Below are 57,671 nucleotides of genomic sequence, written 5' to 3' on the forward strand. Positions count from 1 at the left end.
TTCTCAATGGCTCCTTGTGCCTTGTGTAATTTGGCAGAAGCCACCATCTTCATTGCTGAAGTGATTTTTCGGGTACTCTTGACCGAATTTATTCTGGTTTTTACTTCTTTCAGTGAAGCCATAGTGATAATTAAAAATTAATAATTAAAAATTAAAGGGCGATCTGATTTATAAAAAAGCCAATTAGATAAATCAAAAAACCATTTAGATTTATTTTAAAGGCCAATCAGATAAACCAATGACCAATTAGATAAATTGTTTAGTGACCATAGCGGCAGTCTCTTCGATAGCCTTAATCACATTATCATCAATCACACCCGTTTTCAATACATCCAATACATCCTCCTGATGATTCAGTTGCAGCGATTCAATGAAGCTACGTTCAAAGTCCTGCACCTTATCCAGAGGAACATCATGGAGCAGTCCGTGTGTACCACAGTAGAGAATAGCAATCTGCTGTTCTACGGGCATCGGGCTGTATTGAGGCTGAATCAACAGCTGGCCATTCTTACGTCCCTTGTCAATCGTCAATGCGGTAATCGGGTCCATGTCGCTGCTGAACTTGGAGAACGCTTCCAGTTCACGATACTGTGCCTGGTCGATCTTCAATGTTCCTGCCACTTTCTTCATAGCCTTAATCTGCGCGTTACCACCTACACGGGATACAGAGATACCCACGTTGATAGCCGGACGCGTACCCTGGTTGAACAAGTCAGTTTCGAGGAATATCTGTCCGTCGGTGATAGAAATCACGTTCGTCGGGATATAAGCCGATACGTCACCAGCCTGCGTTTCGATGATAGGCAATGCCGTGAGCGAACCACCGCCTTTGACAATTCCCTTCAGACTTTCCGGAAGATCGTTCATTTCGCGAGCCACTTCCTCCTGACTGATAATCTTGGCAGCACGTTCCAACAAACGAGAGTGCAGATAGAAAATATCACCCGGATAAGCCTCACGACCTGACGGACGGCGAAGAATCAGAGAAACCTCACGATAAGCTACCGCCTGCTTGGAAAGGTCATCATAAACCACCAATGCATGACGACCGGTATCACGGAAATACTCGCCAATGGCAGCACCCGCAAAAGGAGCGTAATACTGCAATGCAGCCGGATCACCAGCCGTAGCAGCCACCACAATCGTGTAGTCCAGTGCTCCGTACTCACGAAGCGTATTAACGATAGAAGCAACGGTAGAACCCTTCTGACCGATAGCCACATAAATACAATATACAGGATCACCTGCCAGGAAGTTACTGCGCTGGTTGATAATCGTATCAATAGCGATGGCAGTCTTTCCCGTCTGGCGGTCGCCGATAATCAACTCACGCTGTCCACGACCGATAGGAATCATGGCGTCTACCGCCTTCAATCCCGTCTGTAACGGTTGGTTCACAGGCTGACGGTAGATTACCCCCGGAGCTTTCCGTTCCAATGGCATATCATACAGTTCGCCGCCAATCAGCCCCTTGCCGTCGAGCGGTTCGCCCAGCGGGTCGATCACACGTCCCAGCATGCCCTCTCCTACACGGATGGAGGCGATACGTTTGGTACGCTTCACGACGAATCCCTCTTTGATCTTGTCCGTCGGACCCAACAGCACAGCACCCACGTTGTCCTCTTCGAGGTTCATCACGATTGCTTTGATACCATTGTCAAACTCCAGCAATTCATTGGCTTCGGCATTTCGCAATCCATAGATACGCACTACGCCGTCGCTCACCTGAAGCACCGTACCGATTTCATCAAGTTGCACATTGGCGTTGATTCCTTCGAGCTGCTTGCGCAATATATCAGATACTTCGCTTACTTTTATATTTTCAGACATTATACAATTCTCCTATTCTTATCAATAAATTGTTGTTTCACTCGCTTCAACTGCGTGGCAACGCTTGCATCCAGTCGGTAGTCGTTGACATCGAAGATAAATCCGCCTTCAATCGAAGGATCTATCACCGTTTCGAGTTCCATCTGGGCGTGCAAGATATGCTCTGCTGCGGAACGAATCCGGTTTTCCGTTTCCTTATTGACGGGAACGGCTGTAATGAGCTTACCCACTCCGATATGCTTCAGCTTCCGGTAAAGATCCAGATACATCAGGCTGATAAATTGCAGATAGCCTTCACGCCTGTTTCGCAGTACCAAAGTGATAAAACGGACAAACTCTCTGGTCGATTTTCCGTCACCATCGGCAGCCGTGCAGACTAACGCCAACTTTTCCTTCGTTGTGATGACCGGATTATCAAGTGCTTCGCGCAAACCGGGCTGTTCACAAAAACTGTGCGACAGCGTCAGGAACTCCTGATATAACCTGTCCTCCAGACCTTTTTCCTGTGCATATTCAATGATGGCTTTTGCATAACGCATTGAGAGTATTCCGACTTCCATCTTCCTTAGTTCTTATTCGGGGTTAGTACTTCATCCAGCATACGGTCGATCATGCCCATCTGTGCTTCCTTGTCCTCAAGACTCTTGCGGAGCACTTTCTCGGCGATGTCCACAGAAAGCACGGCTACCTGGCGACGGATGTCGCGGATGGCTTCGTCTTTCTCTATCTGGATTTGTTGTTTCACCGCATCCAATTCTTTTTGTGCGGCAATTTCGGCTTGCTTACGGGCCTCGTGAACAATCTTGTCACGTTCTTCCATTGCTTCCCTCAAGATGCGTCCTTGTTCTTTGTTGGCGGCAGCCACCAATGCGTCGCCTTCCTCTTTCAGTTTAGACAACTGGGCATTAGCTTCTCTCGCCACCTCCAAAGACTGGTCGATATAGGTCTTACGACCCTCCACCATCTTGATGATGACGGGGAAGCCATATTTCGCCAATATCACGAACACAATCCCGAATGAGAGAAACATCCAGAACAGCAGGCCACTATCAGGTAATAGTAATGACATAATCTTTATTTACGATTTTACGATTTACAATTTACGATTTCGCGGCTTATCATGATTTGAAACATGGTTCACGCCTGCGAAATTCGCTTGTTATATACCTGATTAGAGGAAGAACACCAACAGACAAACTACTACCGCCAACAGAGCCACACCTTCAATCAAGGCGGCGGCGATAATCATGTTCATACGGATGTCCCCTGATGCTTCCGGCTGGCGTGCGATTGCCTCCATTGCCGAACCACCAATCTTACCAATACCCAAACCAGCTCCGATTACTGCAAGACCTGCACCGATAGCTGCACCTAATTTACTAACTCCTACTGCTGCTGCAGTGGCTTGTAACAATACTGATAGTAACATAATTTTCAGTTTTAAAATGGTTTATATTTTCTCTTGTTTATTATTTAATCATTCATTCCGCACGTTTATTCCGTATTCTTTTTATTGACGTTTTCACCGCGTTTCATTTCAATCTTCTTCTGTTTTCACTTTGGCGCCTTCCTGTGCCAGACCGATAAACACTGCCGACAACATCGTAAATACGTAAGCCTGGATGAAGGCAACCAACAACTCAAGCGCATTCATAAAAATGTTGAACAATACGGAAGCCACCGTCAGCGTGCCGTTCAGTGCAGGCCCCATGCTTGCCGAGATAAAGATCAAGCAGGTAAGCACCAACATCGCCATGTGTCCCGCCAGCATATTGGCAAAAAGACGAATCATCAAAGCAAACGGTTTCGTAAAGATTCCGAAGAACTCGATGAATGGCATCATCGGTATAGGCACTTTCAGCCACCAAGGTACATCAGGCCAGAAAATATCCTTCCAGTAATGTTTCGAACCGAAGATATTCACTGCCAGGAACGTGCAGACTGCAAGCACCATAGTGATAGCGATATTTCCCGTCACGTTCGCACCTCCAGGGAAGAACGGAATCAACCCCATCATGTTATTGATAAAGATGAAAAAGAACGCTGTCAGCAGATACGGTGCAAACTTCCGGTAGTTGGGTCCTACACAACTCTTGATAATATCGTCGTTCACCATCATGATGAACATCTCCATGAATCCGATAAATCCTCCCGGCGCTTTCGCTCCTTGCGGACGTTTTCTATACCAGTGTGACACGCTCAATACAATGATGAGCAACAACACGCTGTTGAACAGCAAAGCAAACGTCACTTTCGTGATGGAAATATCCCACGGGCGAACCTGTTCGCCTGCCGCATTATACTCTACCAGTTTGCCCTCGTACTTACTTCCTTCGGGAGCGATGGAAAGTCCTTCATAAGTCCCTCCATTCTCTTCGAGACGGGAAGAAAGGAACGTGTGCCAACCTGTAGTGCTACTATAAACAATAATAGGTAATGGTATAGTAATGTGCGTGTTACCCCACGTCGTAATATGCCATTCGTAGGAGTCTCCGATATGACCGAACACAATTTCTTTCACATCCACCGTGTTCTCCTGTTCCTCTTTCGGAGTAATCTCGTCCTGCGTCTGTTGTGACACCGCTTCCCTCTCCTGTTCCTGTGCAAGAACCGGCAAGCCGACTGTCGCCATGAGGCAGAACAGAATCAACGGAGCTACTATGTTATGCAACTGTTTCATTTTTCTTCTTATTTTTCTTTTTCCGTTTCTGATTCAACTCAAAAGAGAAGAAGAACCAGGTTTCGAATACCAGATATATCAAATAGAACAAGATAAACGTCAGCAGAAAGGCTCTGGCTTCTTCGCGAACGGCAAGACAATAAATCAATACCAGAATCAGCGAAAGAATCATTTTTATCATCTTCGTTGCCAGATACAACAGTAACATTCTCTGTGGAGCATGCCGGCGGCAAGCGTCGAAAGCATAAATGCTAAACAGCCCGAAAAAGTAAAAATAGATCGGAATAAACGGATACCCTCCGAAATAATGCCCCGGCAAAGCGAAGTGTAGAATGACAGCTCCGAGTGCCCCGCTAATTACCGCAAATAAGGTATGCCACCAAATAAAATTCCGTTTAGTTTTACTAATATTCACCATGTTACTGTGTTTTTCTGTAAGGTTATAATCTCGTTTTTTTCAATCTTTTGATGCTTAGTCTTTGTGCCGGTGGGGAGCTTCCGTCAGGAAACACAGGCGGAAACCGTACCGTCACTCATTTCGACAAAACCGCCCTGAATATCCATCGTGTGCTCTTCTCCGTCCATCGTCGTGTAACTCAACGTTCCCGCTTTCAACGACGAAACAATGGGCGCATGCCCGGGGAGAATAGAAAACGAACCGATCATTCCCGGCAATGTGACAATCTTCACATTTCCGTCGAATATGCTCTTTTCGGGCGATACTATACTCAAATGCAGTTCTTTCATCATGCTATCTTTTTATTTTTTTGCTGCCTGTTCCAGCAATTTCTTACCTTTCTCTATTGCCTCCTCAATGGTTCCGACATTCAAGAAAGCCTGTTCGGGAAGATAATCCACTTCTCCTTCCAGAATCATCTTGAATCCCTTGATAGTGTCTTCAATACCCACCATCACACCCGGAACGCCTGTAAACTGTTCGGCTACGGCAAACGGTTGTGAAAGGAAACGCTGCACACGACGGGCGCGGTTCACCACCATCTTGTCTTCTTCCGAAAGTTCCTCCATACCGAGGATGGAAATAATGTCCTGCAATTCCTTGTTACGTTGCAGAATTTGTTTCACCTGCTGCGCTATGTCGTAGTGTTCCTGGCCAACAATGTGCGGGTCGAGGATACGTGACGTAGAAGCCAACGGGTCTACCGCCGGATAAATACCCAGCTCCGTAATCTTACGGTCGAGCACGGTAGTGGCATCCAAGTGGCTGAAAGTTGTTGCAGGAGCCGGGTCGGTCAAGTCATCGGCAGGCACATACACCGCCTGTACGGAGGTGATAGAACCTTTGCGGGTAGACGTGATACGTTCCTGCATCGCACCCATTTCCGTAGCCAGCGTAGGCTGGTAACCAACGGCGGACGGCATACGTCCCAAAAGGGCGGACACTTCCGAACCTGCTTGCGTGAAACGGAAGATATTATCAATAAAGAACAGAATATCGCGTTTCTCACCTTCTTTTCCTGCGTCGCGGAAAGATTCCGCCACCGTCAGTCCGGACAATGCCACAGAGGCACGTGCGCCCGGAGGCTCGTTCATCTGACCGAAAATCAGAGACACTTGCGATTTCTCCAGTTCGTTATAATCCACTTTCGAAAGATCCCAGTGACCTTTCTCCATTCCTTCTTTGAATGCTTCGCCGTAACGGATTACACCGGATTCAATCATTTCGCGCAGCAAGTCGTTACCTTCACGGGTACGTTCACCTACTCCGGCAAAAACAGAGAATCCATTATGTTTCTTGGCGATATTATTGATAAGTTCCTGAATCAATACAGTCTTTCCTACACCGGCACCGCCGAACAAACCGATTTTACCACCTTTGGCATACGGTTCGAGCAGGTCGATCACTTTGATACCTGTGAAGAGCACCTCTTGCACAGTGGTCAAATCCTCAAACTTAGGGGGTTCGCGATGAATGGAATATGCACCTTTGCGGTCGAGTCCTTTCATACCGTCGATCGAATCACCGACTACGTTCATCAGTCGTCCTTTAATCTGTTCGCCAATCGGCATCGTGATCGGGCCTCCGGTGGGATACACTTTCATGCCTCTCTGAAGTCCGTCGGTACTGTCCATCGCTACGGTACGCACCGTATTTTCGCCGATATGTTGCTGAACTTCTACAACCAGTATTTTGCCGTTTGGCCTCTTTATCTCCAGTGCGTCGTGGATGCTTGGCAGCACCAATTCTGCATCCGTACCCTCAAAGTACACATCGACCACAGGGCCGATCACCTGCGAGATATGTCCGATAATCTGTGACATAAGCAATCTCTAATTTATTTATATTATTCTTTTCTCTCCTTTTGACTTTATAATATGAAAGGAATGCACATTTTTCGCGTTTTACCTATTTCAATATTATAATAAACAGTAGAGTTCAGTTTTTGTTCAACTATTTTCTATATCCCATAAACTTCTGTCCTTAGAAATAGTTAAAGAAACAACTGCGCAAATGTAGAAACAATTCCGTGTCGTTGTGCTTCCTTTTTCATAATTTGTCGTTCGATAACACTTATTAGACCTACAATGACTACAGATTGACCAATTCAGACAAATTTCTGCTACAAATCAATAGCAAAACAAGTTTAGGGGCAATAATCTATCAATAAACTGAATTTGCCCGTCGAGTTTCCTATCTCTTTGTTAAAAATCAATGGATTAGCAAAAACAGGAGATAGTGGCAAAAACAACTAGTTTTGTGTTCGAACACAGAAAAGTCCTTATTTTCATGCTTTCCTTAAGAAAGTTTAAAGGCGGAATTCCCTATTTTTCGACTATCCATTTCTCTATATTCCGCATTTCCGCACTAAAGTTCACTCCAATCTTAAAGAGCTTACGATCATCGTTTTCAAACGGTTGCGCATAATGCTTCTCGTTGATTTGCAGCAGAGCTTCTTCGGCCGTACCATCCAACTTAAATTCCATCACATAGATAAATTTATCCGTCTGCAAAAGAAGATCAATGCGTCCTGCACTTGTGTGATACTCTGCTTTGACGTAAAAACCAACAAGTTTGAAGACAATAAAAAGAACATTCTGATAATGTAATTCCAGGTCGCGGACTAATTCATAAGGTGTATCTGCAAAGAAACTTTGCAAACGACGAAAGAAAGAGTCATAATCTCCGGATTCCACTTCACGAACAAACTTCTGTATTTCAAACTGCGATTCCACAGCGTTGGTATTAGCATAGAAAGGAAGCAGAAAGTTAATGAACCCCTCTTCCACTTCGCGGTTCGGAAATCCCAAGCGATAAATGCCAAACCGTTGATCGTACCCCTTTATGGTAAGATAACCGCTTTGGTAGATTACCGGAATAGGATTGTCTGATGTAGAATCAATACTGTTCAATACAGTGGCAGTTGTTTCTTCGTGCGCCATACGGCGAAGATCATAATGATGTTTTTTAAGCAGTTCTACCAGATAGGTAGGAGTACCGGTCTCAAACCAATAACTACCAAATTCATTATATTTAAAAGTATTGAGCAGACTGAACGGATTATACATACCGATAGAGTTATGCGTAAAATGATAACCATCATAATACTCCTGCAATTTTGCGCAAATTTCATCATACGTCATTCCTTGAGCACTGGCCAGACTATGAAGCTCATCCTCCAGATTGTCATGCAATTCCTGCTCATTAATACCACAGATATCTATATACTGATTCCGCATCGAGATATCATCCAGATTATTCAGATCGCTGAATACACTGACCTTACCGAATTTGGTTACTCCCGTCAACATACCAAACTTGATGCATCCATCCTTACTCTTCAATGCTCCGTAAAAAGCCTTCAATGTCTCACGATAGCTTTTCTGAAGCTCGTCATTACCTATGGCCTGCAACATCGGTTTATCATATTCGTCTACAAGCACCACCACCCGCTGTCCGGTCTTATCACAAGCACGCTGAATGATACCTTGAAAACGGGAAGCAAATGTTCTTTCATAATCCTGCGCGCCATAGAGAGCTTCCCATCCACGCAAAGCACTTTCCAGCACCTGATCGAGTGCTTCGGGAGCAGTATATTTCTCCGCATTCAAATCCAGATGCAATATGGGGTATTTTATCCAATCCTTTTCCAGTTTTTCCATAGCCAATCCGTCAAAGAGTTCTTTCTTTCCTTGAAAATAGGCTTCGAGCGTAGAAAGCAGAAGACTTTTGCCAAAACGGCGAGGGCGACTAAGGAAGTAATAACGTCCAGTCTTCACCAATTGGTAGACTAAAGCCGTTTTATCAATATAAAAGTAGCCGTCATTACGTAAGCTCTCAAAATTTTGTATTCCGATAGGATATATTTTATTTTCCATACACTCCACTCTTTTAAAATTGCAATACACAAAGATACGCTTTTCGATTAAAGAAAACATAAAATCCGGCATGAAAGTTTTTCGTACAAGATTCACTTTCTCCTTTTATTTATAAAACAAAAATTTAAATACGCCGATAATCTATATATTATCCATTTTTTGCTGTAATTTTGCGCCACTAATATAAAACACTCAAAATGATGAAGAAAATACTGTTACTCGGTTCCGGCGAACTAGGAAAAGAATTTGTAATTTCAGCTCAACGTAAAGGCCAGCACATCATTGCTTGCGACTCCTATGCAGGAGCACCGGCTATGCAAGTGGCCGATGAATTTGAAATATTCGACATGCTGAATGGTGAAGAACTGGAACGCGTGGTGAAGAAACACCGCCCGGACATTATCGTTCCGGAGATTGAAGCAATCCGTACAGAACGTTTATACGACTTCGAAAAAGAAGGCATTCAGGTAGTTCCCAGTGCTCGTGCCGTGAACTTCACCATGAACCGTAAAGCCATTCGCGACCTTGCCGCCCAAGAACTCGGACTGAAAACAGCCAAATACTTCTATGCCAAAACCCTGGAAGAACTGAAAGAAGCTGCCGACAAAATCGGTTTCCCTTGTGTCGTTAAACCGTTGATGTCCTCTTCCGGCAAAGGACAATCGCTCGTGAAGAGTGCCGACGAACTCGAACACGCCTGGGAATACGGATGCAGTGGCAGCCGTGGCGATATTCGCGAACTTATCATTGAAGAATTCATCAAGTTTGACAGCGAAATCACCCTGCTCACCGTTACCCAAAAGAACGGCCCTACCCTCTTCTGCCCTCCCATCGGACACGTGCAGAAAGGTGGCGACTATCGTGAAAGTTTCCAGCCTGCACACATTGATCCCGCCCATTTGAAAGAAGCGGAAGAGATGGCCGAAAAAGTAACCCGTGCATTGACAGGCGCAGGACTTTGGGGAGTTGAATTCTTCCTAAGCCACGAGAACGGAGTCTATTTCTCCGAACTTTCCCCTCGTCCGCATGACACAGGTATGGTAACACTGGCGGGCACACAAAACCTGAATGAGTTCGAACTCCACTTACGTGCCGTGCTCGGCCTGCCCATTCCCGGCATCAAACAAGAACGGATAGGCGCAAGCGCTGTGATCCTTTCCCCGATTGCCAGCCAGGAACGTCCGCAATATCGCGGCATGGAAGAAGTGACGAAAGAAGAAGATACCTACCTCCGCATATTCGGCAAACCGTTTACCCGCGTCAACCGCCGTATGGGAGTAGTGCTTTGCTATGCTCCGCTGGATGCCGATTTGGATGCACTGCGTGATAAGGCAAAAAGAATTGCCGAGAAAGTAGAGGTATTCTAAAGCCAGACAACAATTCTAAATCTAATGACAAAACACTTGAAAACCGTCAATTTGTACGGAGTCGCCATGCTGTTGCTGATGACTGCCTGTTCGCCCAAAGTGGTGACCCACATTTCGAAAGTCTATCCGGATATTATTCCGACAGATTCGGTCTATGTCATCGAACTGGGAGATAAAGTTCCTAACACAGCCGAAACCATAGGCCGCATTTCAGTGGTAGACCGGGGCACTTCGTCCAAATGCCGTTACGATCAGGTGTTACATCTGGCGCAAGAAGCTACGGGAAAGAATGGCGGCAACGGACTTGTCATCACCGACCATCTGAAACCCTCCTTTTGGGGAAGCTCCTGCCATCAGATATCCGGCTTGATGCTTCGCCTTTCGGACCGTCAGGTGGACACAATGAAAGTCAATCCGGTGCAAGACATGATCGAACTCGACCATGTAGTGACTAAAGAACGGGCAGAGAACAGACGGGCTCCGTCCAGCACTTTCGAAGGGAGTATAGGATACGGATGGGTGACCAGCAAACTCTATGACGTCGATGGCCGCTCTTTGGGAAGCAAAGGCGGTGTAGATTGGAAACTCTCTTACGAATACACCTGGAGCAGTGGCTGGGGTATCGGAATGCAATATTCCGGTTTCAGAGCCTCTTTCCCCGGCGGAAACATGATGTTGTCCTACATTGCCCCCGAATGGGTGGTACGTTCCAGATGGGATAAATGGATATTAAAAGCCGGGCTAGGCTTGGGATTATTCCTCTACAATGAACCGGGTTACCATTCCAGCGGACTGGGAGCACACGCTACGGTAGGCTTAGAATACATGATTACCAACCAATGGGGAGTAGGTATATCTGCAAACACCATCAATGGCAGCCTGCCGGATCGCAGCGAAGTAAAGCTAAAAGACAACGAACGTACCGGAATTACCCGCTTCAACGTTCTCGGAGGAATACGTTGGTATTTCTGATGCATACTTGCTTAAAAAGAAAACTCCAACCAATACGACTGATACAGTCTCATTGATTGGAGTTTTTCTTATTTATCCCTATTCTTTAAAAGAACACCATCCGTTTACTTATAATTTCAGACAGTTTCATTTTCAGCACACTAGCATTGATCGGTTTGGAAGCATACCCGTCGAAACCTTCGCTAAGAATACGCTGCTCGTCCGAGGCGTAAGCATAAGCCGTGATAGCGATGATAGGAATTTCGGCGGACAGTTTGCGTATCTCTTTCGTTGCTTCATATCCGTTCATTATAGGCATATTAATGTCCATCAATACAATATGCGGATGCTTCTCCTTGAACAAATCGACAGCCTCCTGACCATTCCAAGCATGGATAATATTGAAATCCTTGTGCAGGATATTCTCAAACAGTTTATAATTACTGTCGTTATCTTCGGCAATCAGAATACTTATATCATCACGATGCACGTGCATCACATCAAACTTCGGTTCCTGCGGCTGCACCTTTTTTACAGGATGATAAGGCAGTGTGAACCAGAAAGTAGCCCCCTTTCCGTATTCCGATTCCACACCTATTTTTCCTCCCATGTGCTCCACAATCATTTGGCAGATCGAAAGTCCGAGTCCTGTGCCTTGCGCAAAACTATTCAGTTTCACAAAGCGGTTGAACACCGTTCCAACTTTATCCTCCTGTATACCGCATCCCGTATCAGTCACATAGAAACGCAGCATATTTTCTTCTTTCTCCAATGTATATCCGAACGTGATACCACCTTTATCCGTAAATTTAATTGCATTGGTAAGGAGGTTCGTAATCACCTGGCTTAACCGGTTGCCATCCGTTTCGATGCAACAATCCGGCATGGGGTTCACGAGACTAAAAGCTAGCCCTTTCTCTTCCGTACGGGCTTGCATCGAGCATTTTATACCATGCAGAATTTCACCCAAGTGCTTGGGCAGGTAAGCAAACTCAAGCGTGCCCGATTCAATTTTAGACAGGTCGAGAATGTCGCCCACCAGTTGTAACAGCAATTTGTTATTGTTCTCGATGATCGTGATATACTCCTCTTTCTCTTCCGGTTCCTCCACGGTGGGAAGCAGTCCGGAGAACCCGACAATCGCATTCAGCGGAGTACGTATCTCGTGGCTCATATTGGCTAGGAATGCGCTTTTCAGTCGATTCGATTCCTCGGCACGATCCTTGGCACTCACCAATTCCTGTTCCAAAGCCTTGCGGGCAGTAATCACCAGTGAAGAGCCTACCAACGTTAGCGGGCGACCGTTTTCGTCACGAGTGGCAACAGTTGCCTGTGCTTCCACCCAATCCGTTTGCAGTCCGGTATTGGTACGGGTAACTACCCGGTATTCTTCCTTCACTTTCTTAATAGTTCCTGCAATCAAATCCTGATAAGCTTTCTCAATGCGTGGGCGGTCTTCTCTGAATATTTTTGCGAAGTACTGTGCATCGGGCACAGAAAGTTGCTCTTCAGTGACATCCAGTTCTTCAGTGCTCAATTCGATAGGGCGGTTTATGTCACATAGAATCATCCTCCGTTCCAAATCCCACTTCCAGGGAATGATGTCGGCCACTTCGAGCGCCATAATCAATTTTTGGTTTGTGGCGTTCAGCTTTTGCTGGGTGTGATACAAATCTGTGCTGTCCACACCAAACACATCGACGCAATCTTTCTTCGAACTAAGAGCCATCACGATTTCCTGATGTTTATTGCTCTGCTGGGTATAAAATGAATACGCGATCGGACGTTTCTCCTTATCCAGAATCTTCGCATAGTTTAGGGAGGCGAGGAAGTTTGTTCCGAACAGCTCACTTGCCCGCTTGCCGATTACATCCACCTTAGGTGCATACTGTTTCAGGAAATGCTTGTTTATGGCGCAAATTTCCATATCGACAATTTCTCCCTCATCATCACGTATCAGGCGTTCACGAGCATAGATAATAGGCATATTATCAAACAAATCCGACAATTCCTGTGCCGTTTCCAATTGCGTCCGTTGGGCTTCACGCACTTTCCCCAATGCTTTGATTCTCGTATACTGATAAAGCACCACAAAGAGAATAATAAAGAAAGCGATGATGATTATGAATAAATAGCCATACTGCTGCCACACAGTCAGCGGACGGTTGAGGAAGACAGAATCGGACGGACAATTGTCCGGTAAAAAATTCCGTTGCAACAAAGCGGGATAATTGAATATATTTTCTCCTTCCGGGATATAAAACGGTATAGTACGCGGATCGACTCCCGACAGTACGGCAGAGAGCGTCTTGTGCAACTGCTCGTTGAATGCCGTTTGTGAATACATGAAACCTCCTATCATTCCGCTATTCACGACAAGAGAGTTTTTAAGTGCAAATATAGGAGTCACGCTATTCGAGATCACTTGGAATGAGTTGGCTTGCAACTGCACATTTCCCGCTACCACTTGGCGGGTGAACCATGACGAAAGAAGTACTCCCGTGGTGGCACTGTTCACTTTGTTTAGCTTTAACAGCAAACTATCCGTAGTCATATTCGCAGCTGAATAGAAGTCATATTCCAGATTCGAATATTTCTTCTGCAAGAGCTGTTTCAAATCAACATTGAGTTGCTGGTTCACATAACGTCCGTCTCCGATCAGAATAATTTTCTTCATGTCGGGAATCATGTGTTGGAGGAGCTTCACGTTTTCCTCAATAAAAACACGGGTCTGAAGTAATGTGAGGTTATATTCTTCGGTGAAGTTGGTAAGCGGAACCTGTTCGGACGGCACTACCGGATATTTTTTGATATAACAGTCATCGGGTCCCATGTAATTCTCCTCCCCGCACAAGATAAGAGGAATATCCCCCCATGCTTCACGCATTTCATTACGGAAAAGCAACATCGAGTTGCCTAGCAGCAATACGGCTTTAGGTTTCTTCTTTCCGTATTTGGCAAAAATAGTAGATTTGAGGTCCGCCAGTTTCAAACTGTCATCAATCATCAGCATATTCATGTTTTCCACATACACCTCTGTTTTCCTTTCCGCATTCAGCCATTGCAGAATGGGGGAAATGATAGCATTGCTCCATGGAGCATCTGATGTATAAGTATTAAGAACGAGCAGATATTCATTTTGGAAAATAGTATCTTCTTTCACTTGAGAGAAAACGGTAAAAGTCCAAAAGCATAGACTTACCAACAAAGCGGCTTTACGGAACTTGAGTGCTTCCATATTTTTTCTTGTTTTATTTGTGATATTTAATAAACTCTGCAAATCTATACTTTTATTTTAATATTTTGATAAAAACATCAAAAAAAGAAATTGCTTTCACTAACTTTTTGATAAATATTAGTTTATCTTCATTATTACACGAATCCCGTTCCAGAAAGTGCACGCGCACACTCTGAAACGGGACTACACATTTAAATAATTTCCAGTTCATCTTTCAAGAAGGTTTTTACATACCTATTTACATTATCTCTTTCTTTTCCGATGGCTTATTAAAATCTTTTGAATATTCAACTTTTACCTCAAAACAGGGACACGCTTTCACCCACTCTTCCGGCTCTATCTCGCCATTTCCGTTGAGGTCGGGACTAAGATCGCGATGTCCACACACCCGGCAACCCGGATAATCCCGCAACAGCGTAAGAATCAATACCCGCAGCGAGTGCTTCTGCCATTCGGTACGGGTGTCTTTAGGCTGCCCTTTACAGTCGAGTCCGCCCTCATAACAAATGCCGATGCTTTCCTTGTTGAAACCTTTGGCATGCGCCCCGATTTTCTCTACCGCCCGCGTGGATTTAATATCTCCGTTTTTGCGGATATAAAAATGATACCCCGCCCCGTTGAATCCCCGCCTGCGGTGGCAGTCGTCCAAATCAAATTCCGTAAAACTCTTGTCCTCACGCGTGGCGGAGCAGTGCACCACAATCAGATTGATGTTTCTCATGGCCTCACTTTCCGTCCTCTTTGGCATTATTACGCTGCACGCACTCCTTATTAATACATTGCAAAGCAGCAGCCTGCGCCAGCTGCCCTCTCAATGAGAATATCTCTGTATGCATCTCTTTCACTTTCGAGCTAAGGTCGAAGTAATCCTTCAACACCTTTTCCAGCTGTTGCATCAGAAATGTATATTGGTCTTTCACCAGTTCGCTGAACTCTTTGACTTCCTGCGCCATCGCCTGACGTTTTTTGCGATTATTACCCAGGAAAGGGAGAATCGTCATAACGATTTCAATAATTTTATCTAGCATGATTTTTATTCAATTAAGAGAATGAAGAAAATGAAGAGAATAAGAAAAGAGAAATAGAAAAAAGATAGAACGTGAAAAAGAAGAATCATAAAGAGAAAGAGAGAGCGGCCGGAAAGCCGGACACTCCCTTTCTTTACTCATTATGCTGCGGGGTCCGGAGCCTCGCCGCTACCTCCGCCGGTGCCGCCTCCGGTATTTCCACCTGCGCCACCGGAACCCTCGTTTTCAGCTTCGCCCTTTCCAGCGAGAACGAAATCCACATTATTCTCGCTGCGGGTGGAGGTATGACTGGTATTCACCAGGCGGAGCGCCTTATCTGCCACAAACCGCACATTCACCCTGCGGATGCTGCGCACCGTGCAATCTTTCTCCTTCTCCGTCCCCTCACTGCTCAATGTGATGTGAAAGGTTCCCAATCCATCAATCTTCACCTTGTCACCTTGCGTGAGCGACAGGCGCAACTGCTCCACAAAAGCCTCGATAGCATGCTTCACGTCTCCCGCTGTAAGCGAAGAATTGGCCTCGATAGCATCCGCCAGCTTATTGACGTCCATCACTCTCACTGTACCCGATTTCTGGCGTACATAATACAACATCTGTGAATCTTCCTGATTCACATACTTTCTGCGCTGATAGCGCTCCACTAATACGTTCATAATTGAAAAAAGTTAAGGTTTAGGTAATTATATTTTCTATCCTTACGACACTACAAATATACAAAATCTGAAAGGCAAAGTCAAGTATTTCGCCATTTATTTATTCAACAAATTAAAATAAAAAGAGGAAAATATTCAAGACATAGATGTCATAAAATATCACGAGAACGATCACCCCATATCCGCCCTTATTTAGCATGCTTCAACAAATATTCCAAAGTAGGAACATAATCCGTGATTTTCGTCAGTTCCGGATTGTGGTGGAAATAGGCATTCCCCGTCTCCCCATTGCGTTGCTTGGCTACGATCACCACTCCCAGCCCATCCGTCTGATAACCGCTCTCCTTGTCCGTTACAATCCGCGACAGCGCCGGCCGGTAGAGCAGCATCACAACGTCCGCATCCTGCTCGATAGCACCACTCTCGCGCAACTGGCTCAACTCCGGACGCCTGTCGATATGCCCCTCCGCCAACCGGTTCAACTGGCTTAACAATATCACCGGCACATTCAGCTCTTTGGCCAGCAGCTTCGCCTTTCGGGTGGCCTGCGCCACTTCCTGTTCGCGGTTACGGTTATTTTGTCCTGTTGTCATATCGCAAAGTTGCAGGTAGTCGATAATAATCAGGTCACACGCATTTTGGCTTTGCAGCAACCGTGCGCTCGAACGCACATGATCCATGCTCACCACCGAACCGTCGTCCACGTGTATCCGCAAGCGAGAGAGTTCCGCTGCTGCGGCACGGGCTTCCGCCATCTCCTGCCCGCTGGCCGTTCCCGTCCGCCAATGCCGGGCATTTATCTCACTGGCCGCTGCCAGCCAGCGATCCGCCAACCGTTCTCCCTGCATCTCAAGACTATACACCACCACCGCACGCCCCGCCATCGCTGCGCTGCGTGCCAGATGTAACGCTAAAGCCGTCTTTCCCACCGAGGGACGGGAGGCCATCACCACCAGTTCCCCGTTCTGCCATCCGGACGTCATACGATCCAGATCCGTCAATCCCGTCGGGATGCCCGTCACCCCGTTCACACTCTTGGCCATACGCGCTTCGGCTTCTTTCATGGTGTCCGTCATCAATGCATCCATGCCACGCATCGTATCATTATGCCCGAATTCCCCCTCCAGGCGGTCGAGCAGGCTGTGGGCGTCTACAAGCGTATCGGCAATGTCCATCGTTTCGTCCAGCGAGCAGGCAAGCAACTTGTTAAGCCCCAGAATCATCTCACGCCGCAGATACTTCTCATGCACGATCTTCATGTGATATTCGATATGCGCGGAGCTTGCCACCTTGCTGCTAAGCAACGTCACATTATAAGCTCCTCCCGCATCTTCGAGCGTTCCCCTGCGGGCAAGTTCCTCTTTTACGGTGAGTATATCTATTTTCGTACCCGCCTGATACATCGCCATCATGGTGGCAAAAATCAGCTGATGGCGGACTACGTAGAACATTTCCGGGCGTAGCTTGTCGGCTACCAGCGGCAGAGCCTCCTGTTCTATCAGGCAGGCTCCTATAATGGCTTCCTCTACTTCGGGAGCCTGTGGCGAAACTCTATTTTCGGTATTCATATTTCTTTTCCGGGGGTCAATATTCGTTGAGGAATGCTTTGTTGGACAGATAAGTGGCGGCGTGCAGCAGGTAGTTGGCATTGGTCTGATGGAAATAATAATCTTCAATGCGTTCCAGAGCGAGCTTCCGTTCCTTGCCGCTTAGTTTTTTCCATTCGCGCTGCGCTTTGGCTACGTTTTCTTTGGGAAGCAGGGTGATTCGGTGATACTCTTCCCAGAAAAAGTCAAATTGCTCCTTGGCGGCTTTCCTTTGCAGTTTCAGGTCGTCAGGGCTGGCTTTGGGAACGTTCACCCAGTTTTCATAATTCACCACACGAATATGCAGTATGACTACATCTTTATGCGGAATAATTTCAATAATTCCCTTTGCACACAATCTTTGCATAAACCGATATGTTTTGCCTGCCGACCAGTGAAAAACATCACCCCAGCTCCGGTAACTACGCAGACTCTCTCCCCTCTTGCACACACTCTTATTGTGCCAATAATCAGTGTATTCCGTTTCGGAATAATTCACTTTGAGAAGAAGTTTTATGAAAGCTTCCACATCGCCCTCGTGGCGGTCACAACTATTTATATATTCTGCGAACATCAGTTTAGGAATCACAATATAACCGTTTCCGGCCATTTGTTGCGGATTTACATTTTGCATACTTGTCACTTTTTAAATTTTCAACAAAAATAGCCTATACACCGGGGCGCTCCTAAATTTTCGATTCTTTTCAACCGTGTACGGCTCTAAAGAATTGTATAGACCTATCCGTGATTCCTCCCTGTGCCCCAATAAGACAGAAAAAAGCGAGAGCAAAAAAACAGAAGCTCCGTTTGCCTGAAACGGAACTTCTGAATGTATCAAATGGAGGCTCTTCCGCATGGATTTAGAGCCTCCATTTAGGGGATAAAAAAGCGCCTTTTTGCCGAACGCATAGTGGAACGGTCTCCGAAAGCAGACAACTCGCTATATGGCAGACGGTTACACCTACCTAAAAAAAGACCCTTGAAACACTAACCGTATTATTATAAATATATAAATAATAAACTATATATATTAAAATATATAGTTCGATTTTTCTATTTTTGAAGATTAATGTTTCATTTCTTCGGGTGCGTTCGGATAGACGATTGCCATCACAATTTTGGGAGGTCCCCAGCATTGAACAATGATCTCCTGCATCTTCGGAGTCAGGTAGGTGGTGTGTTCGGTGTAGCCGACAGCTTGCAGCTCGGCAGTGAGTGACAGATTTTGGTCAATCTTGTCACGCATTCTTTTTCTGGACGCGGTAACGCCCGAAGGACACGGAAAATATTCCATCGCAAGTTGCGAGAACGGTTTGAAACCATTGATGATGTAGGTTTCCGTGACTGTTTTGTTTTCTTTCATTGTTATAAAATTAAGTTGTATATCAAACCCGTTTTGTCGGTTTAATTTCCCGCAAAAGTATGAAAAGGAATTGATTTATAACTATAAACTAAATTGAATTTTTAGGACGTAATTTATGTGTGTAAAAATCTATTTATAGTTTTGTTTTATCGAATAAATTCGGCTGTTAAATCAGTAAATAATAATTATTAAAAAAAAAGTTGATGAAGAAAGAAGATTTGATTTCGTTTATGAAAGAAATCGCTGCCGAGTTGCAGCAAAGGGGAAATTTAGGGACTGCTCATGTGTACCGGAGCAGCTTGAATGCAATCCGTACCTTTTGGGGTTCGGACAAGATGCTGTTTCGGCAACTGACACCCGAATGGTTGAAGCGTTTCGAAAACAGTCTGCGAGAACGCGGATGCAGTTGGAACACAGTGTCTACTTATCTGCGCATCTTGCGGGCGGTCTATAATCGTGCGGTTACTTTACGGAAAGCGACGTATGTGCCTCATTTATTCCGTTCGGTTTACACGGGTACAAGGGCAGACCGTCAGCGGGCATTGGACAATGAGGACATGAAGAAAGTGTTCACCCGTCTGGCGACACAATCCTCCGCCACTACCGCCATGCGCACCGCACAGGATTGGTTTATCCTGATGTTCCTGCTCCGCGGATTGCCGTTCGTCGATCTGGCTTATCTACGCAAGAATGATTTGAAGGAAAATGTTATCACGTATCGGCGCAGAAAGACAGGCCGCACATTGTCCGTGACATTGACAGCGGAAGCGATGTTTCTGTTGCAGCGCTATATGAATCGGGATGTTGCTTCTCCCTATCTGTTTCCCATCCTGCGGAGTGGCGAGGGAACGGAAGAGGCATACCGGGAATATCAGTTGGCATTGCGGGGATTCAACCACCAGCTGGCTTTATTGGGTGAACTGTTGGGAATCAAAGGCAAGTTAAGTTCTTATGCTGCCCGCCATACATGGGCTACGACTGCTTATTATTGCGAAATCCATCCGGGAGTGATCTCCGAAGCGATGGGACATTCGTCCATCACGGTGACAGAAACCTACCTGAAACCATTCCACAGTAAGAAAATAGATGATGCGAACAGGAGGATTATTGATTTCGTAGAGCGGTCGATAGGGAAAGCAATCGCTTGACAAATAGGACGTTACTTTGTAGATAACGGGATTTTGAATATGCAGCAAAAGTATGCATATTTATCAAAATATGCAAACAGAAACAAACATTATTTCTAACAAATAGTTTCAAAAGGGAAATAACAAGAGCAAGACATATCACTTCTTTGCATTAGAGCTTCACCGACATCTAAAATTTGCAAAAGACATTCCCCCCCCCTACCATTCTCCTGAAAAGCAGGGGCGGAGAGTTTGATTACTATTTTTTATTTTCCATGTATCATTTACCTTTCAACAGGCGTAAACAATGGTTTTTTCCGTTACCTACAAAGTAACGGGACGTACTCAAATTATTAACTAAAGCAACAAAACAATGAAGAAATTCAGACATTACGCCTTACTACTGGTTACGGCAATGGCAGTATTCGGTTGTTCAAAAGACTATGACGACACCGAATTGAAGCAGGACATTAGCGATCTTCAGTCAAGAGTGGAAAAGTTGGAAACGTGGTGCACCACCGTCAATGGGCAAATCAGCGCCCTGCAAGAGTTGGTCACTGCACTGGAAGCGAACGACTACGTGACAGGAGTTTCGCCCGTGACCAATGGTTACACTATCCATTTCAGCAAAGGCGAATCCATCACCATCTACAACGGCAAGGATGGAGCCAAAGGAACGGACGGCGTGACTCCTGTTATCGGAGTAGACAAATTCGAAGGAGAATACTACTGGACGGTAAAGATAGGTACCGCTGCCGCCACTTGGATGCTCGACGCCAACAACAACAAGATTCGCACCACTGGCGATAAAGGGGCGGACGGAAGCGCAGGAGTAGCCGGAACTTCCCCTGTGTTGAGCGTAGCTACAGACACCGACGGCAAAGTTTATTGGAAAGTAAACGGCGAATGGCTGTTGAACAGCGGAAAGAAAGTACAGGCTACAGGTGATAAAGGCGACAAGGGGGAAACAGGTTCAACAGGTGCTGCCGGAGCAGACGGTGCACAAGGCGATGCCGTATTTGCCGCAGACGGTGTAACGGTAGACAAAACCAAAGGCACGGTAACCTTTACTCTTGCAGGTGAAGACGGTGCAACATTTACCCTGCCAATGGCAAGTGAAATGAAGATATTCGACAAGTTCGACGAATTCAAAGTGAACAGCGAAAAGCATGAACTCACACTGGCGCTTAACGTAAAAGAGGGTGATTATGCCGCTATCAAAGCCGAACTGACCAGCAGCAAAGGAATGGAAGTAGCCATTGTAAAAGCTACCACTCGTGCGGCTTCTACCCCCTGGGGTGTAGAGCTTACCAGCCCGACATTCAAAGAAGATAAGACGATTGATATGAACGCTAAGGTAACTTTTACACTGCCAGTCGGAATTGAAGAGGGCGAATTTGCGTTGCTGAAAGTAACTGTTGTTGGTAAAGATGGAACGGAACATTCTGCAACTCGTGTTATCGTATATACTACGGAGATCAATGTAGAGAGTGTTACTCTTACAGATCAGTCCGTGACCAAGGGTGGCACGATCAAGCTGGAACCGATTTTCACTCCTGCTACTGCAACCAACAAGGACGTTACTTGGACGAGCAGTAATCCTGAAGTTGCTACAATTGCTTCCGACGGCACAGTAACGGGTGTTGCCAAAGGCGAAACTACTATTACGGTAACTACCGAAGATGGTAATTTCACTGCTACTTGCAAGGTGAAAGTAACGACTGGTCCCGGCTTTGAAAACGAAGGAGAGCCAGGTATCGACGGCTCTAGCTGGGATAAAGCCTATACCATTAAGAATAAAGAACAACTTGTATTACTAGCTACTCGTGTAAATGGAGACCAATCAGACAGTTGGAATAGGAAATATTACAAACTACTTGACAACATCGACCTCGGAACAATGGAATGGAGTCCCATCGGAAATGAGGAAAAGTATTTTTTTGGAAATTTCGATGGAGCAGGCTATAGCATAAGTGGTACACTTACGATGGAGGCTACAAAAATATTTGTAGGTATCTTTGGGTTTGGAAAGGGAGCCACCATTCAAAATCTTAGTTTCAAAGGAAACATTAACGAATGTAAGGCTCCTAGCTTAGGTAGTATCATAGGATATGTAATAGACACCCAAATAGTGAATTGTCACAATACAGCAGCACTGATTAACAAAGGCCAATATGTAGGAGGTATTGTAGGTTTCGGTGGTGGAACAATCATTGCATGTAGTAACAGCGGAGCAATCACAAATAATGAAACAAATAGCTTCACAGGTGGCATTGCTGGCACAAATGACCGCATTATTATTGGCTGCTTTAACACTGCAAGTATTGTGGGCAACAACCAAGTCGGAGGAATTGTAGGTTCATGCAGGGAAATTACGACCTGTTGGAGTGCAGCTAATACTATCACTGCTACAGGCGACAGAGCCAACAAAGGCGGAATCGCAGCTTCCCCTCAAAAAGCCAAATACTGTTACTGGAAAGCAATAGACGGAATAAGTGGTACATCAACTGGAAATGTTGAGAATTGTGAAGCATTCAGCGGTGATACTCCCAGCGCCGACCAAATCAAAGCTATGAACGACGCATGGCAGGCAGCCGATGCTGACCGTGAGTATCAGTTCAACGCTACGACAGGGATGATTGAGAAAAAACCATAAGCGGCACGTATCACATCTTTATATATAGTAAGCTGGAACCTTAAAAAGTTCCAGCTTATTTTTTATTCCTCTCAAAGCAAGAAAAAACGTCACTCTTAACCTATTGGGTAACAGAAATAATGATTACCTTTGCGATAGGTTCATAATATAAAATCAAGAGATGGAAACAACTGACCGTTATATAAGATTTGATTGGGCAATCAAGAGGCTTTTAAGACAGAAAGCCAATTTCGGTGTGCTCGAGGGACTTCTCACAGTACTACTGAACGAGAATGTGAAAATCATCGAGCTACTGGAAAGTGAAAGCAACCAGCAGACTATTGAAGATAAATTCAACCGTGTAGATATCAAAGCTAAAAATAGTAAAGGTGAAATCATTATCGTAGAAATCCAGAATACACGCGAATTGTATTATCTGGAACGCATCCTGTATGGAGTTGCCAAAGCAATCACCGAGCATATCTCATTGGGAGAACGCTACTACGAAGTGAAGAAAATCTACTCCATTAGTATTCTTTATTTCGACATCGGTATAGGAAGTGATTATCTATATCACGGTCAGAATACTTTCTTGGGTGTACATACGGGCGACCAGTTGCTTGTCAGCACCAAAGAAAAAGATGCCATCGTGAGCAAACTGCCCAGTGAGGTTTTCCCCGAATATTATCTGATTCGTGTGAATGAATTCGACAAAGCAGCTGTCACTCCCCTCGAAGAGTGGATAGACTACCTGAAAACAGGCCGTATCCGTCCCGATACGAAAGCTCCCGGACTTGCGGAAGCCCGGCAGAAGCTCATTTACCATAATATGACTGCCAAAGAACGCTATGATTATGATGAGCACCTCAATGCCATCATGATTCAGAATGATGTGCTGGACGGAGCTAAATTGGAGGGAAAGTTGGAAGGTAAATTGGAAGGAAGATTGGAAGGATTAGCTGAAGGCGAAAAGAACAAACAGATTGAAATAGCCCGTAAATTCAAAGAAATGGGGCTTACTATTGAAATGATTATTCAAGGCACCGGACTTTCAAAAGAAGAAATAGAAAAGCTATAAAATCGACTTATTACGATTAGTACCTCCTTGGAGGAAAACAGGAATACATATCAGAAAAATAAAAGTCCCGTTTTGTCTTGCAACAAAACGGGACTTTCTCTATAAAAAAACTACTACCTATCGTTTCTTGCTCAAGAAACGCTTTGCCAAATACTTACGTAAAGGTTCATCATAGAATTTCAAGCTTAGATAAGCCAGTACAATGCACAATGCGTAAACACATAAAGCCACCTGCCAAGTCTCGCCCAGCGTATAGAGTTGATTCTTAATCAGCCATGCATAGAACAGATACATCAACGGATAGTGTATCACGTAGATCGGATAAGATATATCTCCCAAGAACTTACATATCTGCGTTGACCGCTTATCCGTCGTACTTCCCGACGCACCCAGCCACACAAGGATAGGGAAAGCGACGACAATGCAAAACGCTTCATATACACCGTTCATACAAACCGGCTCTGCACCCTCCAAATAAGGAACGGAAAACAGGGCAATCAATACAAGGGTACATATCCAGAAAGCACCTTTCACTTTCACTGGTTTGAAGTTACGGGATAAAAGCATACCCAAAGAGAAAGGGAAAAGCATTCTCAATGATCCGCCCAGAAAGTTTACACCATCCAACGTCCATCCTACCCCAATGTTTCCATAAGTGGAGACATCGAAGATGGCGAACAACGTCAACGCCACTCCCAGCAATACCACCATCACAGCCAACGCTTTATTAGACAGACGGCGAATGAACAACGCATAAAGGATATTGCCTATATACTCGAAAAACAACGACCAGCATGGCCCGTTCAGCGGAAACATCTCGCCATTGCCACGAACCTCATAGCCCGCACCCGGCATAGCAGGAATGAAAAATATCGTGCAAAGAAGAGACAACATCACCATGGATATGGCAACGTGCGTTCCATCCCATTGCACAGAACCCTGAATGCAGAACGTGATAGCCCCCAGAACAGCCCCCAGAACAACCATAGGATGAAGACGTATCAATCGGCGTTTAAAGAAATCTTTCATGGTGAGACTCTTACCCCAACGGTCGTCGTAAGCGTAACCGATCACAAAACCCGAAAGGATAAAAAAGAAATCCACGGCTAAATATCCGTGATTCAGAGTTTCAATAGCACTATTACTGGCAAAAGCGAAGCCCTCGAATACGTGATACCATATCACCATAAGAGCCGCCACACCGCGAAGTCCGTCAAGAAGATCATAATGCGCCTTGGTGTCTGAAAAGGCTGAAGCAGGAATGTTCGACATTTGTTTTTCTATTAGTAAGTTAGTATTTTCAGAGGGCAAAGATACGGTTTGCATTACGAAGTTTCTTTGCTTTAAAGCAAAAAAAATGTAAATTTCTATCTTTAGCACATTCCAACTAAGTACACAAACAAAATTAGCTTCCAAAAACATCAGAGTTATTTAAGGTATATATCCTAATATAGGAGTTGTATGTAAAGACGACTATCTATAACACATACAAAAGATGAGTAAGTAGAGTAAATATCTAAAATGAATATAATCTGTTTGCAAAAAAATACGCGGAGATCTATCGATTCCGCGTATCAAATAATAAAAATAGATAGAATTTTTCAATCACCTACACGTAAAAATTTAAATGGAGACGACTCTTTAAAATCTTTTATGGTATTACCACTATAAATCTGTCCCTCTGATATAGACAATTTTTTAACAGGAGCACCTTCGGAAAAATTAGCATCTTTTAGGTTTACCCAAAAAGTGTTGGGAGTAATAGCAGATTCGAAAAAATAAACTAGGTTTTTGCTATCTGACACTGTCCTCCATTGAGTTGTAGATATTTCAGGACTTCCAGGCACTGAAATGCCATAAGGAACCGACACATTTCTCATTACACTGAAAACACTGGCTACAGCTATCTGTTGGTCGGCTGTTTTAGGCAGAACACCAATATAAAAGCTTGCTCTTGCAAATCTGTCTGGAGACTTATTAGTTCCAGGTAAAAATGCAAGCCCTCCCACAGACTTCCAGTAATCGTTCAGTGACAATTGTAGAGGATAAGCAGGCGAGTTTGTCATCACAACATACTCTTTGCCATGATAGATATTCATTTTATTATCTATAAACTCAAATATAGCATTGTCTCCTGTTGCATCCGATATAGCAAGATGTAAGGTTGCCATTCGCGAGCCATCAGGCATCATGTCAGAAACCAGTTGGAAATTTCCACGCTGTACTTCAGCCACAGCTTCATCGACAGTAGCAAAATTATCGAGAAAATATTGTGTCCATGCAGCTATAGTTAATCCCGGCTTATTTTTATCTCTATCTTCATATTGAGACTCTGGAAGCCACAATAAATTGGCAACTAGACCTTTTTCATTTATACCATCAGTACTCGAAAATTCATAGGCAGAAGTAACAATACTACCATACTTCGATTTCCATTTTAAAGAGTTTCCTCCCACTTCTCCATCCCGTTTCATTCCACGAGGGAATAACCAAATGTTACTGTGCATGTTCTCATTCCAGTCCATAGTGCGTCCAGTAACTACAGTATTATCTTCTCCTACATATACAGCTCGCGTACAAGCTTCCGATTTCAAGGCACTAATAAATATAAGCGCAACAATGAATAACACTTCCTTTTTCATATAACTTAAATAGATTAAATAAACAATCATCAAACTGATATAGATTGCATAAACAATTAAATGAAAAAAAAGTTTTCAATAATAATAAAAAGTTTGCTAAAAGTTTTGCTATTAAATTATTATCTAATTCACTAAACAATCTCAAATTGCACTTTCTATTTTTTACAATTTATTTCACCGTAATCAAGCCAAGTAAAAATGCATTTTTCTTATATATAAGTATGTAAAAAAAAGAATCAAATAGTATCATGTTTGAGTAGATACGACCTTATTCTTTAAGGTTAATGACGTACTTTAGGATATTTATTATTAAAACGGAAACCAAGACCGAGCATCAGATAATTAGGGGTCTGGAAATCCTGAAGATTGTAGCCGATGTGGAGGAATGAACTCCGGGTGACGTTGATCTTCAACGCAAAGACCTGATACAGTCCGCGCAAATCGCCACGTCCTAGCACATTCGTTCCCAAGCCGACACCGATGGTAAAAAACGGCATCACGTATTCTGCCCGTCCGGAAAGTCCCAGCGCAAGCTGATTCTGAATGCCCGGCACGAGAAATCTACGACGGGAGGAACCGCTGCCTGCATCGTACTCCACCAGCGCATCTTCGGTGTACACATTGGCACTACCGTCATAGACACCATCCAGCGAAACTCCGAAGCGCAACTTATAGTTGAGATTGTACATCGGAGCAAAGTTGAATCCCGCTACGGGATAGCTGCCCGGTGATGCAATCTGTTTCTCGCCTACATAGACGCCTTTGCGACGCCACGAGCCGAACAACACAAGGTCATAACTGATGTGTCGCGGAAAACGGGGAACATAGGGATGAACCAATGATTTAGTGAGGTCGGCTTCTTCCCGGTTGAAGTTGTACACCAGTCCGATTTTCGCTCCGGTGGTGTTGACACCTGCATTGGGAAACTTGGTGTTGCCGTTGGAGAAATGCGTGAAGTCTCCACCGATGATAAAGTCGAAATAACGGGAAAGCGACCAGTTAAGGTAGATACCTGCATTGAGGTAGGCATTCACCCGTGAGCCTACGGCTCCGTTGTAGGAGTTGTAATCGTTGTCATAAGGTTTCCATCCGGTAGAGATACCGAAGTTCCACTCGTAATTGAGCGAAAGGCGGGGATGGAAACGGGCAATGCGTGCACCTTGAAAGACGTAGAACGTCATCGGATCACCCAGCTGCTTTTTGTCGCCAAAGGTGGTGAAGGCCAAGCCGAAACCTTGATAAGCTCCGCCATAGATGCGGTCGGCACAGGTGTTGGGACGAAACTTGAAAGAGTATTTCAGATGAGCGGCAAATGAACTCTGGATGGGTTTCCACCGTTCGTTCTCGCCTTGCAGGAAAGGATTGGTGGGGAACACGTATTGCGGCCGCGCCTCTATCCCCAACCGGTGAATGAAATGGTGGGGAACGTAGGGAGCTACGGTGTCGGCTCCGCATTGCGGGAAGCTGTTGTGCCGGAAGCCATGAATTTCTTCCTGCAATCTCCGCACTTCTTCACGAAGTTGGCGGACGTCCTGCTGGAGCTGTTCTACGTCTTGCCGCATTTCCTTCACCTCTTTCTCTTCCTGCCCTACCTCCTGCGCACTAAGCGAAGTGCCGGGGAAAAGCAAAGCGGAACAGATTACGGCGATTTCCCATCTGGGTATCTTTACTCTCATATAATAGTCTGGTTTGTCTTTTCAGAACGGAAGTTACAAATGGAGCTTCTCAATAAACTGTGCCACATGATAGCCGTCCATCAACCCATGATGGCAGGTTACGGAAACGGGCATCATCAGTCTTTCTCCGTCACGGAAGTACTTTCCGGTGGAGATTTTGGGAACGCTGTCGCCCGAACGCATATTGGTGGGGTGCTTCATGTCGGTGAATGAGAGCCACGGCACTGCCGAATAATGAATGGCATTGGGATGGAAAGTGCCTCCTTTGTTGAGTCCCGTAGTGGCTTGCAAACGTTCCATTTCGGCTTTTGCCCGGCGGATAAAGACAAGTTCGTCCGGATCATATTCAAAGGCGGCAAAAGAAAAGGTATGGTCGTCACGGCCTACGGTGGCTTCGGGCAGAAGGCTGTCATAGCACACCACCTTATCGCCTTCGATGCGATAACGGAATTCTTCTACCGCAGCAGCGGCAGTCGTTATCCGGTGGAGGACTAACAGGGAAAAGGATATGCCTTTGGTTTTGGCTTCCTGATACGCGCGCGTACAGTCTACCTGAACGGTCACTCCGAAAAACGGATCGTCAAAAGCACTGAAATGTTCGTAATGTTCTCTTCTGTTCCAAGTAGCAATATCGATGATCTTCTCTATCTGATTCATTCTAAACACTCTTTTTTATTTGAGAAATGCAGATTAACGCAAATTATCGCAGATTTAGCCTATTTCCTTTGCGGTAATCTGCGTTTCTAAATTCAGACTCTTTACTGATGTTGCTCACGCAACAAGTCGTTCACTGTTTTTACCGGATTGAAAGTGGAAAGTGGCACTTCTACAAAGACGGTATTCCAGTCGCTCATCGCTCCGTTCCACAAGCCGGGAAGTTCGAGAGCTTTCAGGTCTTTGCCGTTCTTCGATTTGTAGGAGATGAAGCCTGTTGCTTTATCTACATACTTCACCAGGTCGAACTTATGTCCTTTATAATCGCGCACGGCGCATACGAGGTCTACCGGATTGAAGTGTGTGCCTTTCTCGAACATTTCTTTCTTCTCCGGATCGTCCATGTCGATCTGTGAGCTTTCGAGGATTTGCAGGGAGATGGTTCCGTCGCTGTTGTAAGCAAGGAACGGGCCGCCACCGGGTTCGCCTACGTTCTTCACCATTCCGCAGACGCGCATCGGGCGGTTGAACTTGTTTTTCAGGTAGATGGCGAGTACGGAATCTTCGAGGTCTTTCGTCTCCGGATTCTTGCAGAAGAGTTTCTTTTGCAGGAATTGAAGCATTTCCATCATCTGGTCGTGGGTGTATTTACCGCTGTCGAGCAGGGTAAGGTATTCGAATACTTGTTTTTGCAAAGTCACGAGCACTCCGGCAATCAGTTTCTTATAAGTAACGGTGTCGGCTTTCAGTCTGTCGGGCACTACGTTGTCGATGTTCTTGATGAAGATAATGTCTGCATCGAGGTCGTTCAGGTTCTCGATCAGTGCGCCGTGGCCACCGGGACGGAACAGCAGTTTGCCGTTGTCACGGAAAGGTTGGTTGTCCATGTCGGCGGCAATCGTGTCGGTACTCGGCTTTTGTTCGGAGAAGGTGATGTAATAGTCTACTCCATAGCGTTTGGAAAATTCGTCTACCTTTTCGGCTACCAGCTTCTTGAAGAGTTCACGGTGTTCGGTAGATACCGTGAAGTGCACGTTTACTTTACCGCTCTTTCCGGCAGCATACAAGGCTCCTTCGGCGAGATGTTCTTCCATCGGCGTGCGTGAACCTTCGGGATACTTATGGAATTTGAGCAGACCTTTCGGTAGTGCGCCGTAATTCAGTCCGGCTGTTTCGAGCAGGGCGGATACCACTGCTTTATAGTTGCCGTCTTCGATCAGTCCGGGAATATCTTTTCCGTCGATACGCTGGCAGGCTACATTCAGGTCATCATAGAAAGCAAAATTCTTGATTCCGTCGAAGAATGTCTGTTCGAACTTGGTAGTCGGTCGGTCATAGTCGGCAGACAGGAACTCGAACAGGTTCTTGAACATACGACTCGCTGCACCGGAGGCGGGCACGAACTTCACAACAGTCTTATCTGTGTTGGTATATGCATCCCAGGCGGCCAGATAAGCCTTCTGTTCTTCTGCATCGGGAGCTAATATTCCCTTTTCGATGGAGGCTGCCGCATCCAGCTTCAAAAAGGGGAAACCCGTCTGGAAGCATGCTAATTGTTCTACAATTTGCTCTTCCGTGATGCCTTTCTTGGCAAGCAACTCTTTGTCCTGTGTCGTTATCATAATATCTAATTTTATTAATTGATGCCCAAAAATACAAAATGTTATTTACTTCTTGCCGAATAACCGGGAAAAAAACTAATTTTACATCGAATTAACAAGATTGAATATGGACGACTTTTTTACATCGGAGGAAAAAAAGGAGCTTTTTTCACTCTACCGGCATTTGTTGCAATCTGCAGGAGATAGCATTTCCTGGAAGGATTGCCTAAAGTTAAAGAGACATCTTATCAAAGCGGCCCAGTGTAACGGTCTGCAACGCAATAACTTCGGGATGAATCCCGTCATCAGAGATTTACAAACGGCAGTGATCGTTGCCGAGGAAATCGGTATGAAAGGTTCGTGCCTGATCGGTATCATGTTGCACGAAATCGTGAAGGGGCATGTATTGTCTATCGACGAGGTGAACGCCGAATATGGGGATGACGTAGCAAGTATCATCAAGGGATTGGTGAAAACGAACGAGCTGTATGCGAAGAGTCCGGCTATCGAGTCGGAAAACTTCCGTAATCTGCTGCTTTCTTTTGCGGAGGATATGCGTGTGATCCTGATTATGATTGCGGATCGTGTGAACGTGATGCGCAAAATCAAAGATACGGGCAACGAGGAGGACCGGCTCAAGGTAGCAAACGAGGCTGCTTACCTGTATGCTCCGCTGGCGCATAAGCTGGGATTGTATAAGCTGAAATCGGAACTGGAGGATTTGTCTCTCAAATATACGCAGAAGGAAACGTATTATTTTATCAAGGATAAGCTGAACGAGACGAAGGCGTCCCGCGACAAGTATATCGCTGCTTTTATCGAACCGATCCAGAGGAAGGTGTCGGAAGCGGGATTGAAGTTCGACATCAAGGGGCGTACCAAGTCGATTCATTCGATATGGAACAAGATTCAGAAGCAGAAAACGTCTTTTGAGGGGATTTATGACTTGTTCGCAATCCGTATCATCCTCGATTCGGAGCCGGACCCGGCTAAGGAGAAGCAGGAATGCTGGCAGGTTTATTCGATTGTTACGGATATGTACCAGCCGAACCCGAAGCGTCTGCGCGACTGGCTCTCTATCCCGAAAAGCAATGGTTACGAGTCGTTGCACATCACTGTGATGGGCCCGGAAGGGAAATGGGTGGAAGTGCAGATACGTACCCGCCGCATGGACGAGATCGCGGAACGCGGATTGGCTGCTCACTGGAGATATAAAGGTATCAAGGGTGAAACGGGTCTGGACGAGTGGTTGACTTCTGTGCGGGAGGCGTTGGAGAATGCAGACAACGATTCACTGAAAGTGATGGATCAGTTTAAGATGGATCTCTACGAGGATGAAGTGTTTGTCTTCACGCCCAAGGGGGATTTGTTCAAGCTCGCCAAAGGGGCTACGGTATTGGATTTTGCTTTCCATATCCATAGTAAGTTGGGATGCAAGTGTATCGGCGCGAAAGTGAACGGCAAGAATGTGCAGCTCAAACAGAAACTGAACAGCGGCGACCAAGTGGAGATCATGACTTCAAACACCCAGACGCCGAAGCAGGACTGGCTGAACATCGTGACGACTTCCAAAGCGCGCACCAAGATAAGGCAGGCTCTCAAAGAGATGGTGGCACGCCAGCACGCTTTTGCCAAGGAGACGCTGGAACGGAAATTCAAGAATCGTAAGTTGGAATATGATGAAGCGACCATGATGCGCCTCATCAAGCGTTTGGGCTTCAAGAATGTGACGGAGTTTTATCAGCGGATTGCCGACGGTGGACTGGACGTTAACGAGATTCTGGATAAGTATGTGGAGCAACAGAAGCGGGACAGTGATACGCACGATGAAATTGTGTATCGCAGTGCCGAAGGGTATAACTTGCAGGCTGCGCAACAAGAGGAAACGACGTCTAAGGAAGATGTTCTGGTAATCGATCAGAATCTGAAAGGGTTGGAATTCAAGTTGGCTAAATGTTGTAATCCGATTTACGGGGATGATGTGTTTGGTTTCGTTACGGTAAGCGGTGGTATCAAGATACACCGGGCGGACTGTCCGAATGCCAATCAGATGCGCGAACGTTTCGGTTATCGTATTGTGAAGGCTCGTTGGGCGGGGAAATCGGTAGGTACGCAATATCCTATCACGCTGCGGGTTGTAGGGCATGATGATATTGGTATCGTGACTAATATCACTTCTATTATATCCAAAGAGAATGGTATCACGCTGCGCTCCATCGGTATTGACTCGAACGACGGTTTGTTCTCCGGAACACTGACGGTCATGGTGGGTGATACGGGACGTTTGGAGGCTCTTATCAAGAAATTACGTACTATAAAGGGAGTAAAACAAGTTAGCCGGAATTAATTCCGGCTACTCTCCTATCTTACTTTCTTCTTTATATAATAAGGATAGGTAATCAATACAAAGAAGAGTAAAGCAATGGATGCTACTATCTGTCCGGTATGTAGCATCTTATCTGTATCCAATTCCATGTAGCAGGCGGTAGCGATTCCCAGGGAAATGCCGATTTCGGTTGCCAGCAGATGGGTGGTGTTGGCTGTTCCGCGTTGGCAATGGTGGGATAGCTTTACGAACATCACCAGAAATTCCGGCAGGATAAAGCCTAAGCCCAGTCCTAAGAGTACGGAGGAAATGCCTATGGAGATGTCTGTATTCAGTAGGGAGATGGCTACGATTTCCAATCCGAGTCCTATAATGACCAGCCGCAGTGTTTTCTCTTTCAGGAAAAACAGACGTGCAAAGAACAGGGAAACGATGTATCCGAGGGCTGTTCCTACAAAGAACGGTACGGGGATTCCTGTGTTTCCGAGTACGAAATCGTTTAGGAAAGGGTGTACCATGGGAACCAGCAGTCCCGGAATGAAGGTTATCAGGATCAGATTGATGGCAGGAACCCATCCACGAAGCAATAGGAAGCGGTCGAAGGAATAGAGTTTGGTGACAATCGGCGCACGGAAAGGTACGTAGACTCCTGATAACATGAGGATTCCGACAGCTCCGGTTATGACAGATACAGTGAGCAGGGTTTGGAAGGATTGGCTTTGATAAAGCCATACTCCGAGGATAATGCCTGCGATCATTCCCATACGTGCCATCCAGGAGAAACTGACGTTTCCCGCACTGCGCAGTGTGGAGTTGGTGATGTCGATGGCCAATGTGATGCCGGCTGTTGTGCCTATGCCAAAGGCAAGCCCTTGCACGGTGCTCAACAGAATTAGTTCTGTGAGGTTGGTAACAAAGGCGTATCCGATGGTCGCCACTACCATCAGGGCAGCAGCAAACATACAGACGTACTTACGCTTGTATGCATCTACCAGATAGGCATGGAAAGGACCGATGAGGAACATCCCCAAGGTGAAAAAGAGAAAGATTACTCCTGTCTGTGCAGCCGGCACTCCGAGACGGTCGGCCATCTCTACGGAAAGCACCGGAAATAACACATACAAGGATATAAACAACAGCAAATTAGCTACACATATCCGCATAAAATGAACTGTCCACAATTTAACTGCCATATACTATATTTAATATTGTTCCTTCTCGTTGGGGAAGTAGCAATTCTTCACGTCAGAAACGTAACGGCTGATGGCATCGGTCATCACCGTGTACAAGTCAGCATAACGACGCAAGAAACGCGGACGGAATCCGTTGTTCATGCCAAGCATGTCCTGAATCACCAATACTTGACCGTCTACGTGGCCACCGGCACCGATACCGATAATAGGTATGGTCAGTTCGGATGCTACGCGTTCGGCAAGGGTTGCGGGAATCTTTTCGAGTACAATGGCAAAACAGCCTGCTTCTTCTAATAGATGGGCGTCGCGAATCAGTTTTTCGGCTTCGGCGTCGTCTTTGGCACGCACGGTATAGGTGCCGTATTTATTGATGGATTGAGGCATGAGTCCCAGATGTCCCATTACCGGAATGCCAGCGCATACGATGCGTCTCACCGTGTCTATGATTTCTTCACCACCTTCGAGCTTCAAAGCGTCAGCGTGGCTTTCTTTCATGATACGGATGGCTGAAGCAAGTCCTTCCATCTCGTTGCCCTGATAGGATCCGAAAGGCATATCAACCACTACCATCGCACGTTTCACGCCGCGTACCACGGATTTGGCATGATAGATCATTTGGTCGAGTGTGATAGGAAGTGTTGTCACATTACCTGCCATTACATTGGAAGCGGAGTCGCCTACCAGGATTACGTCCATTCCCGCACCGTCTACAATCTGTGCCATTGTGTAATCATAAGCAGTCAGCATAGATATTTTTTCACCTCTCTGTTTCATTTCAACCAGGCGATGAGTAGTCACCTTTCTTGAGTCATCTGATATATAACCAGCCATGTCTTTTTAAATTAAAAATTAATGATTAAAAATTAAAACGACGTCAAGCGCCTTCAAAAATCGCGGCAAAGTTATAACATTTAATTCATAACAGAGAAGGAAATGCAAAAAATCCTTTCAAACACCTCGCTTGGATAGCTGGGGAGGCGGTTGGAAGGATTCTGTGAGGTATAATAAAAGCTCCTTAACAATATAAGGAAGCGATTTATCAAGTGCAATAATGCGTTTCGGATTTATTCTTTCTCTTAACGATGCAGGGTCAGGAGCTTGTCGTAGGTCATGCCGGTGAAGTCGTCTATTATATAATGTGCTTTGCCAGTGATGGCTTCACGTGTATTGGTGGTGGCAAGTCCGATCACTGTTGCCCCGGAAGTCATTCCGGCTTGCAGGCCGTGGAAAGAATCTTCAAAGACGTAGGTGTTTTCGGGGGTGGCTTCAAAGATTTCCATCCCGAGCAGGAAGCAGTCGGGAGCCGGTTTGGAACGGGCAAACATCTCTCCGGTCAGGATGCGGTCTACCATTCCTTTAAATTCGGGGTGGGCATTGTAGACGTTAGCCATCTTCTCTTCGTTGGAGCTGGTGACTACGGCTATCTTTGCACCGTTACGGCGAAGATCGGCTATAAAGGCTTCTACTCCGGGGATGTATTCGTAGGACATCTTTTGCTCGTAAACGTAGAGTTCGGCGCTTATTTCAAGCTGGGCTTCGGGTTGGTCCGAGAAATACTTTTCATAGATTTGCAATAATGTCTGTCCCTTAATCCGGCGGCCGAAATCTTCTTCATTCAGATATTTCCGTCCCTGCTCGTCCCAGAAGACTGTGTACTGCGTTTCTGTATCCATAATGACACCATCAAAATCGAAGAGTGCCGCAATCGTTTTCGTTGTATTCATATATAAACTTTCTTTTTACCTAAACGTTAAACCTTGTGTATCCGTCGTTGCAAAGTTCCGAATAATCATCGAATCAGGCAAATAATTCGTACCTTTGCAAAGCTAAAAAAAACGTAACATACGTTTTTATCCAACAAAATCTACTAGCGCATGAGCAAGAACGACCCACATATCTTAGGCAAAGAAAGTATCGGCAAATTGCTGTTACAATATTCCATTCCTGCAATTATCGGAATGACGATTACTTCTATCTATAATATTATTGATAGTATCTTCATCGGACATGGTGTAGGCCCAATGGCGATTGCCGGACTAGCCATCAGCTTTCCGCTGATGAATCTGGTGGTGGCTTTCTGTACATTGGTATCGGCGGGCGGTTCTACGCTGGCGTCTATCCGTCTGGGGCAAAAGGACATGAAGGGGGCTACGGAAATCTTGTCACACACGTTGATGCTCTGTATCACTAATTCGTTCTTCTTTGGTATTTTGTCTTTCATCTTCCTGGATGATATATTGGTTTTCTTCGGGGCCAGTAACGAGACGCTTCCTTATGCACGGAGCTTTATGCAGGTGATCTTATTGGGTACTCCTATCACTTATACGATGATTGGGTTGAACAACGTGATGCGTGCTACCGGATACCCGAAAAAGGCGATGTTGACTTCGATGGTGACGGTGGTGGCGAACATTATCCTCGCTCCTATCTTTATTTTCCACTTTGAATGGGGAATGAGGGGGGCTGCTACGGCAACGGTGATTTCGCAGTTGATCGGTATGGTATGGGTGGTGAGCCACTTTGTCAAGAAAGACAGTACGGTACATTTTGAGGGGAATATCTGGAAGATGAAACGGAGGATTGTGGAGAGTATCTTCGCCATCGGTATGTCTCCTTTCCTGATGAATGTGTGTGCGTGTGCCATTGTGATTATCATCAATAACAGTCTGCAAAATTACGGGGGTGATATGGCGATTGGTGCTTATGGGATCATTAACCGTTTGCTGACGCTTTATGTGATGATTGTGTTAGGTCTGACGATGGGTATGCAGCCTATTGTGGGGTATAACTTCGGAGCGCAGAAGATAGATCGTGTGAAACAGACATTAAGACTGGGGATTATCTCCGGGGTTGTGATTACCAGTAGCGGGTTTATTATCTGCGAGTTCTTCCCTCATGCTGTGTCGGCTCTTTTCACGGATAGCGATGAATTGATTGATTTGGCCGTAAACGGTATCCGGCTGGCTGTATTGATGTTCCCGTTTGTAGGGGCGCAGATTGTGATTGGTAACTTCTTCCAAAGTATCGGGAAGGCTAAAATAAGTATTTTCCTTTCGCTGACGCGGCAGTTGCTTTATCTTTTGCCTTGCTTGCTACTCTTTCCCAATTGGTGGGGATTGGAAGGTATCTGGATTAGTATGCCGGTATCGGATGCATTGGCGTTTATTACGGCGGTTGTCAGTCTGATGATTTACATTAAGAAAGTGTCTAAACAACATCCGGAAACGGTAGCGGAATAAAGCATTAACTGCTTTACTCCGCCTGTTGGTTTTTATTCTTTATTCTGCTTTGATGCTCTTTACGGGGTTTTCATTGGCAACGTGCCAGGCTTTCACTACCACGCAAGCCACGATAACCAATAGTACCAGCAGGGCTATTCCTATAAAAAGTAACAGATCCATATCAATTCGTTCGCTAAACTGTTCCAGCCATATTTGGCCTGTAAAATAGGAAGCGGCAGTACCTATCAACACAGAGATTACGGAGATATTCAGAATGTCGTATATCAATAGTTTCAGGATGCCGGAGGCTTCTGCCCCATTCACTTTGCGTATGGCTATTTCCTTGCTGCGACGTTGAGTTTCTCCATTCACATAACCAATCAATCCTGTGATGACAATAAGCAGGATGAAGCAGGACGAAATCCAGACTGCGTTACGGAAACGGTATACGCTCTTATAGCCTTCGCGGATCATGCTGTCTACTGAATTGAAGTTCAGGGCTACATTCGGGAATGTTTTTGCCACACATTCGTTCAAGCGTTTCAGGTTCTCGTCATAGGGTTCTTTTAGACGGACATTGATGGTGTGATTGGCCGATTCTTTATCGGCAATCAATACGATAGGAGACTGACTGGAATAGAAACTTCTATTACGAATATCATCAAACACTCCTACGATAGTACCTTCTACCCCACTCACTGATTTTCCTACGGCACCATCGGTCCATTTCATCAAACGGACGAGTTCTTTATTTACCAATAGATCGCCTTTTTTCTTGATGGTGGTGCCTTCTGTTATTCTGATTCCCATCACATTCGGATAATCATAGTCGCACATATTGAAATTAAGGGTGGCAATGCGTTTGCCGTCGTTACCTATCAATCCACGTGTCCAGTACTCTCCCAGTACGCTGTGTGTGGATGCTGATACCCCGTCCACCATCGGTTGGCGGAGCAACTCGTCTTTTATATGTTCTACTGTTTCGCCTGACATCCAAGTTTCAGCTTCTACCAGTCCCGGAATCTTGATTCCCATATCTCCATTCATCAGGTGAGAATATTGTAACAGGGTAACCAGCAATAGTCCGAGTACAAAGGAGGTACCCGTGAACTGGACAAATAGTAATGAACGTTTCCATCCTCTTTTTCCATCTGTATAGTGCCGGAATACCTGCGTGACGGGAATACGTGAGAACAGTTTTCCCGGTATGCCTCCTGCCAGGAGGAAAAGGACTACTACAGTGAGCAAGGGTATCCAAATGATGTCCCAGGCAAACAGTGAGGCAAGGCTGGTTCCCAGCAGATCTTCGATCAATTCGCCCATGTTGATTATCAACAGGAAGCTAAACAGGACGGATAGTAGAACCAATACTCCGGTTTCTGCCAGAAACATGCCAAAGATGTTTCCGGAACTGGCTCCACTGCATTTATGCACTCCTACGCTTTTTGCACGACGACTGATAGTGGCTATTGAAATCAACATATAATTCATGATGGCTACAAAAAACACTGAAAAGCCGAGGAAGCCGAATATCATCAAACGTTTCTGGGTATCGGCAGAATCCAGATGGCGTTTCGAAAGAGGAACAACGCTGTATTCCAACTTCCAGTCATCCCATTGCAAGGGGCTGTATTTGGCCATTACCTGTTGGATTTTGCTGTTCACCTTGTCTATATCCGACGCATGACGCAAGCGTGCAAAGGCATAAAAAACATCATTCCCATTCCAACCGTTACCACTCGCATAGCGGCCATCCCTGTGAACGGTAATTACAAAGTCACGGGAGAGCATCGAATTTTCGGGTATGTCTTTATAGACGCCGCGAATTGTCAGCTCCAACTGCTTGTCGGCCGAAAGGGTTTTCCCAATAGGGTCTGTGCTACCGAATGTTTCACGGGCAAAATGTTCTGAAACAAATACGCTATTCGAGATAATCAGATCTTTCGCATTCCCTTTTAGTACCGGTATACCCATCGTTTCAAAGAAACAGGTATCGACCATCATATAATTTGCTTTTGACAGCAGTTTGTCTTCCTTATAAATATGATAAAACTGGAAAGGAAGTACGCAGGTGGCCGACTCTATTTCTTCAGGCATATCCTGCGCCAGAGTAAAAGCTACCGGATCGCAGACGGTATAGTCATAATTCATTCCGTCATCGCCCTGCACTTCGCCGGTCGTCATATTATGCGACGCTATTCTCGCCATTATCAGATTCTCCGCTTCCGGGTAACATTTCTCATAGCTCATCTCAAAAGCTATTTGCGAGAAAAGCAAGATGCCAACTGTTAGTCCTAAAGAAAGGGAGAGCACTCTTACAATATTCAAAGTACGCTCATGCAGTAATGTACGTATACTATAATAGATTTGTCTCATATCCACTTCTAATCAGGTTTATACTATCACACTGGCTACTACACTTCCGTCGAACAAATGAACTGTACGATGGGCAAAGGATGCGTCATGTTGTGAGTGTGTCACCATGATGATGGTTGTTCCTTCTTTATTCAGCTCGGTCAACAGGTTCATCACTTCTGCCCCATTCTTTGAGTCGAGGTTACCGGTCGGCTCATCGGCGAGAATCAGTTTCGGATTGGTCACTACGGCACGGGCAATGGCGACACGTTGTTGCTGACCACCGGAAAGTTGTTGCGGAAAGTGTTTGGCACGATGGCTGATGTTCATCCGTTTCAGAATGTCTTCTACCATGCGGCGGCGTTCGGATGCTTTAAAGCCCAGGTATGTCAGAGGAAGTTCTACATTCTCGTAAACATTCAGCTCGTCGATCAGGTTAAAGCTCTGGAATACGAATCCGAGTTTGCCCTTACGCACATGGGTACGTTCTTTCTCTTTCAATCCGCCCACTTCTTCACCCATCAAGCGGTAGGAACCTTCGGTGGGGTTATCGAGCAAACCCAGAATGTTCAACAAAGTGGATTTACCACAACCGGAGGGACCCATAATGGCTACAAACTCTCCCTCTTTTACTTCAAGGTTTACGTGATTCAAGGCAACTGTCTCTACTTCGGAAGTACGGAATACTTTACTGATGTTGTTTATTTCAATCATAATCTTTTTATTTTATGTTCTTCTATTTTCAAGAATGCAGAAAGCATGCCAAAAAAGAATAACAATTCATTATCAGTTGTTTATCATTTCAACCTTTCTGAATATTGTCTAAAAATTAGACAGTACCGTCTAATTTTTAGACAACCGGGGGACTATTCCATTTCTCCTTTAAATTGTTCCAACAGTCTCTATTATCCATGGAGAGATTGTCCATCCCGGAAGAAAACTTTATCTTTGCATCCAGTTTTCTAAACTATTAAAGTAATGATGAAGAGGAAGAATTTATATGCACTGTTTTCGTGCTTGTTCCTTTCGGGATGCGGTATGATAGACTATCATCCGTATGACGTCCGCATCAGCGGAGAAACAGAGGTCAACGCACACAACATCGAAAGAATAGAAGCGAATTGCCAGGGTAAAACTACGATACGGTTCGTGACAATGGGCGACTCACAACGATGGTATGACGAAACGGAAGATTTTGTAAAAGCGATCAATCAACGGAATGATATTGACTTCGTCATCCATGGAGGGGATATGAGTGACTTCGGACTGACCAAGGAATTTCTTTGGCAAAGGGATATCATGAACGGACTTCATGTGCCTTATGTGGCTCTGATCGGAAATCATGACTGTCTGGGCACGGGAGCGGAAACCTACAAGGCTGTATTCGGCCCCACAAACTTCTCTTTCATCGCAGGAAATGTGAAGTTTGTCTGCCTGAATACCAACGCTTTGGAGTATGATTACTCCGAACCTGTACCGGACTTTACCTTTATGGAAAATGAACTGACGAGCAGACGGGATGAGTTTGAAAAGACGGTTATTTGTATGCACGCGCGTCCCTATACGGATGTGTTCAATGATAATGTGGCAAAAGTATTCCAACACTATGTCAAACAATATGCAGGAATACAGTTCTGCACGGCCGCCCACACCCATCACCATCAGGACGATGTGATTTTTGATGATGGAATACATTATGTTACCAGTGATTGTATGGATTACCGTACTTATCTGGTATTTACAATAACTCCGGAAAAATACGAATATGAGCTGGTTAAATACTAATTATATCTTACGCGCAGGAGTACTGTCTGTGCTTCTCCTGCTTCCCGGTCTGATGTCTGCTACCTGCAAGAGGGATACGATTATCAACAACTACAAGGATAATTCGCTCCATTTTATCATCAAGGATGATTCAATTATCACCTTTCGCACCGGGGAGTCTTCATTCACCATTATCAAAGCGGACTCCGTGTTGCCTGCCACACCGAAGCGCACCAAACATACCCGCTATGACAATCGGGTTCACCGTTTCCGCAGAAACTGGGAGCGGATTATCCCGACTCATTCCAAAATACAATATGCCGGAAATATGGGATTACTCTCTTTCGGTACAGGATGGGATTATGGAAAGCGTAATCAGTGGGAAACGGATGTATTGCTCGGATTCATCCCGAAATATTCTTCGAAGAAAGCAAAAGTGACCATGACGCTCAAGCAGAACTATATGCCCTGGAGCATTAATATTGGAAAAGGATTCTCGACAGAGCCTCTTGCCTGTGGTCTTTATGTGAATACCGTATTTGGAAATCAGTTCTGGGTGAACGAGCCGGAACGTTATCCGAAGGGGTATTATGGTTTCTCAAGCAAAGTGCGTTTCCATGTCTTTATGGGGCAACGCCTGACCTATGATATTGACCCGCAACGCAGATTTATGGCCAAGTCTGTAACCTTTTTCTATGAAATAAGTACGTGTGACCTTTATGTGATTAGTGCGGTAAACAATAGTTATCTCCGTCCACGTGATTACCTTAGTTTATCATTCGGATTGAAATTCCAGTGGTTATAGATTGGAGGCACAAGGAGTATAAAATCAATTTTGAATTACGATTCTTGAATTATCACATCCTTTTTTCGTAAGTTTGCGCTTTACAAACTTGAACGAAAATGAGTAAATCTGGAACAATCATCATTGTAGACGACAATAAAGGAGTGCTGACTGCCATACAAATCCTTTTAAAAAGTTATTTCTCAAAGGTCGTTGCACTCTCCTCGCCCGTCACCCTGACGAGCGTCCTGCGGGAGGAAATGCCGGAAGTGGTATTGCTGGACATGAATTTCACATCGGGCATCAATACCGGCAATGAGGGATTATTCTGGTTACATGAAATAAAAAAAGTACGTCCGGATCTTCCGGTCGTACTTTTTACGGCTTATGCCGATATTGAACTGGCTATCCGAGGTATTAAAGAGGGAGCAACGGACTTTATCGTCAAACCCTGGGACAACCGGAAACTGGTGGAAACGCTGCAAACCGCAGCAACCTCTACGCACAATGACAGGAAAACGGCAAGTAAAGAAAAGCCTGTTCACTCGCCTATGTACTGGGGAGAAAGCAAGGTTATGCAACAACTACGCACTTTGATTGAAAAGGTTGCCATCACCGATGCCAACCTCTTGATAACGGGTGAAAACGGAACGGGAAAAGAAATGCTGGCACGGGAAATCCACGCGCTTTCCAACCGCAAACATAAAGAAATGATTGCCGTGGATATGGGAACCATCACGGAATCTTTATTCGAGAGTGAGCTTTTCGGACATGTAAAAGGGTCGTTCACTGATGCACACGCCGACCGGACAGGTAAGTTCGAGGCTGCCGAAAAGAGTACGCTGTTTCTCGACGAAATAGGAAACTTGCCCTACCATCTGCAAGCAAAGCTACTAACTGCCATCCAACGGCGAAGCATTGTGAAAGTGGGAAGTAACACGCCAATTCCTATTGATATCCGACTGATATGTGCCACGAACCGGAACCTGCAGGAGATGGTGGCGAAAGGCGAATTCCGGGAAGACTTGCTCTACCGTATCAATACCATTCATGTGGAAATTCCTCCCCTGCGCGAACGGAAAGAGGATATTATCCCATTGGCCGAACGATTTATGGCTCACTTCTGCAAGCAATATGACAAGTCGTTGATGAAGTTCACTCCCGAAGCAGAGGATAAATTGACTGCGCATCCCTGGTATGGCAATATCCGCGAATTGGAGCACGTTATCGAAAAGGCGGCTATCATCAATGACAGTCCGCTGATTCCTGCTGAATTGTTCCAATTATCCGTACCACGGACAGCTATTCAGGAACAGAGTATCTCCACTCTGGAAGAAATGGAAGTGCAGATGATACGGAAAGCGCTCGATGCCTGTGCGGGAAATCTATCGGCAGTAGCCGCTCAACTGGGAATAACCCGGCAGACGCTCTATAACAAGATGAAAAAATTCGGATTATGAGCTCACAGATCCAACAACTGGGGATTCGGTACTGGTTCAGAGTTTTGCTGACTGTACTTTTCTGTATATCGACCGTCTGGTTCGGTATTCATCAGTCATACGGTTGGTTAGGGGTTAGTCTTTGTCTGCTGGTGCTTAGCATCATCTGGCAAATCCGCCTGTACCAGCTTCACACCAAGCAGGTGCTTTTCATGATTAACGCGCTAGAGAATAATGATAACACTTTTCATTTTCCCGAAGAAAACGGTACTCCCGAAAGCCTAAAGATCAACCGGGCACTCAACCGGGTGGGACATATCTTATATAATGTAAAAGCAGAAACCGCCCAACAAGAGAAATATTACGAGCTGATTCTGGATTTTGTCAGTACAGGATTGCTGGTACTCAATGACAATGGGGCTGTTTATCAGAAGAACAAGGAGGCACTCCGTCTTTTGGGGCTGAATATATTCACGCATATCCATCAGTTGAGTAAAGTAGACACTACACTCATGGAGAAAATAGAGAACTGCCATCCCGGAGACAAACTGCAAGTGATATTTCACAACGAACGGGGAACCGTTAATCTATCCATACGTGTATCGGAAATCAATGTGCGCAAAGAGCATCTGCGTATTCTGGCTCTGAACGACATCAATACCGAACTCGATGAAAAGGAAATAGATTCATGGATTCGCCTGACACGGGTTCTGACGCATGAAATCATGAATTCGGTCACGCCTATCACTTCCCTTTGTGACACTCTTCTTTCCATGTCCGAGGGCAAAGATGAAGAGATCAGTCACGGGTTGCAGACCATCAGCACCACAGGAAAAGGGTTGCTCTCTTTTGTAGAATCTTACCGGCAGTTTACACGCATACCTGCACCGGAACCGTCATTGTTCTATGTAAAAGCGTTCATAGAAAGGATGATTGAACTTGCCCGCCATCAGAATCCGTGTGACACCATTTGTTTCCACACGGAGATTTCTCCTGCGGACTTAATTCTGTATGCGGATGAAAACCTCATCGCCCAGGTGGTTATCAATCTTCTGAAGAATGCCATTCAGGCAATCGGCAGCCAGCCGGATGGTAGAATCGAGCTTCGGGCTTATTGCAATGACATGGAAGAAATATGGGTCGAGATCAAAAATAACGGTCCTGAAATCCCGTCGGAAATAGCAGAGCATATCTTTATTCCTTTCTTCACCACCAAAGAAAATGGTAGCGGAATCGGACTTAGTATTTCACGGCAGATCATGCGTCTTTCGGGCGGGAGTCTCACTTTGCTTCGAGAGAAAGAAACAACGTTTATTTTAAAATTCAAATAACTATTGATATATGATACCTGCACTCGTCAACAATCCCTTATTCCGGGGGATCACTCCGGAAAGACTTTTTGCCGATCTGGAAGAGATCAGTTTCCATACACGTTCTTATAAGAAAGGGGAAATCCTGGCTCAACAGGGGGCTGTGTGTAATCGCCTCGTCATCCTGACCAAAGGAAGCGTGCGTGGAGAGATGATTGATTATTCGGGGCGTCTTATCAAAGTGGAAGACATCGCTGCTCCAAGAGCGATTGCCCCTCTGTTTCTATTCGGTGAGGAGAACCGCTATCCGGTGGAAGTGACTGCCAACGAACCGACAGAGGTTATCGAACTTCCTAAATCAAGTGTATTGAGTTTATTCCGTAAAAACGAGCAGTTTTTAGAAAACTATATGAATCTTTCTGCCAATTATGCACGGACTTTATCGGATAAACTTTTCTTTATGTCGTTTAAAACGATTCGTCAGAAACTTGCTTCGTACCTGCTCCGATTATATAAACAGCAGCAACAGACGCATATCACCCTCGACCGTTCACAACAGGAATTGAGTGATTACTTCGGGGTATCCCGTCCTTCCCTCGCCCGTGAACTGGCGCACATGCAGGAAGATGGATTATTGATAGCCGATCGCAAGCATATCACTATTTTACAGAAAGAAGAACTGGTACGGCTTATCCAATAATAGGAACTGTTTTAAGGATTTATGAATTGAATAATGAGTGTTTTAGATAAAAAATATTCATTGTTGTAACATTGGTTACAGAATTAGCTGAAACCTTTCTTCTACTTTTGCGTTCAATAAATAAAATATTGGACTAATTAAAAACGTAAAAGTTATGAGTATGTTCTGTTATCAATGTCAAGAAACCGCAATGGGTACCGGTTGTACCTTGAAAGGTGTATGCGGTAAAACATCTGAAGTGGCTAACCTGCAAGACTTACTACTCTTCGTAGTACGTGGAATTGCTGTCTACAACGAACATCTGCGTAAAGATGGACATCCTTCCGAACAAGCAGACAAATTTATCTATGATGCTTTGTTCATTACCATCACCAACGCCAATTTTGATAAAGTGGCTATCACTGAAAAAATCAAAGAAGGACTGAAACTGAAAAATGAACTTGCCAACAAGGTAAAGATTGAAAATGCTCCTGACGAATGTCTTTGGAATGGAAGCGAAGATGAGTTTGAAGAGAAATCAAAAACTGTCGGTGTGCTTCGCACTCCCAACGAGGATATCCGCTCACTGAAAGAACTTGTACACTATGGCCTGAAAGGAATGGCTGCTTACGTAGAGCATGCGCATAACCTGGGCTACGAGTCACCGGAAATATTTGCTTTCATGCAACATGCCTTATCCGAACTGACCCGCAATGATATTACAGTGGAAGAACTGGTTCAGCTGACTTTGGAAACAGGAAAGCATGGAGTATCGGCAATGGCACAGCTGGATAAGGCGAATACCAGCAGCTACGGAAATCCGGAAATCTCACAAGTGAGTCTCGGTGTACGCAATAATCCGGGTATATTAATCAGCGGACATGATTTGAAAGACCTGGAAGAGTTATTGGAACAAACAGAGGGTACAGGAGTAGATGTATATACTCACAGCGAAATGTTGCCTGCACATTATTATCCTCAACTAAAGAAGTACAAGCATCTGGCAGGAAACTACGGAAATGCCTGGTGGAAGCAGAAAGAGGAATTTGAAAGTTTCAACGGTCCTATCTTGTTCACAAGTAACTGTATCGTTCCGCCACGTGCAAATGCCAGCTACAAGGATCGTATTTACATCACAGGAGCCTGCGGCTTGGAAGGGGCACATTACATCCCCGAACGTAAAGACGGAAAACCGAAAGATTTTTCTGCACTGATTGCTCATGCTAAGCAATGTCAGCCACCGGTAGCCATTGAAAGCGGAACGATTATCGGAGGATTCGCGCATGCACAGGTGACAGCCCTGGCAGATAAAGTGGTGGACGCCGTGAAGAGCGGAGCTATCCGTAAATTCTTTGTAATGGCAGGATGCGACGGACGTATGAAGAGCCGTGAATACTATACGGAATTTGCTCAAAAATTACCTGGTGACACCGTGATTCTTACTGCCGGTTGTGCCAAGTACAGATATAATAAACTGGCTTTAGGTGATATCAACGGCATTCCGAGAGTGTTGGATGCAGGACAATGTAACGACAGTTACTCACTGGCCGTCATCGCTTTAAAACTGAAAGAGATCTTCGGATTGGATGATGTGAATCAGTTGCCTATCGTATACAACATCGCCTGGTACGAACAAAAGGCGGTCATTGTTTTATTGGCATTACTGGCTTTAGGAGTGAAACATATTCATCTGGGTCCTACTCTCCCCGCTTTCCTTTCACCGAACGTAAAGAACGTATTGATCGAACAATTCGGAATCGGAAGTATCAGTACAGTAGATGAAGATATTGTGAAGTTCCTATCCTAAATAACAATCAATCAAGCGGGGATTTGGAGATTCCCGCTTGATTTACAGAATATCAATCCTCTCTAGGCAATATTAAATTGAGAAGCACTCCCACTAAAGCTGCCAGTCCAATGCCGGACAATGAAAAATCGCCCCAATTAAAGGCAGCGCCACCAATGCCGACAGTCAGTGTCAAAGACACAATGATTATATTTCTGGTACGACTCAAATCAATGCAATTATTCACAAGATTACCAATGCCCGCGCAAGCAATCGTTCCGAAAAGTAATAACATGATGCCGCCCAGTACCGCACTTGGAATGGATCTTAGTAATGCACTGATTTTACCGATAACAGAAAATAAGATAGCGGAAATGGCAGCTATTCTTATCACTTGCGGATTGGTTATCTTTGTCAGAGACATGGCTCCGGTCACTTCCGAATAAGTTGTCACAGGAGGACCACCCAACAATCCGGCACAGAAACACGCCAGACCATCCCCCAATAAAGTACGGTGCAACCCCGGATCTTTCACGAAATCTTTTCCGGTGACCGTATTAACGACATAAATATCACCAATATGTTCTATCACCGGAGCAATGGCTACCGGAATCATAAACAACACAGGTTCCCATGAGAATTTAGGAAAGACAAACTGCGGCAATCCAATCCAGGCAGCATCCCTGACACCGGACAAATCTAAATCGTAGAAAAGCCATGCAGCCAGATACCCTACTACAATTCCACAGAAGATAGGAATCAGTTTCAAAAGCCCTTTGGCTTTCATTGAAACAACGACTGCGGTAACCAACGAAAGCAGTGCCAATACCCAGTTCTCTTTTGCCATATTCACTCCCGTTCCCGCCAGTGACAAACCTATCAGAATGATGACAGGTCCTATGACAACAGGAGGAAACAGCCGCTCAATCACCCTCACTCCCTGCCATTTGACAAGCGCACTCATCACAAAGTAAACTAATGCTACTCCAACCATGCCGGATAAGGTGCCGGGCAACCCATAAAGTTCTGTCGCTTTAATGATAGGCGCAATAAATGCGAAACTACTCCCCAGAAAGATAGGAACCTTTCCACGCGTGACCGCATGAAAGATAAGCGTACCAATACCTGCTGTAAACAGAGCTGTAGAAGGGTCAAGCCCCACCAATAACGGCACGAGTACCGTAGCACCGAAAGCTACAAACAAGAATTGTACCCCCACCACCCCTTTCCTCAAAGGTGTAAGATTATTTGAATCCATAAGTATAATGTAGATTATTCTTTGCAAAATTAGTCTTTTTAGACAATTTAACTCCCTTTTTTCACAAAAATACATCCAAAAAGGGTTTTTATTTGTTGTTAATAATGTGTAACTTCGCACGGTGAGAATTAATACGACAATTTTATAACTTTATAATATATTGCCTATGATATTTACAGCAGAAAACACCCTACTTATCGGTTCTATCTTACTTTTCGTCAGCATCGTTGTTGGAAAAACCGGATACCGCTTTGGAGTACCTACCTTATTATTGTTCCTCGTAGTAGGAATGTTGTTTGGAAGTGACGGCCTCGGCCTGCAATTCCACGACGCGAAAGACGCCCAATTTATCGGTATGGTGGCCCTTAGTATTATCCTTTTCTCGGGAGGTATGGATACGAAATTCAGAGAAATCAAACCTATTCTAGGTCCCGGTATCGTGCTTTCCACTGTCGGAGTACTACTTACAGCTCTTTTCACCGGACTCTTTATCTGGTGGATATCAGGTATGAGCTGGTCGAATATTTATTTACCTATCACTACTTCCCTGCTTTTGGCCTCCACCATGTCGTCTACGGACTCGGCTTCGGTGTTCGCCATTCTCCGTTCACAGAAGATGAACTTGAAACATAACCTTCGTCCCATGCTGGAACTGGAGAGCGGAAGTAATGACCCGATGGCCTATATGCTGACCATTGTCCTGATACAATTCATTCAATCTGCAGGTATGGGAGTCGGAGCTATCGTGGGGTCTTTCGTCATCCAGTTTATCGTCGGTGCAGCCGCCGGATATGTACTTGGAAAGCTGGCCATCCGCATGTTGAATAAGCTCAACATTGATAATCAGGCCTTGTATCCCATCTTATTACTTGCATTTGTATTTTTCACGTTCTCCATCACCGACTTACTGAAAGGTAACGGATACCTTGCCGTATACATCGCCGGTATCATGGTAGGAAACAATAAAATCATGCATCGTAAAGACATCTACACCTTTATGGACGGACTGACCTGGTTATTCCAAATCATCATGTTCCTTTGTCTGGGATTGCTTGTCAACCCGCACGAAATGCTCGAAGTAGCTGCCGTGGCATTGTTGATTGGTGTTTTCATGATTATTATCGGGCGCCCGTTAAGCGTGTTCCTTTGTCTGCTTCCATTCCGGAAAATCACGATGAAATCACGTATTTTCGTATCCTGGGTAGGATTACGCGGTGCAGTTCCTATCATCTTTGCTACCTATCCGGTAGTGGCGGGCGTAGAAGGTTCGAACCTCATTTTCAACATTGTATTCTTTATTACCATTGTCTCATTGGTCGTACAGGGAACAACCATTTCTTTCGTCGCCCGGATTTTGAATCTTTCCAAACCGCTGGAAAAAACCGGTAACGACTTCGGAGTGGAACTTCCGGAAGAAATTGACTCTGACCTTAGTGACATGACTATCACCAAAAGTATGCTGGAAGAAGCAGACACATTGAAAGATATGAATCTCCCGAAAGGCACGCTGGTAATGATCGTGAAGCGCGGAGATGAGTTCCTGATTCCCAACGGAACGCTGAAACTGCACGAAGGAGATAAACTGTTACTTATTTCCGAAAAATCCAAAGAAGAAGATACTGATTCAGAATAACATCAGAAAAGAGTTATTCAGCACACTATAACTGATTCGTCTCCACGCATGGAACCTCTTGCCTTGGCAAGGCATTCGTTTCATCTTCATGCGTGGAGACGAAATGTTTTATATAGGCCAATGAACTAGTTCTAAGGAAGAAACACGAATGACCTTTATCCGGCTGGTAAAATTGTTCGCTCCCCCTCCGTTAATTAACCGTAAAACTTGAATTTAAAATTCGGTTTACATCTACGAAGTATTAATTTTGCGCAGTTTTAAACTAAATGTGCAAAAATCGAATGGAACAAGAACATCAGTTCATTGATTATATTGAGCAAAGCATCATCAAAAACTGGGACAAAGATGCCTTAACTGACTATAAAGGAATTACCCTCCAATATAAGGATGTAGCGCGTAAAATCGCTAAATTTCACATCGTCTTGGAAAGTGCCGGCATCCAGCCGGGAGATAAAATAGCCGTTTGCGGACGTAACAGTGCTCACTGGGCAGTTACTTTCTTGGCGACTATCACTTACGGGGCTGTTATTGTTCCCATCTTGCATGAATTCAAGGCAGATAATATTCATAATATCGTCAACCATTCCGAAGCCAAATTACTTTTCGTCGGCGACCAGGCATGGGAGAACCTGAATGAAGATGCCATGCCTTTGTTAGAGGGCATTGCTTCGCTGGCTGATTTCTCGGCATTAGTGTCCCGGAACGAAAAACTGACTTACGCTTTTGAACACCGGAACGCTATTTACGGCCAACAGTATCCCAAGAACTTTCGACCGGAACATATTTGTTACCGGAAAGATCGACCGGAAGAACTGGCTATCATCAATTATACTTCCGGTACCACAGGTTACTCTAAAGGAGTGATGCTCCCCTATCGCAGTCTTTGGTCGAACGTGGCTTATTGCTTCGAAATGCTGCCCGTTAAACCGGGAGACCATATCGTTTCCATGTTGCCTATGGGACACGTGTTCGGTATGGTATATGATTTCCTTTACGGATTCTCTGCAGGTGCACACATCTATTTCCTGACGCGTATGCCGTCTCCGAAAATCATTTCCCAATCTTTCTCCGAAATCAAACCCAAAGTGATTTCTTGTGTACCGTTGATTGTGGAAAAGATTATCAAGAAAGATATTCTTCCTAAAGTAGACAGCAAAATCGGCAAGTTATTGCTGAAAGTGCCTATTGTGAATGATAAAATCAAATCATTGGCACGACAGGCTGCCATGGAAATCTTCGGTGGAAACTTTGACGAGATCATTATCGGAGGTGCTCCTTTCAATGCGGAAGTAGAAGCTTTCCTTAAAAAGATAGGGTTCCCCTACACCATCGCTTACGGTATGACGGAATGTGGTCCGATTATTTGTTCCAGTCGTTGGGAAACACTGAAACTTGCTTCCTGCGGAAAGGCAACCAGCCGGATGGAAGTCCGCATCGACTCACCGGATCCGAAAACGCATGCCGGAGAAATCGTATGCAGAGGAATGAATATGATGCTGGGGTATTATAAAAATCCGGAAGCTACGGCACAAATTATTGATGCTAACGGTTGGCTGCATACCGGCGACCTCGGTACGTTGGATGAAGAGGGTTATGTGACAGTCCGCGGACGTAGCAAGAACCTGCTTCTCACCTCTAGCGGACAGAATATCTATCCCGAAGAAATTGAAAGCAAGCTGAACAACATGCCGTATGTTTCGGAGTCACTGATCGTCTTACAACACGAAAAACTGGTAGCCCTGATCTACCCGGATTTCGACGATGCTTTCGCTCATGGATTGCAGCAGACGGATATTCAGAAAGTAATGGAGCAAAACCGTATCGAATTGAATCAACAGCTTCCTAACTATTCTCAAATAAGCAAGATTAAAATCCATTTTGAAGAATTTGAAAAGACTGCGAAAAAGTCAATCAAGCGCTTTATGTATCAGGAAGCAAAGGGATAAACAAATATTTAAACGCAGATTAACGCGGATTATCGCAGATTTTAAAAGATAAATTAATTTGCGATAATCCGCGTTAATCTGCGTTTAAATATAATCTATTAATTAAGTGTCATAAATGAAATAGCCTGTCCGCCTCCGGCAGCCATTCGTATGTTCAACGTATTTTCAGAAGTAACCGTTTGTTCCGTTATCTGGTAATCCGTAGGATTTGATTTCCAATCCGCATTCTCTCCATCCGCATAGATGACAGCTTTATACTGTTTGCCCGGTTCCAGGAAATCCAGTTTTATTTCCAGTGTACGGGGTTTCTCGTTCGTTGCCGCTCCCAAGAAATAGTTGCCTTTTGCTTTACGCACGATGGCTACAAATTCCCCCGGTTCTCCTGCCAATGCTTTCGATTCGTCACAATCCGGATCAAAATCGCGGAAGAACTGGAAAGCCGGATGGCCTTCATAATTTTCAATCATATCAGATGCCATCTGCAAGGGAGAATACAAAATCACCCAGTTAGCAAGCTGTTTCGCCAATGTTGTATTCACACGGCTGTTTCCTTTATCCTGATCGTTCCATTTCTGGCGACGGGGAGAATCTTTGGTATTCAGAAACAAAATATCAAACGTACCCGGTGTATAATCCAGCGGACCGGACAGCATACGGGTGAACGGCAACATGACATGATGAGACGGAGGATTTCCTTCGCTCCATGCATTCCATTCCATCCCTCTCACTCCTTCACGTGTCATCATATTAGGCCATGTACGACGGATACCGGTATCTTTAATAGGTTCGTGCGCATCCAGCGTCATCTTGTGACGGGCAGCTGTTTCCACCACTTTCTGATAGTGGTTGACTCCATATTGGCTGTGATGAAGATAACCATTCGGGAAAGCTCCCGCATATCCTGTCTTCAGGACATGGATACCGTGGTCTGTGTACCATTGCATAGCATGATCCATCTGGCGCTCATAATTGGGAATATTCCCTCCGGTCTCGTGATGGCCGATAACTTCAACTCCTTTTTCCTTTGCATAACGAACCACTTCATCAATGTCAAAGTCAGCATACGGTTTCGTAAAGTCAAAGTTTTGCATACCACCCCAGCTTTCCCAGCCTTCATTCCAACCTTCAAACAAAACGCCTTCAATCTGATTGGCAGCGGCAAAATCAATGTATTTCTTGGCATTGACAGTAGTGGCTCCATGACGTTCATCCATCTTCCAGGTTTCTACGCCGAGATGCATTCCCCACCATACACCTACATATTTCATCGGACGAATCCAATCGGTCGTTTCTATTTTACTTGGTTCATTCAGATTTAAAATCATAGCCGAATTAATCAGACTAACGGCATCCGGAACAATCTGAATAGTACGCCAGGAAGTAGTGAAATGATTACCTTTACGCACTTTCACACCATCAGGCCATGGAGCAAGTTCAGCTTTCAACGTATAGTTTCCTGCCTGCTTCAAAGTCATTTCCGAAAAATCGTACAATGCCGCTTCATGAATACTTCCGTAGACACCATCGGCAGTTTTAAAGGTGAAAGGAGTATTGGCTGTCTCCACCTCGGAAATGGGACGTTGCGCATAAAGCAATTCATAAGTTTCGGCGCTGGCAGGAATAGACCATGATGTACCGTCCTGACGAAAATGGAAAGTTGTCAGTTCATCCGTAATCAATAGGGAATCTGCTGCGGGCACATTATATTCATAACGGAACCCTACCCCATCATCAAACACACGGAAACGAAGCGTTAACTCCACCTGATCTTTATTGACCAGATTTACTGCCATCTCATTATAATGATTCCTATTGGTTTTATTTTCACCCCATGGTTGAGTCCATGTTTCATCTTTACTGTCGAAAGTCGTGTTTTTTATCTGAAATCCTCCGCCCAGGTCGATACCGTTTTTCTCCGTAAATCCCAAAGTCGAATTTTCAATCAACAATGAGTCACCTACTAAAACGTTATACAACGGTTTGCCGTTGTCGTCTACTGTTAAAGCCATTTTGATATGACCGTCCGGCGATTTCACTTCTGTTTTCGGACTGCTACACCCGTAACATCCCAGCACACACAGAAAAGCTCCAATGACATAATTTATTTTCATAGCATATCTATTGTTTGTATATAGTACAACTCAAAAAGAAGAAACACTTAAATGTAGGGCGGATTTCTTTCTCCGGATGCCGGGAAAAAAGTATCTTTGCACATAAACAATCTGAATTATGGCAAAGATACTATTGGTTGAAGATGAAATTAACATCGCCTCTTTCATCGAACGGGGACTCAAAGAATTCGGGCATTCGGTAACCGTCTGCCATGACGGGAATACGGGTTGGAAAATCCTTCAGGACGAACCTTTCGACCTTTTAATACTGGACATTATCATGCCTAAAATAAATGGTTTGGAGCTTTGCCGACTTTATCGCCAAATGTTCGGGTATCAAATCCCGGTAATCATGCTGACAGCTTTAGGAACAACCGAAGACATCGTCAAAGGACTGGATGCGGGAGCAGATGATTATCTCGTCAAACCTTTTAGTTTCCAAGAACTGGAAGCACGCATCAAAGCCCTGTTGAGACGCAACAAAGAAGTCCCTTCCAATCTATTGACATGCGATAACCTGGTATTGGACTGCAATACTCGAAAAGCCAAAAGGGGGGACATAGACATCGACCTTACCGTTAAAGAATACCGCCTGCTCGAATATTTCATGACTCATCAAGGGGTTGCCCTCTCACGTATCACCCTGCTCAAAGATGTATGGGACAAGAATTTTGATACCAATACCAACATCGTAGATGTTTACGTAAACTATCTCCGGGTAAAGATTGATCGTGACTTTGATAAAAAGCTGATCCATACAGTCGTAGGATTAGGATATATCATGAATACTTAAACTCCCAAGCACACCGGCTATGAAAATAGGTTCTAAAATAGCTCTCTTCTATACATTAATCAGTGTACTGACCACTGTCATCATCATTGCTGTATTTTATATTTTCAGTACGCAGTACATCAATAAACTTTATGCTTCTTACCTGCGTGAAAAAGCCTACCTGACCGCACAGAAGCATTGGGAAAAAGATGAAGTAGACGAACAGAGCTACCAGATTATCCAGCGCAAATATGACGAACTCCTGCCCGAAGCCCATGAGATTCTTTTAAATATGGACAGTCTCTCCGAAGTGCGTGATACGCTGAATAAATACCTCACGCAACACCAGCAGGCTCTTCTGCTGGCAGGACAGGACAGCATCCCTTTCTCCTTCAAATATAAGGATCAACTGGGAGCCGCCCTTTATTATCCGGATAATGAAGGAAACTTTATCGTACTTGTCATGTCCCGGAATGCCTACGGAACAGAAATCAAGGAACACTTATTATTGCTTTCCATATTTCTCATCTTAGCCAGTTCCGTTCTGATCTTTTTTATCGGGAAAATATATTCCGGTCGTATTCTGGTTCCCCTGCAACACATACTAAAGGAATTGAAAAGAATACGTGCCAACAGTCTGAACCGCCGATTAAAGACCACTGGCAATAATGACGAGCTGGAGGACATGATAAAGACATTAAACAGTATGCTCGACCGTCTGGACAGTGCATTCAAGGCAGAAAAATCATTTGTCAGTCACGCTTCACATGAGTTGAACAATCCGATTACTGCCATTCAGGGAGAATGTGAAATCAGTCTGCTGAAAGAAAGAAGCACGGGAGAATACATTGAATCCCTTCAACGAATTTCTTCGGAAAGCAAACGGTTATCCAATCTGATCCGGCATCTTCTTTTTCTTTCACGACAAGAAGAAGAACTCCTGAAAAACAATATTGAAGAGATTATTCTGGCCGATATATTAAAAGAGTTGACAGCTTCCGATGAGAGAATCCATCTTCATTTGGAAGAGACAGACCGGCAGATGACTGTAAAAGCCAATCCGTATCTGTTGAAGATAGCATTAAAGAATATAATAGATAATGCCTGCAAATACTCCGATAAAGAGGTAAATGTGACTCTCTACTGGGAGCAACAACAAGTCATTCTTGATATAGAAGACCGGGGAATCGGTATTCCGCAAGAAGAAATAGAACACATATTCCAGTCTTTCTATCGGGGCAGTAATACCCGGGACTATGCCGGACAAGGTATCGGACTTAGCCTAACCCTGAAAATCATCTCCGCTTATCACGCAAAGTTGGATATATTTTCAGAAATAGAAAAAGGAACAAAAGTACGGGTGATTTTTTAATTCACCCTTCTTTTATTCCTTTCTCCCTCTACCTACTGAAAACCTACAAATTTAATCTATGAGAGTTTTTTTCACAGAATAGAAATGAACTAAATACGTCTTTGCAATAACTTTCCATTTTTATCATATAACATTCGTTCATATACCACTTCCACAATGAGAGGAAAGACAAACAGAGCAAAGAAAGTCGCTCCTATCAATCCACCGATAATGACAATCGCCAACGGACGTTGTGATTCCGAACCAATTCCATGACTCATGGCAGCGGGCATCAAACCGATAGCTGCCATTGCCGCTGTCATAATCACAGGGCGGATACGCGAGCGCACTCCTTCCTTAGTGGCTTTCTCCAAGGGCGAACCGAGTTTTAGATTCGCCTTTATATCGGAAATCATAATCACCCCATTCTGAATACAAATACCAAACAAGGCAATAAAACCGATACCGGCAGAAATGGAGAAGTTGAACTGCGTTATCAGAAGAGCCACAATACCACCCACGGCGGCAAACGGTACATTCAACAATACCAGTCCCGCATCCCGCGCATTAGAGAATAGGATAAACAGGATGATAAAGATGATAGCAATACTGATAGGGACAACTTGTGCCAGACGTTTCGTTGCACGTTGCTGGTTCTCAAAATCGCCCGTCCATTTCAGCGAATAGCCTGCCGGCAGATGTACGGAAGCATTCACCTTTTTCTGCGCCTCGGCAACTGCCGTACCCATATCACGACCTCTCACCGAGAATTTCACCGCACAGAAACGAGCGTGATTATCACGGAATATCAATAACGGTCCCGTAATCGTCGTTATATCTGCCAATTCTTTGATAGGAACCATCGTTCCATCCATCGCCGGAACCAATATCTTACCTATCTCCTCTTCATTCTGGCGGAATTGCTCGCTGTATCTTACCATGATGTTGAACTTCCGCTCATCCTCATACAACAGTGAAGCCGATTTTCCGCCAATAGCCATTTCGATAATCGATTGCACATCTTCCTTAGCAACCCCATAACGCGCCAACTGGCGTTCATTCAACTCTATACGAAGCTCCGGCTGACCGATGTTCCGAATCACCCCCAAGTCTTCAATTCCCTGAACCGTACTAAGAATCTTATCTATCTGAACCGCATATTTCTCCGACTCATACAAGTCTTTACCAAACACTTTCACCGCAATAGATCCTTTCACACCGGAAGCAGCTTCCTCCACATTATCGGTAATCGGTTGTGAGAAATTGAAGTCAATACCGGGATAAATGGATAAATCA

47 protein-coding genes (2 of these 47 cut by a window edge) are annotated in these 57,671 nt (G+C 44.8%); 17 read left to right on the forward strand and 30 right to left on the reverse strand.

Annotated elements, in window-relative coordinates; translation table 11 throughout:
* The 10 genes from DXB58_RS16660 to DXB58_RS16705 all read right to left on the reverse strand — a co-directional run.
* Positions 1-122 carry the start of a F0F1 ATP synthase subunit gamma gene (locus tag DXB58_RS16660; protein WP_008998430.1) on the reverse strand. It extends 775 nt beyond the left edge of the window, so only the first 122 of its 897 coding nucleotides appear in the window; the start codon lies at positions 120-122; the stop codon falls past the left edge of the window.
* 124 nt (positions 123-246) lie between these two features.
* Positions 247-1,830 (reverse strand): F0F1 ATP synthase subunit alpha, encoded by a 1,584-nt coding sequence (atpA, locus tag DXB58_RS16665; RefSeq protein WP_008998431.1) that lies wholly within the window; start codon positions 1,828-1,830, stop codon positions 247-249.
* On the reverse strand, positions 1,830-2,390 hold the full coding sequence (locus DXB58_RS16670) for a F0F1 ATP synthase subunit delta (RefSeq protein WP_004295760.1): 561 nt from the start codon (positions 2,388-2,390) through the stop codon (positions 1,830-1,832). The genes atpA and DXB58_RS16670 overlap by 1 nt, the downstream gene beginning before the upstream one ends.
* Positions 2,391-2,395: 5 nt before the next feature.
* On the reverse strand, positions 2,396-2,899 hold the full coding sequence (gene atpF / locus DXB58_RS16675) for a F0F1 ATP synthase subunit B (RefSeq protein ID WP_004295759.1): 504 nt from the start codon (positions 2,897-2,899) through the stop codon (positions 2,396-2,398).
* 102 nt (positions 2,900-3,001) lie between these two features.
* Positions 3,002-3,259 carry an ATP synthase F0 subunit C gene (gene atpE, locus DXB58_RS16680; protein WP_004295758.1) on the reverse strand — a complete coding sequence of 86 codons (258 nt, stop codon included), beginning with the start codon at positions 3,257-3,259 and terminating at the stop codon, positions 3,002-3,004.
* A 108-nt stretch (positions 3,260-3,367) separates the two neighbouring features.
* Positions 3,368-4,510: a F0F1 ATP synthase subunit A gene (gene atpB, locus DXB58_RS16685; RefSeq protein WP_122137602.1), complete on the reverse strand. Its 1,143-nt coding sequence runs from the start codon at positions 4,508-4,510 to the stop codon at positions 3,368-3,370.
* Positions 4,494-4,928, reverse strand: coding sequence for a hypothetical protein (locus DXB58_RS16690; RefSeq protein ID WP_004303466.1), 435 nt, complete (start codon positions 4,926-4,928; stop codon positions 4,494-4,496). Before DXB58_RS16690 ends, atpB begins: the two co-directional genes overlap by 17 nt.
* Positions 4,929-5,011: 83 nt before the next feature.
* The gene (gene atpC / locus DXB58_RS16695; protein ID WP_004303467.1) at positions 5,012-5,257 is read right to left on the reverse strand and encodes an ATP synthase F1 subunit epsilon; all 246 of its coding nucleotides are present in this window, start codon (positions 5,255-5,257) and stop codon (positions 5,012-5,014) included.
* Positions 5,258-5,269: 12 nt separating this feature from the next.
* Complete coding sequence (atpD, locus tag DXB58_RS16700; RefSeq protein WP_008998434.1) at positions 5,270-6,790, reverse strand: F0F1 ATP synthase subunit beta; 1,521 nt, start codon at positions 6,788-6,790, stop codon at positions 5,270-5,272.
* Between the two features lie 501 nt (positions 6,791-7,291).
* A complete protein-coding gene (locus tag DXB58_RS16705) occupies positions 7,292-8,845 on the reverse strand; it encodes an ATP-binding protein (protein WP_117935709.1) in 1,554 nt (517 codons plus the stop codon).
* Between the two features lie 200 nt (positions 8,846-9,045).
* Between DXB58_RS16705 and purT the strand changes: the two genes are divergently transcribed.
* Positions 9,046-10,212, forward strand: a complete 1,167-nt coding sequence (purT, locus tag DXB58_RS16710; RefSeq protein WP_122137633.1) for a formate-dependent phosphoribosylglycinamide formyltransferase — start codon at positions 9,046-9,048, stop codon at positions 10,210-10,212.
* Positions 10,213-10,236: 24 nt separating this feature from the next.
* Positions 10,237-11,184 carry an outer membrane beta-barrel protein gene (locus DXB58_RS16715; RefSeq protein WP_199487888.1) on the forward strand — a complete coding sequence of 316 codons (948 nt, stop codon included), beginning with the start codon at positions 10,237-10,239 and terminating at the stop codon, positions 11,182-11,184.
* An 85-nt stretch (positions 11,185-11,269) separates the two neighbouring features.
* Here DXB58_RS16715 and DXB58_RS16720 read toward each other — a convergent pair whose 3' ends face one another.
* From DXB58_RS16720 to DXB58_RS16750, 7 genes are all read right to left on the reverse strand, one after another.
* Entirely contained in the window at positions 11,270-14,401 is a 3,132-nt protein-coding gene (locus tag DXB58_RS16720; RefSeq protein WP_122137604.1) for an ATP-binding protein, read from the reverse strand.
* Positions 14,402-14,639: 238 nt separating this feature from the next.
* On the reverse strand, positions 14,640-15,122 hold the full coding sequence (locus tag DXB58_RS16725; RefSeq protein ID WP_122137605.1) for an N-acetylmuramoyl-L-alanine amidase: 483 nt from the start codon (positions 15,120-15,122) through the stop codon (positions 14,640-14,642).
* Positions 15,123-15,126: 4 nt separating this feature from the next.
* Entirely contained in the window at positions 15,127-15,429 is a 303-nt protein-coding gene (locus DXB58_RS16730) for a hypothetical protein (RefSeq protein ID WP_122137606.1), read from the reverse strand.
* Positions 15,430-15,569: 140 nt separating this feature from the next.
* Positions 15,570-16,085 (reverse strand): HU family DNA-binding protein, encoded by a 516-nt coding sequence (locus DXB58_RS16735; protein ID WP_122137607.1) that lies wholly within the window; start codon positions 16,083-16,085, stop codon positions 15,570-15,572.
* A gap of 188 nt (positions 16,086-16,273) precedes the next feature.
* Complete coding sequence (gene dnaB, locus DXB58_RS16740; RefSeq protein ID WP_122137608.1) at positions 16,274-17,653, reverse strand: replicative DNA helicase; 1,380 nt, start codon at positions 17,651-17,653, stop codon at positions 16,274-16,276.
* 16 nt (positions 17,654-17,669) lie between these two features.
* Entirely contained in the window at positions 17,670-18,305 is a 636-nt protein-coding gene (locus tag DXB58_RS16745; protein ID WP_122137609.1) for a hypothetical protein, read from the reverse strand.
* 432 nt (positions 18,306-18,737) lie between these two features.
* Positions 18,738-19,034 (reverse strand): DUF4248 domain-containing protein, encoded by a 297-nt coding sequence (locus DXB58_RS16750; RefSeq protein WP_122137610.1) that lies wholly within the window; start codon positions 19,032-19,034, stop codon positions 18,738-18,740.
* 203 nt (positions 19,035-19,237) lie between these two features.
* Between DXB58_RS16750 and DXB58_RS16755 the strand changes: the two genes are divergently transcribed.
* From DXB58_RS16755 to DXB58_RS16765, 3 genes are all read left to right on the forward strand, one after another.
* The gene (locus tag DXB58_RS16755; RefSeq protein WP_122137611.1) at positions 19,238-20,182 is read left to right on the forward strand and encodes a site-specific integrase; all 945 of its coding nucleotides are present in this window, start codon (positions 19,238-19,240) and stop codon (positions 20,180-20,182) included.
* A gap of 352 nt (positions 20,183-20,534) precedes the next feature.
* Complete coding sequence (locus DXB58_RS16760; protein ID WP_122137612.1) at positions 20,535-22,817, forward strand: PL29 family lyase N-terminal domain-containing protein; 2,283 nt, start codon at positions 20,535-20,537, stop codon at positions 22,815-22,817.
* Between the two features lie 160 nt (positions 22,818-22,977).
* Positions 22,978-23,874: a PD-(D/E)XK nuclease family transposase gene (locus DXB58_RS16765; RefSeq protein ID WP_122137613.1), complete on the forward strand. Its 897-nt coding sequence runs from the start codon at positions 22,978-22,980 to the stop codon at positions 23,872-23,874.
* A gap of 117 nt (positions 23,875-23,991) precedes the next feature.
* Here the strand turns inward: DXB58_RS16765 and DXB58_RS16770 are convergent, their stop codons facing one another.
* The 5 genes from DXB58_RS16770 to DXB58_RS16790 form a co-directional block, all read right to left on the reverse strand.
* The gene (locus DXB58_RS16770) at positions 23,992-25,146 is read right to left on the reverse strand and encodes an acyltransferase (RefSeq protein ID WP_122137614.1); all 1,155 of its coding nucleotides are present in this window, start codon (positions 25,144-25,146) and stop codon (positions 23,992-23,994) included.
* Positions 25,147-25,475: 329 nt separating this feature from the next.
* Positions 25,476-26,516: a linear amide C-N hydrolase gene (locus DXB58_RS16775; RefSeq protein WP_117935715.1), complete on the reverse strand. Its 1,041-nt coding sequence runs from the start codon at positions 26,514-26,516 to the stop codon at positions 25,476-25,478.
* A 281-nt stretch (positions 26,517-26,797) separates the two neighbouring features.
* On the reverse strand, positions 26,798-28,192 hold the full coding sequence (locus DXB58_RS16780) for an acyloxyacyl hydrolase (protein ID WP_122137615.1): 1,395 nt from the start codon (positions 28,190-28,192) through the stop codon (positions 26,798-26,800).
* Positions 28,193-28,225: 33 nt separating this feature from the next.
* A complete protein-coding gene (locus DXB58_RS16785) occupies positions 28,226-28,849 on the reverse strand; it encodes a chloramphenicol acetyltransferase (protein WP_004303471.1) in 624 nt (207 codons plus the stop codon).
* Positions 28,850-28,950: 101 nt separating this feature from the next.
* Positions 28,951-30,468, reverse strand: coding sequence for a DUF4301 family protein (locus tag DXB58_RS16790; protein WP_099145898.1), 1,518 nt, complete (start codon positions 30,466-30,468; stop codon positions 28,951-28,953).
* Between the two features lie 106 nt (positions 30,469-30,574).
* Here DXB58_RS16790 and DXB58_RS16795 point away from each other — a divergent pair, with 106 nt between their 5' ends.
* Entirely contained in the window at positions 30,575-32,794 is a 2,220-nt protein-coding gene (locus DXB58_RS16795) for a bifunctional (p)ppGpp synthetase/guanosine-3',5'-bis(diphosphate) 3'-pyrophosphohydrolase (RefSeq protein ID WP_004325787.1), read from the forward strand.
* A gap of 14 nt (positions 32,795-32,808) precedes the next feature.
* On the opposite strand, the gene DXB58_RS16800 is transcribed toward DXB58_RS16795, so the two are convergent.
* From DXB58_RS16800 to DXB58_RS16810, 3 genes are all read right to left on the reverse strand, one after another.
* Positions 32,809-33,966, reverse strand: coding sequence for an MFS transporter (locus DXB58_RS16800; RefSeq protein ID WP_122137616.1), 1,158 nt, complete (start codon positions 33,964-33,966; stop codon positions 32,809-32,811).
* A gap of 9 nt (positions 33,967-33,975) precedes the next feature.
* The gene (panB, locus tag DXB58_RS16805; RefSeq protein WP_004295743.1) at positions 33,976-34,797 is read right to left on the reverse strand and encodes a 3-methyl-2-oxobutanoate hydroxymethyltransferase; all 822 of its coding nucleotides are present in this window, start codon (positions 34,795-34,797) and stop codon (positions 33,976-33,978) included.
* A 245-nt stretch (positions 34,798-35,042) separates the two neighbouring features.
* On the reverse strand, positions 35,043-35,690 hold the full coding sequence (locus tag DXB58_RS16810; protein ID WP_004325784.1) for an HAD family phosphatase: 648 nt from the start codon (positions 35,688-35,690) through the stop codon (positions 35,043-35,045).
* A gap of 150 nt (positions 35,691-35,840) precedes the next feature.
* Between DXB58_RS16810 and DXB58_RS16815 the strand changes: the two genes are divergently transcribed.
* Complete coding sequence (locus DXB58_RS16815; RefSeq protein WP_122137617.1) at positions 35,841-37,205, forward strand: MATE family efflux transporter; 1,365 nt, start codon at positions 35,841-35,843, stop codon at positions 37,203-37,205.
* Positions 37,206-37,244: 39 nt separating this feature from the next.
* Here DXB58_RS16815 and DXB58_RS16820 read toward each other — a convergent pair whose 3' ends face one another.
* A complete protein-coding gene (locus DXB58_RS16820; RefSeq protein ID WP_122137618.1) occupies positions 37,245-39,563 on the reverse strand; it encodes an ABC transporter permease in 2,319 nt (772 codons plus the stop codon).
* A gap of 18 nt (positions 39,564-39,581) precedes the next feature.
* On the reverse strand, positions 39,582-40,256 hold the full coding sequence (locus tag DXB58_RS16825) for an ABC transporter ATP-binding protein (protein ID WP_122137619.1): 675 nt from the start codon (positions 40,254-40,256) through the stop codon (positions 39,582-39,584).
* 267 nt (positions 40,257-40,523) lie between these two features.
* Between DXB58_RS16825 and DXB58_RS16830 the strand changes: the two genes are divergently transcribed.
* The 6 genes from DXB58_RS16830 to hcp all read left to right on the forward strand — a co-directional run bounded on the left by DXB58_RS16830 (position 40,524) and on the right by hcp (position 47,325).
* Positions 40,524-41,327 (forward strand): metallophosphoesterase, encoded by an 804-nt coding sequence (locus tag DXB58_RS16830; protein ID WP_122137634.1) that lies wholly within the window; start codon positions 40,524-40,526, stop codon positions 41,325-41,327.
* Positions 41,308-42,111, forward strand: coding sequence for a hypothetical protein (locus DXB58_RS16835; protein WP_117935654.1), 804 nt, complete (start codon positions 41,308-41,310; stop codon positions 42,109-42,111). Before DXB58_RS16830 ends, DXB58_RS16835 begins: the two co-directional genes overlap by 20 nt.
* Before the next feature lie 98 nt (positions 42,112-42,209).
* Positions 42,210-43,550, forward strand: a complete 1,341-nt coding sequence (locus tag DXB58_RS16840; protein WP_117935656.1) for a sigma-54 dependent transcriptional regulator — start codon at positions 42,210-42,212, stop codon at positions 43,548-43,550.
* On the forward strand, positions 43,547-44,860 hold the full coding sequence (locus tag DXB58_RS16845; protein ID WP_122137620.1) for a PAS domain-containing sensor histidine kinase: 1,314 nt from the start codon (positions 43,547-43,549) through the stop codon (positions 44,858-44,860). The genes DXB58_RS16840 and DXB58_RS16845 overlap by 4 nt, the downstream gene beginning before the upstream one ends.
* A 10-nt stretch (positions 44,861-44,870) precedes the next feature.
* Positions 44,871-45,539: a Crp/Fnr family transcriptional regulator gene (locus DXB58_RS16850; RefSeq protein ID WP_004303519.1), complete on the forward strand. Its 669-nt coding sequence runs from the start codon at positions 44,871-44,873 to the stop codon at positions 45,537-45,539.
* 154 nt (positions 45,540-45,693) lie between these two features.
* Positions 45,694-47,325: a hydroxylamine reductase gene (hcp, locus tag DXB58_RS16855; RefSeq protein WP_187343864.1), complete on the forward strand. Its 1,632-nt coding sequence runs from the start codon at positions 45,694-45,696 to the stop codon at positions 47,323-47,325.
* Between the two features lie 52 nt (positions 47,326-47,377).
* Here the strand turns inward: hcp and DXB58_RS16860 are convergent, their stop codons facing one another.
* Positions 47,378-48,562: a uracil-xanthine permease family protein gene (locus tag DXB58_RS16860; RefSeq protein WP_117935661.1), complete on the reverse strand. Its 1,185-nt coding sequence runs from the start codon at positions 48,560-48,562 to the stop codon at positions 47,378-47,380.
* Positions 48,563-48,728: 166 nt separating this feature from the next.
* Here DXB58_RS16860 and DXB58_RS16865 point away from each other — a divergent pair, with 166 nt between their 5' ends.
* The gene (locus DXB58_RS16865; RefSeq protein WP_122137621.1) at positions 48,729-50,195 is read left to right on the forward strand and encodes a potassium/proton antiporter; all 1,467 of its coding nucleotides are present in this window, start codon (positions 48,729-48,731) and stop codon (positions 50,193-50,195) included.
* Positions 50,196-50,476: 281 nt separating this feature from the next.
* On the forward strand, positions 50,477-52,141 hold the full coding sequence (locus DXB58_RS16870; protein ID WP_004295728.1) for a long-chain fatty acid--CoA ligase: 1,665 nt from the start codon (positions 50,477-50,479) through the stop codon (positions 52,139-52,141).
* Between the two features lie 98 nt (positions 52,142-52,239).
* On the opposite strand, the gene DXB58_RS16875 is transcribed toward DXB58_RS16870, so the two are convergent.
* Positions 52,240-54,252, reverse strand: coding sequence for a glycoside hydrolase family 97 protein (locus DXB58_RS16875; protein WP_122137622.1), 2,013 nt, complete (start codon positions 54,250-54,252; stop codon positions 52,240-52,242).
* A 118-nt stretch (positions 54,253-54,370) separates the two neighbouring features.
* Here DXB58_RS16875 and DXB58_RS16880 point away from each other — a divergent pair, with 118 nt between their 5' ends.
* Together DXB58_RS16880 and DXB58_RS16885 are read left to right on the forward strand one after the other, a co-directional pair.
* On the forward strand, positions 54,371-55,045 hold the full coding sequence (locus DXB58_RS16880) for a response regulator transcription factor (protein WP_117935667.1): 675 nt from the start codon (positions 54,371-54,373) through the stop codon (positions 55,043-55,045).
* 19 nt (positions 55,046-55,064) lie between these two features.
* Entirely contained in the window at positions 55,065-56,396 is a 1,332-nt protein-coding gene (locus DXB58_RS16885; protein ID WP_122137623.1) for a HAMP domain-containing sensor histidine kinase, read from the forward strand.
* Between the two features lie 89 nt (positions 56,397-56,485).
* Here the strand turns inward: DXB58_RS16885 and DXB58_RS16890 are convergent, their stop codons facing one another.
* Positions 56,486-57,671: the 3' portion of an efflux RND transporter permease subunit gene (locus tag DXB58_RS16890; protein ID WP_122137624.1), read on the reverse strand. 1,940 nt of this gene lie beyond the right edge of the window; only the last 1,186 of its 3,126 coding nucleotides appear in the window; the start codon falls outside the window, past its right edge — the gene reads right to left on this strand; its stop codon occupies positions 56,486-56,488.

It is taken from the genome of Bacteroides sp. OM05-10AA (genome assembly GCF_003439055.1).
GTDB lineage: Bacteria > Bacteroidota > Bacteroidia > Bacteroidales > Bacteroidaceae > Bacteroides > Bacteroides intestinigallinarum.

Excerpts from the sequence above, each read along its gene's own strand:
- atpA (WP_008998431.1), bottom strand. The coding sequence starts at position 1,830 with ATGTCTGAAAATATAAAAGTAAGCGAAGTATCTGATATATTGCGCAAG.
- DXB58_RS16670 (WP_004295760.1), bottom strand. The coding sequence starts at position 2,390 with ATGGAAGTCGGAATACTCTCAATGCGTTATGCAAAAGCCATCATTGAA.
- atpF (WP_004295759.1), bottom strand. The coding sequence starts at position 2,899 with ATGTCATTACTATTACCTGATAGTGGCCTGCTGTTCTGGATGTTTCTC.
- atpE (WP_004295758.1), bottom strand. The coding sequence starts at position 3,259 with ATGTTACTATCAGTATTGTTACAAGCCACTGCAGCAGCAGTAGGAGTT.
- atpB (WP_122137602.1), bottom strand. The coding sequence starts at position 4,510 with ATGAAACAGTTGCATAACATAGTAGCTCCGTTGATTCTGTTCTGCCTC.
- DXB58_RS16690 (WP_004303466.1), bottom strand. The coding sequence starts at position 4,928 with ATGGTGAATATTAGTAAAACTAAACGGAATTTTATTTGGTGGCATACC.
- atpC (WP_004303467.1), bottom strand. The coding sequence starts at position 5,257 with ATGAAAGAACTGCATTTGAGTATAGTATCGCCCGAAAAGAGCATATTC.
- atpD (WP_008998434.1), bottom strand. The coding sequence starts at position 6,790 with ATGTCACAGATTATCGGACATATCTCGCAGGTGATCGGCCCTGTGGTC.
- DXB58_RS16705 (WP_117935709.1), bottom strand. The coding sequence starts at position 8,845 with ATGGAAAATAAAATATATCCTATCGGAATACAAAATTTTGAGAGCTTA.
- purT (WP_122137633.1), top strand. The coding sequence starts at position 9,046 with ATGAAGAAAATACTGTTACTCGGTTCCGGCGAACTAGGAAAAGAATTT.
- DXB58_RS16715 (WP_199487888.1), top strand. The coding sequence starts at position 10,237 with ATGACAAAACACTTGAAAACCGTCAATTTGTACGGAGTCGCCATGCTG.
- DXB58_RS16720 (WP_122137604.1), bottom strand. The coding sequence starts at position 14,401 with ATGGAAGCACTCAAGTTCCGTAAAGCCGCTTTGTTGGTAAGTCTATGC.
- DXB58_RS16725 (WP_122137605.1), bottom strand. The coding sequence starts at position 15,122 with ATGAGAAACATCAATCTGATTGTGGTGCACTGCTCCGCCACGCGTGAG.
- DXB58_RS16730 (WP_122137606.1), bottom strand. The coding sequence starts at position 15,429 with ATGCTAGATAAAATTATTGAAATCGTTATGACGATTCTCCCTTTCCTG.
- DXB58_RS16735 (WP_122137607.1), bottom strand. The coding sequence starts at position 16,085 with ATGAACGTATTAGTGGAGCGCTATCAGCGCAGAAAGTATGTGAATCAG.
- dnaB (WP_122137608.1), bottom strand. The coding sequence starts at position 17,653 with ATGAATACCGAAAATAGAGTTTCGCCACAGGCTCCCGAAGTAGAGGAA.
- DXB58_RS16745 (WP_122137609.1), bottom strand. The coding sequence starts at position 18,305 with ATGCAAAATGTAAATCCGCAACAAATGGCCGGAAACGGTTATATTGTG.
- DXB58_RS16750 (WP_122137610.1), bottom strand. The coding sequence starts at position 19,034 with ATGAAAGAAAACAAAACAGTCACGGAAACCTACATCATCAATGGTTTC.
- DXB58_RS16755 (WP_122137611.1), top strand. The coding sequence starts at position 19,238 with ATGAAGAAAGAAGATTTGATTTCGTTTATGAAAGAAATCGCTGCCGAG.
- DXB58_RS16760 (WP_122137612.1), top strand. The coding sequence starts at position 20,535 with ATGAAGAAATTCAGACATTACGCCTTACTACTGGTTACGGCAATGGCA.
- DXB58_RS16765 (WP_122137613.1), top strand. The coding sequence starts at position 22,978 with ATGGAAACAACTGACCGTTATATAAGATTTGATTGGGCAATCAAGAGG.
- DXB58_RS16770 (WP_122137614.1), bottom strand. The coding sequence starts at position 25,146 with ATGTCGAACATTCCTGCTTCAGCCTTTTCAGACACCAAGGCGCATTAT.
- DXB58_RS16775 (WP_117935715.1), bottom strand. The coding sequence starts at position 26,516 with ATGAAAAAGGAAGTGTTATTCATTGTTGCGCTTATATTTATTAGTGCC.
- DXB58_RS16780 (WP_122137615.1), bottom strand. The coding sequence starts at position 28,192 with ATGAGAGTAAAGATACCCAGATGGGAAATCGCCGTAATCTGTTCCGCT.
- DXB58_RS16785 (WP_004303471.1), bottom strand. The coding sequence starts at position 28,849 with ATGAATCAGATAGAGAAGATCATCGATATTGCTACTTGGAACAGAAGA.
- DXB58_RS16790 (WP_099145898.1), bottom strand. The coding sequence starts at position 30,468 with ATGATAACGACACAGGACAAAGAGTTGCTTGCCAAGAAAGGCATCACG.
- DXB58_RS16795 (WP_004325787.1), top strand. The coding sequence starts at position 30,575 with ATGGACGACTTTTTTACATCGGAGGAAAAAAAGGAGCTTTTTTCACTC.
- DXB58_RS16800 (WP_122137616.1), bottom strand. The coding sequence starts at position 33,966 with ATGGCAGTTAAATTGTGGACAGTTCATTTTATGCGGATATGTGTAGCT.
- panB (WP_004295743.1), bottom strand. The coding sequence starts at position 34,797 with ATGGCTGGTTATATATCAGATGACTCAAGAAAGGTGACTACTCATCGC.
- DXB58_RS16810 (WP_004325784.1), bottom strand. The coding sequence starts at position 35,690 with ATGAATACAACGAAAACGATTGCGGCACTCTTCGATTTTGATGGTGTC.
- DXB58_RS16815 (WP_122137617.1), top strand. The coding sequence starts at position 35,841 with ATGAGCAAGAACGACCCACATATCTTAGGCAAAGAAAGTATCGGCAAA.
- DXB58_RS16820 (WP_122137618.1), bottom strand. The coding sequence starts at position 39,563 with ATGAGACAAATCTATTATAGTATACGTACATTACTGCATGAGCGTACT.
- DXB58_RS16825 (WP_122137619.1), bottom strand. The coding sequence starts at position 40,256 with ATGATTGAAATAAACAACATCAGTAAAGTATTCCGTACTTCCGAAGTA.
- DXB58_RS16830 (WP_122137634.1), top strand. The coding sequence starts at position 40,524 with ATGAAGAGGAAGAATTTATATGCACTGTTTTCGTGCTTGTTCCTTTCG.
- DXB58_RS16835 (WP_117935654.1), top strand. The coding sequence starts at position 41,308 with ATGAGCTGGTTAAATACTAATTATATCTTACGCGCAGGAGTACTGTCT.
- DXB58_RS16840 (WP_117935656.1), top strand. The coding sequence starts at position 42,210 with ATGAGTAAATCTGGAACAATCATCATTGTAGACGACAATAAAGGAGTG.
- DXB58_RS16845 (WP_122137620.1), top strand. The coding sequence starts at position 43,547 with ATGAGCTCACAGATCCAACAACTGGGGATTCGGTACTGGTTCAGAGTT.
- DXB58_RS16850 (WP_004303519.1), top strand. The coding sequence starts at position 44,871 with ATGATACCTGCACTCGTCAACAATCCCTTATTCCGGGGGATCACTCCG.
- hcp (WP_187343864.1), top strand. The coding sequence starts at position 45,694 with ATGAGTATGTTCTGTTATCAATGTCAAGAAACCGCAATGGGTACCGGT.
- DXB58_RS16860 (WP_117935661.1), bottom strand. The coding sequence starts at position 48,562 with ATGGATTCAAATAATCTTACACCTTTGAGGAAAGGGGTGGTGGGGGTA.
- DXB58_RS16865 (WP_122137621.1), top strand. The coding sequence starts at position 48,729 with ATGATATTTACAGCAGAAAACACCCTACTTATCGGTTCTATCTTACTT.
- DXB58_RS16870 (WP_004295728.1), top strand. The coding sequence starts at position 50,477 with ATGGAACAAGAACATCAGTTCATTGATTATATTGAGCAAAGCATCATC.
- DXB58_RS16875 (WP_122137622.1), bottom strand. The coding sequence starts at position 54,252 with ATGAAAATAAATTATGTCATTGGAGCTTTTCTGTGTGTGCTGGGATGT.
- DXB58_RS16880 (WP_117935667.1), top strand. The coding sequence starts at position 54,371 with ATGGCAAAGATACTATTGGTTGAAGATGAAATTAACATCGCCTCTTTC.
- DXB58_RS16885 (WP_122137623.1), top strand. The coding sequence starts at position 55,065 with ATGAAAATAGGTTCTAAAATAGCTCTCTTCTATACATTAATCAGTGTA.